The following is a 42,844-nucleotide window of genomic DNA, read 5'->3' as shown; positions in this document are numbered from 1 at the left end:
TCAGCGATATCTATTAGGTAATGCAGCATAAACAAAGCGCCTACCAAATGATAGACGCCTTGCTTGAAATCTTTAATTATTTCCACTGTCTACTTGACAGGGGGCAGTTCATTATGGCTTCCCTTATAGGTTCTATTATTATCAACGCTAGTTATATATATTAAAGCAAAGGGGGCTCTGCTTTAACTTCTATTCTATATTTAAATAATAGTATAAGAGTGTGTCAGTTACGTGGCAAATATGTGGAATATTTATTAAGTTTGACATAATTAATGTTAACTAAAAAGAAAAAATATCATGAATGCTTAAGTACATATTTAGATAGGGTTTATTTACAATATAATCATCCGAAATGATTATATTGTATTTTAATTGGATATAATTTTATATAGCAACAATTTTTCACATAACCAATAAAGAAGATTATATCTATGCGGAAGGATGATTTGATTATGGAGGTAAAGGATAAAATTAATTCTATTATGGAATTATGTGGTAGCGACCAACAAATTATAATCAGAAAATTTCATATTGGTAAAGTTAACCCTATTGAGGTCGTACTTTTATATAAAGATGGTTTAGTAAATCAAGATATTATAAATAGAGATATATTAAATCCTTTAATGCACCAAGTTAATGAGGATTTGAGTACCATCGAATTGATTAATGAATATGTATGTGATAAATATATTTCAATGTCCAAAATTTCTATTGAAGATGATGTTAATATAGTTGCGAAAAATATAAAAATTGGACAGACAGCTATTCTTATATATGGAGCAAATAGTTTTATTGTTGCAGATACAGCTGGTGCTGAACATAGAAGTATTTCAGAACCAATGGATGAAGTGGGAGTTAGAGGACCAAGAGATGGTTTTGTAGAAAACCTTCAAGTAAATATAAGTCTAGTAAAAAGATCGCTAAAAGATAGAAATTTGAAAATAGAGAATCTAATTGTTGGGAGAAGATCTCAAAAGGATATAGCTTTATTATATATTGATGATATTGTAGATAAAGATATGCTTGCTGATATTCGTAATCGATTATCATTAATCGACGTAGATTTCATCGGATCTAGTGGAGAGGTTTCGCAATATATAGAAAAGTATCCATATTCTATTTTCCCTCAATCATATGTGACTCAAAGGCCCGATGTTGTGCAATCAAATATTTTAGAAGGGAAAATTGCTATAATGGTTGATGGTACACCATTTGTGCTTACTGTTCCATCTTTGTTTATAGAATTTTTCCAAGCAGCAGAAGATTATTATCAAAGAACAATTGTAAGTAATTTTAATAGATTCATTCGTATCTTTGCAACTTTTGTAGTTGTCATATTGCCTTCTATTTATTTAACTTTAATTATGTATAATTCTGAACTGATTCCAGTTCGATTTATAATTCCTATAGTTCAATCGAGAGTAGGCATAGGTTTATCGCCATTTCTTGAAATATTATCTATGCAAGTTGTTATAGAAATTTTAAGAGAAGGTGGATTACGACTTCCTACTAAAATTGCTCAAACATTAAGTGTAGTTGGAGGTTTTATAATAGGTAATGCTGCTTTGCAGGCAAAAATGGTTAGCCCAAGCACATTAGTAATAGTAGGCGTTGCAACTATTGGAACTTTCATCGTACCAAGCTATGATATGTCAATCTCAATAAGGCTACTAGGGTTTCCTTTATTATTTTTAGTTAATTATTTAGGAGCATTAGGATTAATTGCAGGTTTGTATTTTTTATTTGTACATCTTCTTTCATTAGATAGTTTTGGAGTTCCGTATTTTCCATTAGACAAATATGGTGATTTAAAAGATATGTTTGTGAGAGCTCCATTATGGAAAATGAATAAGAGACCTGAGTCTACACCAAATAATAACCCAGTAAGACAAACTGATTTTAGAAATAAATTTGGAGAAAATAAAAATGAAAAAAATAGGAAGTAACTCGATAACACCAGGTGAGATTACTTTTTTGCTTATTGGATCTATGATTGGTGTTGGAATATTATCATTACCTAATGATCTAGTACCTTTCGCAAAACAGGATGCTTGGATATCCGCATTTATTGGAGCTATATATCCATTATACATGGTTATTATTGCTTCGATTTTATGTAAAAAACATCCTAAGAAAAATGTTTTAGCCTTAAGCAAGATGTGTTTTGGAAAATTTATTGGAAGTATTTTAAATATTGTTTTTTTATTTTATTTTGTATTACTTACTACAGCTATAGCTTTTAAAGTTAGTCTAATAAAGGGGACTTTGATAGTTAGTTTTTTAAGTTTACAAAAGATATTAATAGTAATACTTGCGTTAGCTGCTTATACCGTAATAAAAGGATTAAAGGTCCTAGCAAGAGTAAATCAATTAATGTTTATACTTACTGTTATTTTATCTGTAATTTTATGCGCTGCGGTGTTCCAAGGAAAATATTTAAATATATGTCCAATACTAGGTAGTGGAGTTTTAAATATATTAAAGGCGAGCAAATACTCGGCTTTTGCTTATGGAGGAATTGAAATTATATTTCTAATATATCCATTTATAACTGATAAGACAAAGGTTATGAAATCATCAATAAAAGGTGTTTTAATAACAGCAATAATTTATGCTTGGATTACATTTATTACAATTTATTATGTGGGAATAGATACTATTCCAAAAATATTATGGTGTGTAAATATTGTAGCTAAGACTTTAAGAGTACCTGTTATTAGCAATTTTAAGTTTGTGTTTCTTGTTATATGGGCCCTTATTATTTGCAAAACAATAGCTAATAACTATTTTGCAATAGTTCTTATATTAAAGGACTTTTTTAAAAGAACAAAGACAAAAAAAATTGTTTATATTATTTATCCATTAATATTTTATTTGTCCCTAAAATATAGTAACCTTTCAACATCAACTACTTTCCTAAAATTTATAATTCCTAAATATGTTTTATTTAATATAGTTTATGTGACAATAATAACACTAGTAATTTATTTGAAAAAGGATAATTAAAATGAAAAATAATAAAAAGAAATATATAATTACAATTTTAACATGTATTACGATTGCTATCTTTTTCTCCTCTGGTTTAAAACAGAAGCAACCAATTGAACAATTGAATATTATTTCTGCAATAGGAGAAGACATAGATATAAAGGGTGATATTGTAAAATATATTACATTGTTTTCAGTATATTTATTTGAACCTCAAGAAAAAATAGAGAGTCGTGTAATAAATTCTACTGCTACAACTTTTGGTCAAACAAGGCAGACAAGACAATTAATAGATGATAAGGAAAGCATATTAGGTTCTGAAAAGGTAGTTGTTGAGAGTGAAGAGTCAGTATTGTATGGTATTAGGAATATGATAGATATTTTATTTAGAAATCCATATTTAAATGATACTGCCTATATTGTAGTATGCAAAGATAAGGCATCAAACATGCTTGAAATGAACATAAAAGGATATCCAAGCTCTGGAGATTTTATAGAGGGATTAATTAAGAATTCCAAATACTATAACTTTTTTTCAGATAATTATAAAGTCATAGATTTGTTTTTTGCAGTTGATAGTGAGGGACGAAACCTTGTATTGCCTTACCTTGAAATAAAAAATAAGGGAATTGAAATTACTGGAATGGTTTTGTTTAAAAAAGATAAAATGGTTACAAAAATAAGTATAGACGACTCTAAAACAATGAATATGATAAAAGAAAATAATGTTCGCGGCATTATTACAATACAAAAGAATGCAAAAGAATATATTAACTATTATGCAACTTCCAAGAGGAAAATATCTTGTACTAAGAAAGATGATAAATATAAATTTACTATAAATATTGATTTAAAAGGGGATATAATAGAAAATTCACTTTACAAAAATTTACAAGGCAGTCCTGAAAAAGATGATGAGTTTAAGCGAGATATGGCTAAAAAAATTAAAAAAGAGTGTGATGATTTTATAACCAAAATGAAAAGTCAATATAAAGTTGATTGTTTGGATCTAGGTCAGGTTGCAGCAGCTAAATATGGTAGACAAAAGGGAGTAGATTGGAATTCTATAATATGTAATTCAGAAATTGAAGTAAATGTAAAAGTTAATGTCCAAAAGACTGGGCGAGGTGATTTCTAAATTTAAGGCTAACACGGGGAGAAATTATTGTGTTAGTCTTTTTGGTTTATATTGCCACTAATATAACTAAATATAGTACAATAGATACTAGAGGATGAATAAGCAAATAATTTTATGGAGGTTATTATGAAAAAAATTTCACCGTTTTCAAAAAAAATGTGGACAATTGATGGACTAGTTATTACAAGTGTATTTTTAGTAATTGCAGTGGCTTTAAGTATATTTTTAGGCTTTGATTCAATATGGAAATATATATTAATATTTAGTGTGTATGTAATAGCAATTATAATATTTATAAATTCATTGTTTATGCCAAAATATAAGTATAAAAAATTTAGTTATGATATGGACGAAGAAAAAATTATCTTGAAATATGGAGTGGTTACTGAAATAAATGTAATTATACCAATGAGTAGAGTTCAGTATGTAGATACAGAGCAAGGAATAATATTAAAAAAGTATAAACTGATAAATTTAACTATACATACTGCTGGGGGAGCTTATAAAATTCCATATTTAGAAAGTGAGATAGGAAATGAACTTCAGTTAAGTATTACGAAAACTGTTCAGGAGAGAAGTATATGAGAGAATTAAAGCACCAACATAAATTTACAATATTTTCTGAGGTTTTTCAATTTATAAAAAATAGTATAGTTCCACTTATTATATTTTTAATATCCATAGGTTCTAAAATCCCTAAAAAGTATGGCGGAGATTATACTGAAGTTATAGTGATAATTGCTTTTTTTGGTATAGTTAGCGCTTTAGCTATATTTAAATGGAAGAGAAATGTATATAACGTCCAAGCTGAGGGCATGTACATGAAATACGGTATTTTTGAAATTCATGAGAGAACCGTTCCTTTTTCACAAGTACATACTGCAGATATATCGTCATCATTAATTCAGCGCTTTTTTAATGTCTGCAGGCTTGAGATAGATACTGCGGGTGGAGATAAAAAGTCTGAAATATCTATTTTCTTATCTAAGCAGGAAGCACTAAGAATTAAAAGTATTATATTTAAGGTTAAAGAAAATGAAAATCAAGATGAAATTGTAGAAGAAAAAAACATAAAAAAGCTCACTTCTTCTTTAAAAGATTTATTTGTTATGGCGACATTTTCTACTCGTATTTTAGCTGGATTTTTTATAATTTCTGCTTTTTATTCAAAGGTAGACGATATAGTGCCGAAGGAATTTAAGAAAAAAGCTCAAGGGTATACTAATAATATAATGAAGGGAGTTAATGGTGTTAATATAATCAAATATGTAGTAATATTAATTTTTACTATTTTGTTTATTTCCTGGGTTATATCTATTGGTTTAACTATTATAAAATATTATAAATTTACAGTTATACGCGAAGACGATAATATTAAATTATCATATGGATTATTTGATAAAAAGGAAGTAACTATCCCGGTGAAACGAATTCAAAGTTTATCAATAGTTGAGGGAGTTATTAAAAAGTCATTAGGGTACTTTTCATTAAATGTTGAAACCATAGGTTATGGAAAGGATAAGGGTGAGAGTACAATGATTTGTCCTATTGCTAAAAGAACAGTGCTTGATAAGTTTTTTGTGGATATTTTACCTGAAATGAATATAAGTTATAAACTAGAGAAGTCTCCTAAAAAAGCTTTAAAGGGATTTCTTTTATTTAGATTAGTACCTGAATTTATAGTAATGTCTTTAGTAGCATATTTTGCACCTTATGGGTACTGTATCTTTTTATTAATTCCTATCTTGCTAATCTTATACTATACAAGATTTATTGATAATGGACTGTATTGCAGTGATAAGTTTATTGTTATGAGATATAGAAAACTTGCAAGAGAAACTATTATAATACAAAAGGAGTCTATACAGTCGATGGAAAAAATACAAAATATATTCCAAAAGAAAAAAGCTGTTGCTAAATGTAAAGTAACAATTGCAGGGGACATCTTGGGTAGTTCTTATACGGTTGGATACATGAATGAAGATTTTATAAAAGAGCATGTTGAATTTTGAAATCAAATCAACACAAGGTAAAAAGTGTATATAAAACGACAAATATGTTGTAAAAACACTGTTCATGTACAAATTTTTACCTTTCATGTCATAATTGTATACATATAAGTGGAAAAGAATTATAATACACAGAGATGCTTATTATAATTCAATGATCATATTTTAGATATTACTTGCTTAGTGAAGGCAAAAGTTATCATCTGTTTTTGTAATTAACACAGTAATAAATATTTGCTGAATTTATTTTGAATTTTAATAAACTAGAATTGTATATACAAAATAAAATTCTTATTAAAGGAGGTGCCTTAGGGCAATGCAAACAATAATACATAAAAAAACTATTAAAGTAAGTATAGTGACTTTACCTATTTTAATAGTTATATATTTGGGTATATCAATGTATTTTAGCAATCATTTTTATTATGGTTTTGTAATTAATGGTATTGATGCTTCTTGTAAAACTGTAGAGGAAGTTGATGCAGAAATGTTAACGAAATCTAAAACATATACATTGGATTTGAAAGAACGAAATGGTGTGAAAGAACAGATTAAGGCTAATGAGATTGGCTTAAAATATAATGTAAAAGATAAAATTCAAGCTTTAAAAGAAAGTCAGAATTCATTTACGTGGATTTTTTCGTTTTTTAGTCCGAAAACTTCTGAAATGAATGGCATAGTTACATATGATAATAAACTATTAAAAGAACGTTTTGACAAGCTAGCAGTTTCTGATAGCAAAAAAATAATTGAGCCTAAAAATGTTAGCTTTAAATTTTCTGATAAGGGTTACGTTATTGTAAAGGAAGTTAAAGGAAATAAAGTGGATAGCAAGCAGTTTTATGCAAATTTAGTAAGTGCAATTGTTAAAGGAGAAACAACAATCGATTTGGAGGCGAGAAATTATTACATCAATCCAAAATATACGTCAACATCTCAAAAAGTTAAAAACACTAAAATTTTACTTAATAAGTATATAACTTCAAAGATCACGTATACTTTTTCTGGAGATGAAGAAGGTTTAGACGGCTCTATAATACATAACTTTCTCGGAGTTGACGAAAACCTCGAAATTACATTTGATAAAGATAAAATGGATGATTATGTAAAAAAAGTTGATGATAATTATAATACATATGGTAAGCAAAGAAATTTCGCTACGTCTCTCGGGAAAACGGTAAAGGTAAGTGGAGGCGATTATGGTTGGTTGGTTAGTCGTTCAGGGGAAGTCAATGATCTAATTGTGGCTATAAAAGCTGGACAAACTATAGCAAAAGAGCCACATTACATACAAACTGCTGCATCTCATGATATAAATGATATTGGCAGTACTTATGTTGAAATTAATTTGACGAAACAGCATTTATGGTTTTATAAGAATGGTTCTCTTGTTGTACAAGGAGATGTTGTTACTGGTGGTGTTAGCAATCATCATCAAACCCCTACCGGTGTTTATAAACTAAAATATAAGGAAAAGAATGCAACATTAAAGGGAGAGGGATACAGTACGCCTGTCGATGTTTTCATGCCATTTAATGGCGGAATTGGAATACATGATCTAGCTGCTAGATCTTCATTTGGCGGAAGTGTATATTTGACAAATGGTTCTCATGGTTGTATAAATTGTCCACCTATTTTAGCAAAAACGATATATAACAATATTGATGCTAATACTCCAGTTATATGTTATTAGAATTAATTTAATAAAATGGATTAGATTCTTAAAAATAAAGGTACAGAGTTGTAATAAACTCTGTATCTTTATTTTTTTCATTTATATACAGGCAATAGCAAGCATTTACTGATGGAGTAGTTTTATAAAATGGACGTGATTGCCATTGATATCATGTATTCATAGGTCTGAATTTTTAACAAAACAATATAATTAATCAAAAAAGTCAGTTTTAACTTAACTTTATGAACATGACCACCTTGAATAAGTAAAGGGGGACTGGATATTACAAGGGTTTTCGTCTAACTCAGATAATTCCTTTTTATCATCATGTTTCTTTTTAGAAATGCAATTATTTTTGTCAGTAGGTTTATCATCATGTTTCTTTTCACAAATGGAATTATCTTTGTCAGTAGGTTTATCATCATGTTTCTTTTCACAAATGCACTTATCTTTATCAGCAGGTTTATCATCATGTTTCTTTTCACAAATGCACTTATCTTTATCAGCAGGTTTATCATCATGTTTTTTTTCGCAAATGCACTTATCTTTATCAGTAGGTTTATTATCATGTTTTATTTCATAATCACATTGGTCTTCGCAATCATTTTTATCTTCACACCACTCTTCAGGATGATAATTTATTTTAATATTAGACATAACATCGCGCTCCTTAGATTTATTTAATATATAATACGTAACTTAATTAAAAATGATACTAACATGTTCTTTATTAAATTTCGTAATCAAAGTATTACAATAAGTAAATATACGGTAACTATTGCTTTGTTTATAACATATTATGTAAAGGATCTTAAGACCTGAAAAAAAGGAGGATTTACTTATGGAAAAGAATCAAACTACGCACCCTTGTGATAATTGTGGTGAAATTATTAGTTCCAAAACATTACCTTTAAGTAGTGGAGTTACAATTAAACCAAGTGGTATTAGTGGCCCTTTAGTCGCTAAAATCCCTGTAGTAATTGGCGAAACAGAGATTCAAATAGATATTGAGGCTGAGCTTAATTTGAACGAACCATTTTATGAAATTAAAAGAATAAAGAAAAATGTATATTTAACTCAATGTAAATTACTACCTAGATCGGGAGTAGTTGCTGCAGATGGTACTCTCATATCCGGAAAATTATTTATAAGTGGATTTGTAAGAAAAAATATAGAATATGCAACAGCTGACTGTATAGGGGATAAAGTTGTAAGTGGTAGAATAGCACACACAACAATTGATGTACCATTTACAGCTGTTACGGAACTTGAATATTCAGTGCCACCAGTAGTTAGTGTTCGTGGGGCTCAAACTGAGATAGATTTATTAAGTAGTTGTGGGTGTAATGACTGCACAGGAACTATTATGGGGAAATCAGGGTGTGAACAATATTTTGAAGATAGTATAACTTTTACTGAAACCCCATACTGTGAGTTAGTAGGAGTAAGAATTATTGAAGACGATATAAATGCAGATCCTATAAAATGTCATCCAGGTTCAAAAGTGCAACTTTATAATAAAATAATAGAAAAAATGGTTTTATATATTAAAATTAAAGTATTACAAGTGCAACAGGTAAATATTCCATTTTCTCAGCCAGTTAAACCCGATTGCACTACAACTCAGTATTCCGATTACGAAAAGTAAATATATAAACATTTAGGTATAGCCGTGCATATAAAGAAGATATTATTCTTTATATGTACGGTTATTTATATATATTCGATATATTATATATTTAATGATATTTAGGTAACGCTTATTATATTTTCTACATAGTATGTAGAAGGTCATAAGACCTAATTAAAGGAGGAATTACCTTTGGAAAAAAATCAAGATGTATACCCTTGCGATAATTGTGGTAAAATTATTAGTTCACAAACATTACCTTTAAGTAGTGGAACTACTATTACACCAGTTGGTATTAGAGGCCCTCTAGTAGCTAAAATTCCTGTAGTACTCGGCGAAAGAGAGATTCAAATAGATGTTGAAGCTGTGTTTAAATTAAACGAGCCATTTTTTGAAATTAAAAGAATAAAGAAAAATGTATATTTAACTCAATGCAAATTACTACCTAGGTCGGGCGTAATTGCTGCAGATGGTACTCTTATATCTGGAAAATTATTTATAGGTGGATTCGTAAGAAAAAATATAGAATACGCTACTGCTGACTGTGTAGAAAAAGAAACTGTAAGTGGTAGAATCGCTCATACAACAATAGATGTACCATTTACAGCTGTAACAGAAGTTGTATATACAGTGCCACCAGTAGTTAAAGTTCGAGGAGTCCAAAAAGAAATAGATTTATTAAGTAGTTGTGGCTGTAATGACTGTACGGGCACTATTATGGGAAAATCAGAATGTGAACAATATCTTGAAGATAATATAACTTTTACTGAAAGTCCATACTGTGAATTAGAAGGAATAAGGATTTTTGAAGACGATATTAATACAGATCCTTTATACCATAAAACTAATTCAAAAGTACAACTTTATAATAAAGTAATAGAAAAAATGGTTGTATATATTAGAGTCAAAGTATTACAATTACAGCAGGTAAATATTCCGGTTGTTCACTGTTGCGATGATGACGACGAGTAAAGAGCTCTTATAAACACTTAAAAATAACCGTTTTTCTAAAAAAAATTATTCTTTAGAAAAGCGGTTAGTTAAATATCATCGATATAATATATTTGATGATATTTAAATACATAAGGCATCTGAAATAAAATAAATAATCAGTATGCTAGTCTAGTCCATTTTATTTCATATACCAAATTATTACAATAAAGGAGCATTCTTCAATGAAACCAGACAATAACAGTGACAAATTGGGAATGGTTAAGTTGCTTATTATTTTGAATATGTTACAACAACCAAATTGTATTATAAATGTTAATAAAAAATCCAAGAAAAACTCAACAAATGTTAAACATAAAAATAAAAAATTAGATAATTTAATTGTAAAGAAAAATGCGAAAGATAAAATGGATTCAGAATTAATACTGCCTATAGAGCAAGTAATCATTGAAGAGGATTTAGAATTAATACTACCTATACAAGATGTAACTATTAAAGATGATTCGAAATTTATAACTCCTATTTGTGATAGATTAAGTAAGGAAAAAACCTTTATTATTTCAAAACTAATACAACGATTATATTATAGTGAAATGAGTAATAAAACATTGCAAAACTGCTTAATAGATATTAGTCGTGAAAATAATGCAGCAGCAAATAAGTCAAGCTTGATTAGAAATTCAGAAGATAAATTGGAGACAACATACATACTTCCGACACAAGAGGTAATTATTAAAGATGATATTGAAGGTATAAAGAAAAAAGATGATAGTAATATTACTATCAATGACATTTATAAAACTCATGAAAATATAAATAATAATTACTGTGAAACTTTAATAGCAACATTACCAGTTATAATAGCTGAAAAAAATATAGATATTCCTATTGAATCAACATTTAGATTGAAAAATGCTGCATTAGATATAAAAAACATGAAAAAGAACGTATATTTAACTAGTAGTAAGTTATTACCTATTTATGAAAAAGATGATATTTTACCCTTGTTGAATGGAAACCTTTTTTTAGAGGGTTTTGTTAGAAATGAAATAGATTTTTCTATAGCAAAAGGTGTTTATGATAACATAATTAATCTAGATACTGAATGTGTTATAATTTATATCCCGTTTAAATGTACCTCCTTAATCAACTGTAAGGTTCGCCCAGTTTTCTCAAAAGGAAAGGGTCTAGACTATATCCCCATTTATATATCATCGGATTGTTTAAATATTAATAATGATTTTAATGAATATTTAAGGGAAAAGAACACTCAATGTAGTGAATATATTAATTGTGACATTGAACCTATAAATTGTAAAATGGAAAGGGTGAAAATTTATGAAACATATACCCTACTTGATAGAAAACCTTTTAGTGATAAATTCCCTTTAGAAATGAATTTTAATACTATCAAAGAGAGCATAGTATTAAATCTTTCATTAACATTGATTCAAAAACAAGATATAGTAATTAATCATAGAAAAAATTCTAAGTAACAACATGTAAAACGACAAGTAAACATAGACAAATAAGCAAAAATCGGATATTGGTAATATATATTATATTTTTTGCTGCTATAATAGGTTCTATAATGAATAGAGGTTATTAAATAGCAGTTCAGGACTATGATTACTTTAAATAAATAATAGTAAGCCCACATCTTATGGTAAGGTGTGGGCTATTTTAGGCTTATGATAAATTATAAATTTATGCCTTCCTATACTTTTTAAATATAATATTTAATAGAATTGAGTATGTACTTTATTTTACATTTATGGCATAATATAAAGTGGGAATTGTTTTTATTGTATTTATTAGAATATATTTCAATTTACAAGAAGGGAGGATAATTATTCAAAAAAAGTTAAAAAAAGTTGAATATTATTATTCAAAGTGGTAGTATGTACTTGTATTATCCTAAATTCTTCATTAAATTATATTAGTTTCTGAATGTAACTTATTCAATGTGGAACTTAGGTACCACTTAATTTATAATTTTAGGGAGGTAGTGTTTATGAATACTAACAAAACTGACAAAATTGTAAAGGTTTCAATTCTAAGTAGTGTAATTTTAGCTTCATTATCACCGGTTATTGCATATGCAGATGAATCGAATTTAAAGATTCCAGAGTTATCATCTAGTCAAAATGGAACACTTATGATGGGACTCGTAATTTGTCTTTTGGGCATGGCATTTGGTTTTTATCAATTTTTAAGGGTAAAGAAAATTAGAGCACATAAATCAATGCTTGATGTTTCAGCTATTATATTTGAAACATGCAAAACTTACTTAATTCAGCAAGGTAAATTTATTGCAATTTTATTTCTTCTTATAGGTAGTATTATTGCATTTTACTTTGGTTACTTGCAAGGAACTAGCTTTGGTGGAGTATTATTAGTACTTGGCTGGACTATTGTTGGTATACTAGGGTCTTACGGTGTTGCCTGGTATGGCATAAGAATGAATACGTTTGCAAATAGTAGGATGGCATTTGCTTCATTAAAGGGTAAACCTTTAAACCTTGTAAATATTCCTCTTGATGCAGGTATGAGCATTGGAGTACTTTTAATTTGCGTAGAACTCTTTATGATGTTAATAATATTAATTTTTGTTCCACGTAGCCTTGCAGGTGCAAGTTTCATAGGATTTGCAATTGGTGAATCATTAGGCGCAAGTGCATTACGTATTGCCGGTGGTATTTTTACAAAAATTGCTGACATTGGATCAGATCTTATGAAAATTGCTTTTAAGATTAAAGAGGATGACCCTAGAAATCCAGGAGTTATTGCAGATTGTACTGGAGATAATGCAGGAGATAGCGTTGGTCCTACTGCTGATGGATTTGAGACTTATGGAGTAACAGGAGTCGCTTTAATCTCATTTATTGTTCTTGCGGTTGGTATGGCATTTCCGCAGGCAGATAGATTAATACTTCAGTCTACTCTTCTTACATGGATTTTTACAATGCGTATATTGATGGTTGTTACATCAATTGCAGCATTTTATATAAACAGAGCTTATAGTGAAATGAAATACAGTAATGCCGATGATCTTGATTTTGAACAGCCTCTAACAAATCTTATTTGGATTTCATCAATACTATCAATAATTGTTATTTTTGTAGTTAGTTACTTAATTCTTGGACCTGGTACTCAGGTTGCATTAACCGCAAATTCTAATAGTATTTGGTATGTACTAGCTATAATTATTAGTTGTGGCACTTTGGGAGGAGCACTTATTCCTGAGGTTACTAAAATATTTACTAGTGGTAAATCAAAACATGTACAGGAAGTTGTTACAGCATCAAGAGAAGGCGGAGCTTCATTAAATATTCTTTCAGGACTTGTTGCTGGTAACTTCAGTGCATTCTGGCAGGGGATGGTATTTGTAGTATTAATGTTTGTAGCATATCTTGCAAGTACACTTGGCTTAAAAGATATAATGATATACCCTTCAGTTTTTGCTTTTGGTTTAGTTGCTTTCGGATTACTAAGTATGGGTCCCGTTACTATTGCAGTAGATAGTTATGGCCCAGTAACTGATAATGCACAATCAATTTATGAACTATCACTTATTGAAACTATTCCTAATATTTCGAAAGAAATAGAAAGAGATTTTGGTTTCAAACCAGATTTTGAAAAAGCAAAATACTACCTTGAAGCTAATGATGGTGCAGGAAATACATTCAAGGCAACTGCAAAACCTGTACTTATTGGTACAGCTGTTGTTGGAGCCACTACAATGATTTTTTCACTTATTTTAGTTATTCAAGATGTATTAAAAGTTAAACCTGAAACTATTCTTAATTTACTTAACCCCTACACTTTATTTGGATTTATGTGTGGTGGTGCGATAATATATTGGTTTACAGGTGCATCTACTCAGGCAGTTTCTACAGGTGCCTATAGGGCAGTAGAATTTATCAAGAAAAATATAGAATTGGATGAGAATGCAGATCAAAGAGCATCTACAGAAAAATCTAAGGAAGTTGTTAAAATTTGTACTCAATATGCACAGAAGGGAATGTTTAATATATTTGTTGCGATATTCTCATTTGCACTAGCATTTGCATTTTTCTCAGCACCTAGAGGTAATAACACTGAGCCAGTAGCATTCTTCGTTGCTTACCTTATATCTATAGCAGTTTTTGGTTTATATCAGGCTATATTTATGGCAAATGCAGGTGGATGTTGGGATAATGCTAAAAAGGTTGTTGAAGTTGATTTAGATGAGAAAGGTACTCCGCTTCATGATGCTTGTGTTATTGGTGACACAGTTGGAGATCCTTTCAAAGATACTTCATCAGTAGCATTAAATCCAATAATCAAATTTACAACATTATTTGGAATGCTTGCTATGGAAATTGCTATATCAGAAAGATTCAGAGCTGTAGCTCCATACATTGGAGCGGTATTCTTTGTAATTGCGATTATATTTGTATGGCGCTCCTTCTATAGAATGAGAATTAAAAATTAATGTTAGTTTAAATTTACAAAGGACTAGATTTTATTTTAAATCTGGTCCTTTGTATTTTATGTTGCTTGCCATATTACGTTATTCCTTAGATTGATTTTGTGGAATCCAGCAAGCAAAAACTGTACTATTATCCTCTGAAAATATTCTTACTTCACCTTCATGCTTCGCTATTACTAGATTAACAATGCTAAGACCTAGGCCCACGCCATTACTTGTCTTTTTACTCCTAGAGTCATCACACTGGTAAAAAGGTAAAAATACTTTATCCTTATCCTCTTTTGGAATGATTACTCCGTCATTTTTAATTAAAAGTACAAAGCCTTCACTTTTTATAAGATTTAGCTCCTCGATATCCTTATGTCCAAGCCTCTCTGTAAGTTTCTTATCTCCCATTGAAAAAGCACCCATGTAAATATTTCCCCTTTTAGGAGTGTATCTTAGAGCATTTGACATCAAATTGTCTACTACTCTTGTCATTTGGTTTACATCCACCTTATATTTACCCTGAAGGCTTATTTCACATATAAGCTTAATTTCATTCTTTTCACAATCTTCATCATAGCCAGAGAAGAGCATTTCAAAGAGTTCATAACCATCAACCTCTACAAAATTCATCTTATAATCTGTTGTTAGTAGGTTATACATTAAGAGATCATCTATCATTTTTTGCATATAAACACTTTTATTTAATATAACTAAAGCTTTATTTTTAATTTTCTTAATATCAGAATCTTTTTCATTAATAATAGCTTCTGAGTAAGCTCTTACGGCTGTCAACGGAGTTTTAAGGTCATGTGATATTGCAGAAATCATATATTCTTTTGTTTTTTGGTCTGCTTCTATAGTTTTTCTTTTATCTTCTATGTCCTCTTCCATGATATTAAAATTAGTAATAATTTCGCCTATTTCATCCTTGTTTTTGTACTTAACTGTATTTCCATCTCCCGTGGCAAAATTATGCATTCCTTCTACTAATAGTTTTATTGGCTTATTAAATTTTCTATTAAGTAGCAATATAACAGATGCATAGATTATAATAAGTACGAAGATAAAACATATTATTGCAATTATTGTTTTATTGTTTACATCCTTAACAAAAATATTTCTTGCAATAGTAATCTTATAAAATCCTATTAATGTACTATCCTTAAATACTGGTTTTTTTAAAGTATAGGCCTTATACCCAGTAACTACCTTGTATAAATCAGAATACAATTCTTGTGTTTGAGTATATAGCATGCTGCTTTCATTAGAAGGATATATTTTTTCTCCCACATCTGTATATAATTCTATAAGTACTAAATTTTTATCTTTACTTATTACAAAGTTCTTATCTTTTAAGGAATTTGTATTATATATTTCAGGACTTTGTATTTTATCTTCATAGACTTTAAATTTGCTCATAATGAGTAAATAATCTTTTAAATCATTATTTTTATTATAATCTACGAGAACGTTAAACAATAAGGCAGCCGTTATTATTGGAGCTAACATTATAATTAAATGAGATAAACTAAGCCATTTTTTAAGTTTCATATATTTAGCTCGCCTATAAATTTATAACCTGTCCCCCATACTGTCTGAATAAAAGTAGGCTTTTTTATATTATCATTTATCTTCTCTCTGAGAGACTTAATATGAACGGTAACGGTGTTATTACCATTCACATCAACATTCTCCCATATATGATGGTAAAGATCTCCTTTTGAGAATACTTTATTAGGATTTTGAGCCATCAGAGCCAAGATGTCGAATTCTTTTGAAGTTAAGGATAGCTCATAGCCGTTTAGTAATACTCTGTTTTCTTCTAGGATTATTGTTAGCCCATCTTTAAATTGAAGTTTTTTATCTATCTGAATATAATTTTCTTTTTTTCTACCTCTTCTTAAATGCGCTTCAATTCTGGCGGATATTTCCATAAGGCTAAAGGGTTTTGTCATATAGTCATCCGCCCCTGATCTTAGCCCTTTTACTTTATCTAACTCCGTTTGCTTTGCACTAACAATTATTATTGGTACTTCTTCATTTAACCATCTTATATTTTTACACAATGTAAATCCGTCCATCTCTGGAAGCATAACATCGACCATAACTAGCTGAAACTCTTCTTTTTTAAAATCCTCTAGGCCTTCTTTACCGGTTGATGCCCAAAATACTTCATAACTTTCCTTTGTCAAATGTTCTTTCATTATACTAGCAATCGCTTCGTCGTCCTCAACTATTAATATTTTTTCCTTCATGTACTATTCCCCCATAAAATGCTTATATGCACAATATTATACCATGATATACTTATTTTGAGACCGTATAAATTTTTATTGAAATTCATTAATAAAAAAACATTACATGTGTAAATCCTGCACATGTAATGTTTTTGCTAATTTGTAACGACTAAAGCTTCCACTACCTTTTTAGCATCTTCCATAGTAACTTTTGGGTTTCCAACAAGTATACTATAATTAAGATCATTCTCGCTCCATGAAATGCATTTAATATCTTTCATAGCTGATCCTTTTTTACCTCTAATAGTTATTTCCTCTTCCCCTGGAATTTTTAAGTTTTTATCAACACTATCAATTACTTTATTACCATCTATTACTGTAGTTAATGTAAAAGCTAAAGCTCCATCTTTTTCGTAAATCTGGTTTATTTCTTTGTGTTTGCTTTTTTCAATATTTAAATATTTAACTTCTTTTAACTTGTAGGTTGAATTTTCTTTTAAAGTCAATATAGGTTTTCCTATTATTTTAGCAGCTTTATTTAAATCTATAGTAGTTTCATTATTTTTTGCAGCACCCTCAATACTCTCAACCTTAACATCTGAGGGAAGCTTTTGGACAAATACGCTATCATCAAATTTAGGTGAAAAATTTAGTTTTGAATATTCCATAATAGATTTGTTATTTCCACTCTCTGAAGAGGATTTCACCAAAAACCAATTGGATTTTTCTATCCAATACTCTTGATCTCCTATAATACTGTTCTTTTCTTTTGCCACTGCTGAAATATGATAGGTTTTAAAGTCTCCCACAGTTTCTTCACCTTTAAAAGTTAATTGATGTGTCTTACTTATATTTCCCAATTGATTAATTAATTGATCCTTATAGTTTGCATTTGAACCTAGAGCTAACTCAGATCCTATTTTCATACTAAAAGCTTTTTTATCTTTAGCTGTATAGGATATAAGTTTGTCCCCATCGTTTGTGGTTACAACTTTCCCAGAAGTTTTATCTTCTGTTTCTATACGTGTCTTTACTTTACCACTAGAGTTATCAGTCCATTGTTTAAATAACATACTTTCTTTTAACTTCTGATTTTCGTAGCTATCCATTTTAAATTCTGCATAATAAGACTTTGATTTTTCATTTGCTTTCATTACATTTGTTATTACCTCTTCGGGTATTATTACATCCCCTTTAGTACTGCAACCTGTAAATAAAGAGGCTATAACAGATAAGCCAATTAATGTAGTAATAATTTTTTTCTTAATCATAATAATTCTCCCCCTATTTTTATTCAATAAATTAACTTTATATATCTATTAGCCATGTGCACAAACCCTGGTAGATACTGAGATATTGTTCTTCTTACAATTATTATTATATATGTTTATTGTATCTTATTATGAAACTTAATAAATTCTTTATAATTAAAAATTAGGTCCTGCATAATAGAGTGAAAAATCAATATTTTATACGAGTAGGTGTATCATTGAATACAGTGATATACTTTATTTATAAACTACGTTACAATAATACTCTTTAAATATTACCATTCTTAAATGCCAAAGTTATAACCCGCCGAAACATTTACAAATATTTAAAGTACAAGTGAAAAAGCCATTAAATATAGAGATTTTGTAATACATTGTGAAGAGTAGAATATATAAGAAGGAGCTGTTTAAAATGAAAATTTTACTTATAGATGACGAAGAAAGCATTCTAAATCTAGTCCGTATGAACCTAGTACTAGAAGGTTTTGAGGTAATAACTAGTGCTACTGGTAATAATGGAATCAAGGTATTTCAGGATGAAAATCCAGACCTAGTGTTACTTGATTTAATGCTACCTGATTTAGATGGTTATGAAGTTATGAATAGAATGCAACAGATTAATAGGGGAATTCCCATTATTCTTCTTACTGCAAAAGGTCAACTTAATGATAAACTACTAGGATTACAGTTAGGCGCGGATGATTATATTACAAAACCATTTGATAGCAGGGAGATTATACTGCGAATACGTGCAATTTCAAGGCGGATAAATCAATCGAAGCGCCATAATGAAAATTCTGAAAACAAAATAGAAAAAGGTTTCATCAAGCTACTAAAAGCTGAAAGAAAGATTTTTATAGATTCCATAGAAGTACAATTTACTTTTCGAGAATTTGAAACTTTAAATCTTTTAATACAAAACATTAATAAGGTTTTTTCTAGAACCGAGTTACTAAAAAAACTTTGGGGTTATGATTATGAGGGAAACACAAGGGCTGTTGATATTCATATAGAACGAATTCGTAAAAAACTTAAAAATCATGGGAATGCTATTCAAACTATTTATGGTGCTGGATATAGATTAGAGGTATGAAATGAAAATTGGTATAAAAAATAAAATTGTAATTATGAATATAGCAGTCTTACTTCCGGTTTTACTTATTGTTTGCTTCATTACCATTGGTAACCTTTATGGAAATATAATAAAAAGTACTATTACAATGCTAAAACAAGAGAGTTACAACAGCCAATTAAATATAATCACATATTTAGATAACGAAAAAAACATAGGCTTGCCAGAACTTCTTAAGAATATGAGTCCTTTTATAGCTAAAAATTTGTCCGATCATTATAAATTCAGAATTCAATTATACAACAAGGATGGACTAGTAGGGGATTCCGAAGAGTACCCTATAATTTTAGAGAATAAAGATGTTACTTATGCACTTTCAGGAACCAAATCATATATTATGAAAAAAATTAAAAACAAGCAATATATTTTATTTTCTAGCCCGCTTTATTTTGAAGGAGAAACTATTGGTTGCTTTCGGTATATTTATCCCCTAGATAAAGAAATAGGCTTAGTTAAAAATACAAGTGTAACCATGCTTTTGGTAGGCATACTAGCGCTGCTTCTTTCTATTCTTTTAAGCAATACATTTTCTAGAAAAATTGTAAGTCCTATTGTATCTTTAAAAGGAGCCTCCCAGAAGGTTGCAAATGGAGATTTTACAAATACTATAGAAATTGATACCATGGATGAAATCAAGGATTTAGCAGACTCCTTTAATCTTATGTCTACTAATATAAGCAACTCTATTTTAAAATTAAAAGATGAGAAGGCAAATCAAAAAAGATTTTTAGATAACGTAACCCATGAATTAAAAACCCCTATAACCTCAATCATTGGATATGCAGATTTGCTTCCTAGAGTAAAGACAGAAAAAGATAAAACACAATGTCTCGATTATATTCAAAAGGGTGGACATCGTCTGCTTTGCCTTGTAGAAGAATTGTTAAATCTCTCTAAATTAAATAAGGAAGATTTTCAAATGGAAGTTGCGCAAACGAATCTTAAATGTATAATAGAGGAAAGTTTGTTAATTTTAAGACCAAGATTAGAGAAATACAATATTTTTATAGAGTCACTTTTATTTGATCGTTTCATTTGGATAGATAAACAAAAAACGGAGCAAGTATTTTTAAATATATTTGACAATGCAATTAAATACAGTGATTGTACTTCCATTGTTATAAAAATGTTATCAAGGCCTGGATCTTTAATTGTTTCTATAACAGACAATGGTGGAGGTATACCAAAGGAACATCTGAAAAAAGTTTTTGAACCTTTTTATACTGCCAATAAAAGATTACAGAATCAATATGGTGGTATGGGCCTTGGACTTGCAATTTGTAAGGAAATTATGAAAAAGCAACAAGGGGATATTTGTATAAGCAGTGACAAGGGAACAAAGGTGGAATTGATTTTTAAATTGTTACAAAGCTGATGCAATTCTGATGTAATTCTGAAAACGTTTTTTGCTATGATAAGGAGGAGGAGAAAAATAAGTATTTTAAAAAAACATAAAAAGTTAGTTAGTGTTTATTTTGTTTTTATGCTATTGCTAGGTATCATAATATTTTGGCAATATGAAAAAAATTATGATCATGTAGTACTTATTCAAGATAGAGAACAAGTTTTAAAAGCTGTAAGTACATCCACACCTGTAAAGTTAGAAGTTTATAGTAAAAGTTGGGGTAAAAGCGTTATTTCTGAGAGTAATGTTATTCGAAGTATATGGAATATTATAGACGAAATGTCTAAGAGTAGTCCTTTGCAAGAAAGTCAAAATACATATACGAATGATGAAATAAGTGGTACTATTTTTTATCTAAATGGTAAAAAATCTACTTTTACTTTAGGGAGTTACTTGAAAATAGGTACTATTATTTATGGAAATGCTAAAGATAAGCCTTATGTAGATCAGCTTAAAAATTATTTGGATGAAATTTTATGTTCTGCGCAAAATCTAAGCAATCTTATTAATGAACGAAATAAAGTTACTGTAGTAGATAGCAATAATAATATACAAAAATGTGGTCGTGATGATAAAACATTTATTCGTAATAAAATATTAAAATGTTCTAAAATTAAGGATAATGCTTCCCTAGAAAAAGCAATCAATACAAAGGGAAAAGTGCTATACCACATAAAAACCTATTTAGAAAAAGAAAGCAATTCTATTCCAAATACAAGAGATACTTTCTATGCAATTATAAACATTGATGTATATGAAAATGGGTATATTGTTATTCAAGATTTTAGTAATGATGTAGTAAATGCAATTTATATGAAAGGAAATTTAGTAGAGGTATGTAAAAACATCAGTGAAAGCGGTATTTAATTTTCAAATGTTCTGGAGGTACCTTAATGAAAGCTTACAAATTTACTATATTTATTCTTCTCTTGATTTGCTCTGCATCATTAACTGCATGCAATAAAAACAGGAGTGATTATCCTAACCTGCAAGGAAAAAAACTTTTGGTTTACGTAGCCTTTCATGAAGACGAGGCTAAACCTTTACTAGAAGGTTTTAAACAAAAAACTGGTTGTGAGTATTCCCTTTTGAGGTTTCCTACAGGGGAAGCTTTAGCCCGGGCAATGGAGGAAAAAGCAGCTCCTAAGGCAGATGTTTTTTTAGGTGGAACCGTAGATGCACATGAGTACATGAAAAAAGAAGGCATAATTGAAAAATATATTTCTAAAAACGCCAGTTCTATTCCTGAAAGATATAAAGATGAAGATGGGTATTGGACAGGACTTTATATAGAAGCCTTATCTATTGGTATCAATAAAGAAAGATGGGACGCTGAGTTTAAATCAAAGGGAATAAAGCAGCCGGAAAGTTTTCAAGATCTGTTGAATCCTGATTTTAAAGGTGAAATTATTATTCCTAACCCAAAAACCTCAGGTACAGGCTACACTTTTGTTTCTTATCTTGTACAATCGATGGGAAAGGAAAAAGCCTTAGAATATCTAGGTAAACTCAACCATAATGTAGCACAAGTTACTACAAATGGTCTTACTCCAGCAGAAAAGGTAGGGATTGGCGAATACTTAATTGCTGTTAATTTTATAAATCAACAGCTTATTGTTAAAAAATCTGGATTTAATATACAATCTAAAATTCCTAAAGATGTAGGATGGACCCTTTGCGCAGTCTCTAAAATTAAAAATGGTCCAGATTCTAAGGCTGCAAATGCTTTTATAGATTATTGTTTAACGGTGCAAGCAGGTAATGATCTGAAAAATTTTTCTATGGCTATGTCTACAAGGGGAGATGTGTCATTGCCACAGGGAGGACAAAATTTAAGGAATCTTCTAGGGAGTGATAAATACGATTTTAAAAAAGCGGGCATTGATAAAAAAGAAATGTTAGATGCCCTTGAAGAAATCAAACCGTAAATTTATATATTTATATATTTATATATAGATTAATATGTTTAAATAAAATAATCTAAAATGAAAGGTCGCTAAAACATATGGAAAATTTATTCGGTTTTTTAAAACCTGCACTTCCGATTAAACCATTACCGAAAGATAAGGTTGATTCGGCATACAAAAGATATCGTCTGCAAGTATTTTTAAGCATATATTTTGGTTATGCAGTTTATTACTTTGTTAGGAGTAATTTTTCATTAGCTAAGGTATACTTCCTTCAAGAAGGCTTCACAAAAACACAACTTGGTATAGTTGCTTCTGCGCTAGGACTTGCTTATGGTGTAAGTAAATTTGTTATGGGGAATCTATCAGATAGATCTAATGCAAGGTATTTTTTAGGTATTGGTCTAATTCTATCTGGTATTATAAATCTATTTTTCCCACTTACCACAAGTATTACAGTGATGTTTATATTAATGCTTATGAATGGATGGGTTCAAGGTATGGGTTGGCCACCATGTGGGAGAATCATGACTCATTGGTTCGCAGATAAAGAGCGTGGAGTTAAAATGGCTATTTGGAATACCGCACATAATGTGGGTGGTGGATTTATAGCTGTCATTGCTATTCTTGGTGTTCAGATTTTTGGAGGCTGGAAAGGGATTTTTATTTTACCAGCTATTATTGCAATTATAACTGGTGTATTATATATGATTTTTGCAAAAGATACACCTCAATCAGTAGGACTACCGCCTATAGAAGAATATAAAAATGATTACCCTGTTGTAAAAGTAAAAGATAGAGAAAAAGAGATGACCGCAAAAGAAATATTGTTTAAATATGTGCTTAATAATAAATATCTATGGTATATCGCTCTTGCAAATGGATTTGTATACATGGTGAGATATGGAATTGAAGATTGGGCACCAGTATACTTAAGTACAGTAAAAGGTTTTACTATTCAACAGTCTTCCATTGGATTTGCTCTATTTGAATATGCCGCTATTCCGGGAACTATACTCATCGGATGGATTAGTGATAAAATATTCCATGGTCGTCGTGCACCAGTAGGTGTAGCTTGCATGGTAGGTGTTGCAATTGGTGTATTCATATATTGGCAGAGTACAAGTCTATTAGCAATAAACATTACTTTAGCTTGCATAGGTGCTTTAATATATGGACCTGTAATGCTAATTGGCGTTAGTGCCCTAGATATAGTTCCTAAAAAAGCTGCTGGAACTGCTGCCGGATTTACAGGACTATTTGGATATGTTATTGGACAAGTTTCAGCTGAAGTAGTAATGGGAATAGTTGTAGATAAATATAACTGGGCAGGAGGATTTAAACTTCTTATAGCTTCTTCTATAATAGCTATTGTATTACTATCCCTTACTTGGAACGTACATGATAGGTCAAAACCAGATTCTGAAGAGATTAAATATGTAAACTAAATAGATATTAAGCATAGAAAATATTTTTTATAAGCCTCCTATTATATAGGGGGCTTATATTTGTGCGCAGGGGCATGGCAATTTGAAATAAAAAGTATTTATTTCATTAATTATATGTAATAATGACAAGAGTGAACGCAAATTTAAAAAATATTATAATAAGTATATAGGAGGCAATATTAATGGTTACATATATAGGGGTATTGTTATTATTTACATCTATAGGACTAGGTGTGCCTGGTATTTTTATTTATGCTTTTACTGCAGATATAATTAATTGGTTTTCTAATAGAAAAACAAGGACTACTAAGCCCAAACGCAAAATATTTAAAAAGAAACAAAAATCAAAGTTAAAATTAGGTGATAAGATTTTTGGATTATTTATTTTAATAGCAATATGTATATTACCGATATGGAGTTTACGCATGGTTACGCCTTATTGGTTAGATGTACCTAGTATAATTACAAAAAACTACAGTATAGAGGAGGGTAGTGTGATTGTTTATGCTGCAAAACCTACAAGTAGGGAAACTTGGGGTTATGACTCTATAACTGTAAATGGAAATGATCATCCAATAGTAGATGATAGTAAGGTTAAGACGGGCATGAATGTAAAAATAAAATATTTACCTCATACTAAATTAATAATGAAATTGTGGTATATTCAAAAGTAGTAAGCTTAAAAGAAGTATAATTTTTCTCATGTTGTTATGATGAGAATGATGATTCTTATAATGAGGAAGAATCCGATTTTACTGGGAAAGAACCTTTTGATGAGAAGAAAAATGAGAGGGCAAAACAAATTAGGTCATATGGTAATCCAGTTTTTGTAGCAGGAATTTTATATGTTTTTTGACCATTAGGAGTATATTGGATGTGGAAATACAAAGTATACAATAAACCTGTACGAATTGTAATATCAATTGTAATGTCTATTTTTGGTGCTTTGAAAATTTTAGGACATTTTAAAAATTAAAGTAACATAATTGTAGAAAAAATATTTAGAGGGTATTAAAATACATTAGTTATTTTAATATCCTCTTACCTATAACAAATTTTTCTTTGTAATATCCTGTCAATTCAGAGATTTTTATAACGTCACCGGATTTTGGAGAATGTATAAACTTATTGTTGCCAATATATATTCCAACGTGAGAGACTTGGTATGGTAGATCTGGATTTGTTCTAAAAAAGACCAAATCTCCATTCCTAAGATCATTTATATTAATAGAAATACCTTCATTTACCTGTTCCATAGTTGTTCTAGGTAAATTTATACCAAAATGTTTATAAGTATATGCTACAAAACCAGAACAATCAAATCCACCACTTATATATTTTCCAAAAGCATCAGATATTGCAGGTGTTGTGCCACCCCATAAGTAATGCATTCCTAGAAAAGTATCAGAATAGTTTTTCAAATCATTCCCATTTATCAATGAACTGTATTGTTGCCCGTTTGTTATATATTTAGCTTTATTTAAGGGAGTTTTAGAATTTGAGAGAATAGTAAAAATCATGTATATTAGGGAAATAAGCATAAGAATTAAAGCTAAAAACCAGGGGTTTATTGAATTTTGTTTATAATAAGATCTTCTCATATAATCTCCCATCAGTTATTATTTTTAAATATACTATAGTAACTTATTGTAGCATTTCTAATAATATACTTAATATTTTAGAAAATTGGTAGGAAAATAAATTTGAATTTGTTTTAACAAAAATATACCAATATGTCACATATTGTGGTATATTGATTAAAGCTAATTAAAAGCTATGTGATAATATGTAAAAAATAAGCCGTTTTATGATAGTCGTACTAAAATAAACTGATTTTCATTTTGATTGTAGTACAAGCTTTTGAGAAGAGGGGATAATTGTTATGAATAAGGTAGACTATAAAAGTAAAAAAATTATGCTGCTGGGATGTTTTTCAGCAGCTTGTTTATCATTAATTATAATCTTGTTTAGTACATACAGTATGAATAAAGTACGTATAGAATCTGATTTTATTTCGCAAAGAATACTTCCAGGTAAAACATTTTCATTGGAAATTTTAACATCATTAATTAATCAAGAAATAGGAATCAGAGCCTATATTGCTTCAGAAAATAAAGTGTTTTTAGAACCATATTATTTAGCAAGCAAAGGAAAGCAAAGATATCATGATTCTCTTAATAAATTAAGAGAAATAGGACTAAATAATGACAATATTAATCGAATTGATAAGCAAAGACAATATATTCAAGGTTTTTTTCAACAGCAAATTTCATTAGTGGAGTCTGGGGGATTAGATAAGGCAAAATTAAACTTAAGTAAAAGTAGAAAGTTAGTAGATGAATTTAGGGTAACTGATAATATGTTACTAAATGATATTAATTCACAAATAAATACTTCCAGTAACAAAGTTGTAAAAACTCAAAAAATTCATAAATATTCACTGGTTTTTTTAGGCATTATACTTATTGCATGTAATTTTATATTTATTAGTTGTATTTGGAATTGTATGCATAAACAAATTAAGAAAAAAGATGAAGTAAATGAAGACTTACAAAAGATACTAACTAGTCAAGAGCAGTATATTACGAGTATATCTCATGAACTTAAAACACCGCTAAATGTTATATTGTCTGCGGCTCAATTATTGGATATGTATTGTGACAGTGGGTTACTATATGAAAATAAAAATTCAACGGTTAAACATATAGATTCAATAAAGCAAAATGCATATAGATTGTCTAAATTCATCAATAACATTATTGATTTATCTAGAATTGAATCTGGAATCTTTGAGTTAAATTTATCTAATAATAATATAGTGGAAGTTGTAGAAGATATGGTGATGGCGGTAACCGAGTTTACAAAAAGTCGAGGACTAAATATTACTTTTGATACAGATGTAGAAGAAAAGATTATTGCTTGTGACCCAGAAAAGGTAGATAAAGTAGTATTAAATCTTATATCAAATGCGATAAAATTTTCAAGTGATGGTGGTCAAATATTTGTAAACATCAAAAATAACATAGAATTTGTTGAAATATCTGTGGAAGATAATGGAATTGGAATTGACACAAAATATTTCCATTCAATATTTAATAAATATAGCCAAATAGACAAATCGTTATCACGAAATGCTGAAGGTACAGGTGTTGGATTAACCTTAGTTAAGTCGATTGTAGAATTATCTGGTGGCAGTATAAATGTTGAAAGTGAACTTGGGATAGGAAGTAAGTTTACGGTTAGATTTCCTTCAAAACAAGTACTTAATGAAAAAATTCAATTTAATAATGCAATGAGAAATGAGAAGCAAAATATTAAAGTAGAATTTTCAGATCTTTATTAATAAAATGTGTGCTTTAATAAATGTAATTCAGTAAAAATAAAGAGAGCCAATTAGGCTCTCTTTATTTAATCCGTTTTAATTTTATGTCATAATGATTTTGATATTGTTTCATTCGAGGATCATTTTTAAAATAACTCTCATACATACCTCTAGCAACTTTTGCGGCATCAGAACCATAACCACCATCAAATATAACTACAGATATCGCAATTTTAGGATTATCAGCGGGTGCATAACCTACATACCACGCATAATCGCCTCTACCAATTTTACTTTGTATACTAGATTCAGTAAACTGTGCTGTACCTGTTTTACCACCTGTAGGTATAGGAAAATCGCCAAGTGCAGCATAAGCAGTACCGTCTGTAGAATTAGTACCGCCTGCACCTGTAACGCCATTCATGCCTTGCATAACTAGAGATCTAGTTTCGGCACTCATATTAGCTTTATCTATTACAACAGGTTTCGTTTGAGATATTAATTTTCCATTAGAATCTTTTATGTTATCAACTAAATGAATTTTATATCTTGTTCCGCCATTGGCAAGGGTTGCTATATAATTTGCCATCTGTAGAGGAGTGAAATTGTCCATGCCTTGACCAATTGATGCAATAAACATATTGTATGGCAAACTCAAAGAACCATGACCTGTTTGCACTGCCTGATAGTATACATCAGTTACGATTGCATTTATATTAGCAGCAGTAAATTTTTGATTTTTGTACGTAGGATCAGCTGCAATTAATTGCTTAAATAAACCCACATAATTAATCTTAGAGAAAGTTCCGTTTTTTACAGAATCCCTAATATAGTTTTTAATTTGTGTTTTAATTTCTGAAAGCTTTTTTCCATCAGAAACAATATTAGTATCTTCATCTCTATCGTATAAATCGATTGGTGGGAATTTAGACCCATCTGTGGATGAAACTCCATTAGTTAAATCTTGCTCAATACTCAAAAGATATTGTGATGCTGATAAAGTTTTTTGTGACACAGTATTATATACTTGCCCAAAATTCTCACTTATTTCTATTCCGGTACCAGGATTCGTTGAATTAGGATTAGCTCCTAGGCCAAACATCCATGCATATTTAGCTAAGGCATCATCACCAAATTTTTCTCTTAATTTCTGACCTACATTCATAAAAAACGGGTTACTAGATTTTCTTATAGCACTAACTACATTTACAATGCCATTTCGACCATCTGATGTAAAGGGATTCCAATTTGGACCTCCTATTTTATCTTCACCACCCATATCATACCCGCCTTCATCATCGTAAGTTGAATTAGCATTTATAACTCCAGCTTCAAGACCTGCAATTGCAGTCATTGGCTTAAATGTGGAACCAGAAGGAATGAGTGACATAGTTGCATAGTTATATAAGTATTTTGGATAATAATCAAACTTATCCTTTCTAAGGGTTGTATTTCCCTTTATATTCTTGTCTATTGGAAACATATAATCAGTTAAATCGGTTGATAGCCCATCAGCTTTTGCCATTTTTTCATAATCTGGATTAAAATATTTTTGTGATTGAGCTTCAGTTAAACCTTGCGTTGTAGAAAAATCATTTGGATTATAACCTGGAAGACTTACAAGTGCGAGTAGTCCACCAGTATTAATATCTATGGCAACAGCTGCACCCCTTGTAGCATTTGATACATCTAGGTCGCCACCTGAAGTTCCTGCAGCTTGTAACCTTGTCATTTCAGTGTTCAATGCGTTTTCTGTGGCATATTGCATATTTGCATCTAATGTAAGTTGAACATTTTTACCGGGGACCGCCTTCTTAGTATGAGCGGTATTTTTAATTATTGCTACAGAATCATCATTTATATCTTTTTCTCCGTTAGTCCCTTTAAGATTGCTCTCCATTGCAGATTCAATTCCAGAAGTTCCAACATAATCTACACTTGTGTCATAACCCTTTGCTGCATACTTAGCTTTATCAGCAGAGTTTATTTTGCTGATATATCCTAGGACTGATGAAGCAAGTTGGCCATAAGGATATTCCCTCATAGGCTGATTTTCTACTTTAAAACCTTGCAGGTCTGAGAGGCTTTGCTCAAATATAAGCGATGTATTTAGCTTCATATTAGTTGCTACATTAATTGATTTATAATCAGAAAAAAAGTTCATACTGATACCGTCTTCTATAATTAAATATCTTCTTAGCACATCTGGAGTTGCCTTTATATTCAAACTTGCAAGTCCAGTTTTTACCTTATATTTAACAAGAAGTTTGTTATAAATTTGTTCGGGAGTTAGTTTTAAAAGCTCATTATCAAGAGCAGTTTTTTCAGAGAGACTTAATTCTTCTTCTTTTTTATTCTCAAATTTTGCCTTTAATATAGTCAATTGAAGGTTTCTATCCTTTAAAAATCTTAAAAGCAGGACTTGATTTCCCTTAGCGTCATTTGAAGTAAATTCAAACCTATATGGATTAATCTTTAATGCAAAACTGTCTGTCTGGACTTCTTTATTATCATCTAAAATTTTAAATACTTTTTGTAATGTTGCAAATAGTTGTTTGTTATCCTTACTTGTATCAGCTGTACTTGTATATGTAAGGTTATAACCTAGTGTTTCGGTCGCAAGTTTTATTCCGTTTTTATCTGTTATGAGGCCTCTTGGTGCAGCTACTGTTACAAGCTTTGCAGAATTAATAGTTTCAGCCTGCGCTTTGTAATAATCTCCTTTGAATACTTGTAAATAATACAATTTTGCACCTATTATTAAAAACATAGCTAACATAATTATAGAAAGAATATTATACCTATTAAATTTCTTCTTTTTTTTCATTTCATCACCATTTTATACTTTCATTTTTTTTTGCATAATAAAATTATTAGTATCTGTCAGCATTCTCAAAAAACAATCTAAATGGTGACTTTGTGAAACCTTGCAATTCATACGCATTTTAAATATACGTCTAGATATAAGCTTTGTCAATTACATTAATGAGTTGATTACATCCTAAATTATCGGACGTTAGATTTTTCATATGATTAGATAAAGTATACCACTAAAATTCATATATCTTATACCTATCATACATGATTCGACAAAATAAATCCATACACACATTTTGTCTCATTCATTTTTCATAAGTTATGATATAATATACAGGGTAATATTCTTCGTAGGGGGACAAAATATATATGATAGGGACATTTCTTTTAAATAGATATGAGTTATTAGAGAACATTGGCGAGGGTGGCATGGGAACTGTTTATAAAGCAAAGTGCCATGTGCTAAATAGATTTGTCGCTGTAAAAATATTAAAGGCAGAGTTAAGTAATGATGATGAGTTTGTTTCAAGGTTTAAAAGTGAAGCTACTTCAATTGCAAAATTATCACATCCAAACATAGTGAATGTTCATGATGTTTGCTCAGAAAATGATGTTAATTTTATTGTTATGGAATATGTTGATGGAAAAACATTAAAGCAAATAATAAAGGAAAATGGAAGGCTTACATCCAAGAAGACTTTAGATATAGTTTTTCAAATAGCAAAAGCTCTCCAGTGTGCACATGTGAACGGTATAATTCATCGCGATATAAAGCCGGATAATATTATGATAACCAAGGATGAAATGGTTAAGGTCATGGATTTTGGAATAGCTAAAGTTGCAGATGTAAGAACTGTAACCAATTCTAATAAGGTAATGGGAACCGCACATTATTTTTCTCCAGAACAAGCAAAAGGAAATTTTGTGGACTGTAGATCAGACATATATTCATTAGGCATTGTAATGTACGAAATGGTGACAGGGGAAGTACCTTATGATGCAGAAAGTGTTATTACAATAGCTATGATGCATATTCAGGGGCCAATTACTGCGCCAAAAGATATTGTTACAGACATACCTGAAAATATAAACCAGGTAATTTTAAGGGCTATGCAAAAGGAACCTATTAAAAGATACCAAACGGCGAGCGAAATGTCAGAGGTAATAGGGATTATTAGAAAAAATCCTAATTATAAAGTTATTGTAAATAGTGAAATAGATGGCGCTACAAAAATTATGGATACAGTAGTAGCTTCCAATATAAGAGATGATTTAACAACAGTTATGAGCAAGGAAGAAATTTTTGAAAAAACAGTTTTTGAAAAACCATTGATTGAGGAAACAATATTTAAAAAAGAAAGTGAAGTAATACCTATAAAGAAGAAGCTCAGTAGAAATAAAAAGGTTATTATAATTATAACGTCAATTATTTTAATTATTAGTGTTGTAGCTTTAGGAAAATCTCTTTCTAATGGGAAGGTGGCTGAGGGTAAGGCAATGACTGATACAAAAGCTACAGTTGTGAAAACTATTGTTCCAAAAGTACAAGTAATTGAAAAGAAATTTGTTCCCTCACTTATTGGGAAAACTCAAGACAGTGCAAGACAGGTAGCCGTTAATAATGGTTTTTTGCTTGGGGATGTAACAAATAATTATAGTGATAGTATTGATAAGGGATTAGTTATTAGTCAATCACCTGAGGTGAATGCATCTTATGAAAAAGATGGTAAAATAAGTATAGTTTTAAGCCTAGGTAAAGAGATGGTTCAAGCTACACCGCCACAAACAAAGGTGGTAAAAGACATGAAAAAAATTGAACAGATACATGGAAAGAGCCCTAAGGGGAAACATTCTAAAAACAAATAGAACCTTATTAGTGATATGTTTGCTTTAAAATGAATAAACTTAATAAGTAAATATATTAATAAGTAAATATATTAATAAGTAAATATAATAAGAAGGCATATAGTTATGGTAGTGATATGAATGGCATCTACCTAAAATCATTGTAATATAGTAAAATATAAGGTATATTATAGAAAGAGTGTAAAGTTTAGAAGTGTTTAGAAAATATAAAAAATCGTTGTTAAGGTTTGTGTTAATTAATAAATTTTAATGCCAAGTGAAAGAAGGAGATACAAACGGAGACTTTAATGGTTTTTATAATAGGAGTACTGCAAATTACAATACTTGATTTAACATTATCGGGTGATAATATAGGTGTTATAGCACTAGCAACAAAAAATCTATCACCTAAATTTGCGAAGAAAGCTAGTTTTATAGGAATAGCAGGAGCTATAGGATTAAGAGTGTTATTTGCCTGTGTCATTACTCAAATAATGGCTATACAGTGGTTGCCGATTAAATTAGTTGGTGGACTTGTTTTAGTAAAAATAACATGGGACTTTATTAAGCCTCAGACTAAAGAAGTAGAGTGTGATGTAAAAAAAGCAGATAAATTTTGGGGAGCTGTAGCGGTAATTATTATAGCGGATATTAGTATGAGTCTTGATAATGTAATAGCAATAGCAAGTACAGCAGATGGCAATGTTTTATTAATTGTTATCGGTATTTTGATAAACATACCAATAATTTTTTACGGAAGTCGATTTGTTGCAAACTTAATGAAAGATCACCCTATTGTTATATTCTTAGGTGGCGCAATATTAGCTCACACCTCATTTAAAATGATACTCGAGGATAATATAACAATGAAATATTTAGGCCTTTCAAATACAGTTTCAGTGATAATTCCATGGGTTTTTGCCATTGGAATATTGTTGTATGGATACTTAGTAATAAAAAGAGCGGAAAAAGAAAAGACAGCTTTTGGACATAATACATAAGAATGAATATTAAAAAAACTGTACTTAATAGTACAGTTTTTTTGTTATTATAGAATTAATACTGTCATGAAAAATAGAATTTAAAATGATAATATAATATTAAAAGGAGACGATAACGATGTCAGAATGTATATTTTGCAATATCAATGAATCCGAAATAATAGTAGAAAACAGGTATGCAGTTGCAATACTTGATCATTTCCCAGTAAATAATGGTCATTGTTTAATAATAGCAAAAAGGCATTTTGCTAACTTTTTTGAGGCAACAGAGGAAGAGATTAAAGCAATATATAAATTAATGCATGAGGTAAAAGAGATGTTTGATATTCAATATGAACCAGCTGGATATAATATAGGTATTAATGTAGGAACATATGCGGGGCAAACTATAAATCATTTGCATGTGCATTTAATTCCTAGATATATAGGTGATGTGGATGACCCAAGAGGTGGAGTAAGAAATTTAAAAAAGGCTTTGGTTGAGTATGATGGATAGAAATTAATATTATTTCTAAATCTTGACTATTATTCATTGCTATGCTAGTATACAAGTATACTGATTTAAACTTTTTATATCATTAGAAATATTTACTACCTATAGGTGATTTAATTCATCCAATATAGGTTAGTGTGAATTATGTGAAAACGTAAACATGTAAGTGGAAGTAGTATATTTACATTATACTGTGAAGAAAGAGGGGAATATTAATATGAAAATGACACTAAGATGGTTTGGAAGTAAATATGACAGTGTAACTTTAAAACAAATAAGACAAATTCCTGGTTGCGTAGGGGTTATAACAACACTATATGACACTAAGCCTGGAGAAATTTGGAGTACAGAGGCAATTAAAGCTATGAAAAAGGAAGTAGAAGCTGCAGGCCTTGAGGTTAGTGGTATTGAAAGTGTAAATATTCATGATGATATTAAGATTGGACTTCCAACAAGAGATTTGTATATAGAAAACTATATTAAGACTCTTGAAAACTTAGCAAAGGAGGGTATTGATTTAGTTTGTTACAATTTTATGCCTGTATTTGATTGGACGAGATCTAATCTTGCAAAGATGAGAGTAGATGGTTCTACAGTTCTTTCTTATGATCAGGAGCTTATTGATAAAATAGATCCAACTAAAATGTTTGAACAAATAGATTCTAATTCTAATGGATTTATAATGCCCGGGTGGGAACCAGAAAGACTTGCAAGAGTAAAAGAATTATTTGAACTCTACAAAGATGTAAATGAAGAAAAATTATTTGAAAACCTTGTGTACTTTCTTAAGAAAATTATGCCAACTTGTGAGAAGCTAGGAATGAAGATGGCTATTCATCAAGATGACCCAGCATGGTCTGTATATGGACTACCAAGAGTTATAAACAATAAGAAAAACATTCAAAGAATGTTAGATGCAGTTCCTGTTATGAATAATGGACTAACATTGTGTACAGGTTCTTTAGGATCTAATCCTGATAATGATATTCCTGATATGATTAGAAGTTTCAAAGGAAGAATTCATTTTGCTCATTTAAGGAATATTAAACACCTTGCACCAGGCAAGTTTGATGAAGCAGCACATTTATCCTCTGATGGATCATTAGATATGTTTGAAATCATGAAAGCACTTTATGATATTGGTATGGAAGGACCTATAAGACCAGATCATGGAAGAATGATTTGGGATGAGATTGCAATGCCTGGGTACGGATTGTACGATAGAGCACTAGGAGCAACATACTTAAATGGTTTGTGGGAAGCAATAGATAAATCATCTAAGTAAAGAAGCAATAAAGAGTAGCATCTTAATTAATTAGGATGTTACTCTTTTTAAATTTATAATTTATTAGATAATTTTCATCTCATCCAAGATATATATTACCATTCTATTTCTAAGCCTACTCCAACTTCTTTTACAGGCAAAATCTTATGTATTTCTGCTCGAACAGCAAATGAAGTACAATGGCAAGGATATAATTCTTTTATATTGTTTTGTTTCAGATAATCAATAGTCTTGTTTACTTGCTCAGATACTTCAAATAAATGAAATCCACCTATGATACCTAATACTCGGTTATCATTACACACTTTTTTTGCATATTCTACTATATTGCAAATTCCACTATGAGAACATCCAACAATGATATAAATACCTTTTTCACTTTGATATACGAGTGCTGTATCGTCCAGTACATAATCATCAATAAAAATTCCGTCAACATTTTGTTTACCAATAGATTTCCTTTTTTCAAAGGTGTTAACTTGTGGTATCTCACCTAAGAAAGTCATATGTTGACTAATCTTAATCGGATCTTTTGAAAGAACTAAATTGCACTTTTCTTTTAGTTCATCTATTAAAATAGGAGAACATATTTTTACAGTATCTACTATTTTTTCTTTGAATGCATCCGGATGAGCAAAAATAGATATTCTATTTTTATAGTTTTGTTCAAAATAATATTTTAATCCTCTTGTGTGGTCATCATGACCATGGGAAATAATGATAGCATTTATCCTTTGCAAATCGACACCTAATGCATCTGAGTTTGTTATAAATAAATCAGAATATCCTACATCTAATAATATACGAACATCCTCATCTTCAATATAATATGAAACAGCAGGTTCACCACAATAATATTGGTCAATATATGTATTATTATCTACTAAAACTTTTAATTTCACATTTAAACCTCCTGAGAATAAATAAAATCTTAATCTGTTTTTAAGTGAATTTTATCATGTAATTATATTTAATGTCAATGTTATACAAATAGAACATTTTAAAACACAGCAAACCATGGTATATAATGGTATAATTAACTGGAGATTGATGCATAATTGTAGATTAAACGGAAATTATTTATAATTTGAGAGGTGAATGTTTTGGGGAAAGCAAGAATATCAGAAGTTACAGCATACTTCAATTCCAATATAAAATCTGTTTGGAATGTCGTTACCAATAATAGTAATTGTAAATGGCGTAGTGATATTGAAAGAATTGAAATTCTTAATGATGGTAAAGAATTTATTGAATACACTCATAGCGGCAATGCTACAAAATTTAGCATTACTAAAAAGAAAGAGTATAGTGAATATGAATTTAATATTGGAAATAAAATGTTCAATGGTTCTTGGACTGGTCATTTTTCGGTAACAGAATCAGGTGGAACAAAAATAATTTTTACAGAAAATATCTTTGTTAAAAACCCTATTATTAAGATTTTATCTTATTTTTTTATGGATTTAAAGAAAATGCAGAATACCTATGTTTCAGATTTAAAAGTGGAATTAGGAGAGTGAATTATGTATAAGATAATGACAATTGAGGATGATAAGGCATTGTGCATTAACATGAATGAAAGTCTTATAAAATGGGGCTTTATGACCTCTATTATAGGTGATTTTGAAGACATAACTGCAGAGTTTGCCAGCATGAAGCCTGATTTAGTGGTTATGGATGTAAACTTACCTTATTTTGATGGATTTTACTGGTGTAGCAAAATTAGAGAAATATCAAAAGTTCCTATAATATTTGTTTCTTCAAGGGATACTAATATGGATATTATTATGGCAATGAATACTGGCGGCGATGATTATATAACCAAGCCATTTTCTATGGATATTTTAATTGCTAAGATAAATGCTTTGCTTAGACGAACTTATTCTTATGGTGAGCAACCCTCTGATTTAGTAGAATGTGATGGAGTAATACTCAATTTAGTGGATAACACGCTTCAGTATAAAGAAGAGAAAATTGACCTTACCAAAAATGAATTTAAAGTAATGCTTCTACTTATGAAAAATAGGGGTAAGACCATATCTAGAGAGAGGATAATGAGGGGAATATGGGATGATGATAATTTTATTAATGATAACACTCTCACAGTAAATATTAACAGGCTTCGCATGAAAGTTAGCGATATGGGACTAAAGGATTATATAGTTACAAAGAAAGGTTATGGGTACATGATTTTATGAATATAATCGCATACATTAAAAATTCAAGCTTAAAAATAATATATTTCATATGTATCTTCTTCACCATAAATCTAATCCTTTTAAGTAGTAGTCCTATAGATGCACAGTTTAACGATATTATATATATGGATTTTCTACTGTTTTTTATATCATTAATATTTGTATTTATTGATTATAGAAGATGGAAGTATAGTTACAAAGGTATTTACGATGCTATACGTAAGGAAAAAATCGTAGATGATAGTCTGCCTCATAATAGTTACTACTTTGAAGCTCAGCTTATAAAAGACGTCGTTAGGTTTAAAAATGATGAATCAGATAAGAAAGTTAACGACGTAAAATCAGCCTTTGAGGAAATGAATGATTACATAATAAAGTGGGTTCATGAAATAAAAATACCTATTTCGGTATGTGAGCTTATAACTGGCAAAATAGATGACACAGATGTGGCAGAACAGCTTATTGTTGAATACACACGAATAAATTTTTTTATTAATCAGGTGCTTTATACAAGTAGAGCATCTAGCTACTCAGAGGACTTACAAATAAATGAAATTAGTATTGAAAATATGATAAAAAAAGTTGTTAAAAGAAATGCTACTCTTTTCATATCAAGAAATATAAATTTAGAACTAGGTAATATAAATTATGATGTTTTGTCCGATGAAAAATGGCTCTCTTATATTATTGACCAACTTATCAATAATGCATGCAAATATGTGACTAGGGACGGAAAAATAAACATTTATGCTAAAGAAGATTTCAAATCTATTAATCTTTATGTTAAAGATAATGGTATTGGAGTTCAAGAAAAAGACATAAATAGAATATTTGATAGAGGTTTTACAGGAGAGAATGGGAGAGCGTTATCAAAATCTACAGGTATGGGTTTATATTTATCTAAAAAGATGGCTCATAAATTAAATCATGATATATATGTTAAATCTGAGGAGGGAAATGGTACGGAGTTCACTATATGTTTTTATAAATTATCAGATTACTCCAAGGTTACATAAATGTAATATTAAATAACAAATGTAACTTAAATTCGATGGTTGGCCATGCGGTTAATAGGTAGAATAAAGGTAAGCTTTTATTTTATGAGGAGGGTTTTTATGAGTTACGTTATTGAAACTAAAGATTTAAAGAAAATTTATGGTTTAAAAGGTATGGGCTTGGCTGTTTTAGATGGAGTTAATTTGAAAGTGGAAAAGGGTGAATTCCTTGGAATAATGGGACCTTCTGGTGCAGGAAAAACAACTCTTTTAAACATTATATCAACCATTGATGAACCTACTAGCGGAAGTTATTTTTTTGAAGGAAAAGATATGAAAAAAATTAAGGGAAGGGAACTAGCTAATTTCAGAAAAAACAAGATTAGCTTTATATTTCAGGATTTTAATCTATTAGATACAATGTCTGCCCAAGATAATATAGCTCTTCCTCTTGCTCTTAGCAAGGTAAATCATACTGAAATAATAGAAAGGGTAAATGAAGTAGCGGGCTTTTTAGGATTAAAAGATCATCTTGACAAATATCCGTATCAACTCTCAGGAGGTCAAAAACAGAGAACAGCTGCCGCAAGAGCTCTTATAACTTCGCCCTCAGTTATCTTTGCGGACGAGCCAACAGGTGCATTAGATTCAAGATCATCAGCAGAACTTCTGCAGTGTCTTACTCAGCTAAATGAGGAAACTAAAACTACTATAATAATGGTGACTCATGATGCTTTTGCTGCAAGTTATTGCAGACGAATAATGTTTATAAAAGATGGAAAAATTCATGCAAAACTCGACAAAAATGGAGGAAGAAAAGAGTTTTTCCAAAGAATTATGGACATGGGTGCATCAATGAATGGTGCAATAGATTATTACGCACAAAAGGAAGAAAATAGGGGTGACTCTAAATGAATTCCTTCAGCATAGCTTTCGATAATTTCAAAAGGAATATAAAAGTTTATAGTCTTTATATAATGTCTATGATATTTTCTGTGATCGTTTTTTATAATTTTGTAGCACTAAAATATAATCCGGATTTTCAAAAGGCTAATGAAACTAATTCCTATATTAAAGGGACCTCAATAGCAGTTTCTTATTTACTCCTATTATTTATTATATTTTTCATTTGGTTTTCTAGTTCATTTTTCTTAAAGCAAAGAAAAAGGGAAATTGGTATTTATGCTTTTATGGGAGTATCCAACGCTCAAATAGCGCTTATTTATTCCATAGAGCTTGTTTTTATGGGAATAACTGCAACAGCTTTTGGACTAATACTGGGAGTTGCATTCTGCAAACTCTTTCTAATGATGCTAGCTAAAGTAGCACTACTTAATATGAAAATAGGTTTTTTCATATCTACTAAAGCAATAATTCAAACTACAGTAGCATTTTTTGTAATTTTCTTTGTAAATTCAGTTTTAGGGTATATAAATATAGTCAGAAGTAAGTTGATAGACTTGCTTAATGCATCCAAAAGAGAAGAAAGACTTCCAAAAGTTAATTATGTAAAGGGCTTGTTATCTCTAATATGCATATCTGTAGGATATTACTTTGCATTGCATGCCCGTGGTGAGAAATTTGAAGCAAATTTCCTTATTGCTATTATATTTGTAATACTCGGTACCTATTGGTTTTTTGGATCTGTCTATTCCATAATAATGAAATTTATAATAAACCGGAAGAAAATATTGTACAATGGAGTAAATATAGTAAGTATGTCCAACATTGCCTTTAGAATAAAAAATAATTATAGAACTCTAGCAGCAGTTGCCATATTAGCTACAATTACTTTAACTTCTTATGGAACTGTAGCCTCTCTTAGGTATTTTGTTCAAATAAGAGATGCTATACAAAAACCTTATGAAATTTCTTATATGTCATCAGATGATAAAGTAAAGCAGCAGGTAAGAGACAAGTTAGCATCATCAAAAAAAGATATAATCCTTGAAGAGAGTACAGAAGTCATTGTTATAAAACCTCATATTTATGCAGAAATGAATTTACAACTTGGGGAATATGTGGCTTTAAAATATTCGGATTTTATAAAAATTAGTTCTGATCTAAAAGTAAAAGATTTAAAGAATTTTAAAAAAGAAAAATTATCTAAAGGTGAAATTTTATATGTATCACCACCTGGCGTTGTAATGAGTCTTTATGATTATAAAAATGTAAAAGCGACTATAACTAATAAGAATTATACTATAAAAAATACACTTAAAACTCCTATTTTGGGGAGTAGTATACCCCTTTGTCTAATATTAAATGATGAAGACTATAATTTGCTTAGGCCCACTTCTAAAATATATGAGTTTAATGGTATAAAAATAAATAATGCAGACAATATAAAATTACTAGAAAAGGAGTTAGTTAAAATTAAACCCATTAAAGATTCTTTACATGTAAATGTCAGTAAAGATAAGTCTTTCTACAGTGTTTTTGGGATAGTTTATTTCCTTGGAGCTTTTCTCTCACTTGTTTTTATAATTGCTACAGGAAGCATTATTTATTTTAAACTTATATCGGAAGCTTACTTAGATAAGGATAAATATGTTTTATTAAAGAGGCTTGGAATGACGAATAAGGAGATTTTTAGAGCTACTACAAGGCAAATAGGAATATCATATCTACTGCCTTTAGTTGTAGGTATAATTCATAGCTGCGTAGCAATGTCTGTTTTAAGCAAACTGATAGATTATAACATACTAATGCCAGCTATAAGCAGTATAATTACTTTTATTGTAGTATATGTAGGTTATTTTATTGCTACTACGAGGAAGTATATGAAGATAGTTATGTGAATAAAAATTAGTGTACAGCTTCTTTTTTGAGCTGCCACATTGCAAAAACAGAGTTTCCACAGCCAGCTTTATCCTCTTGCAAACTGTATAAACCATTGATATATAAAGGCTTATAGTGCGTTTAGCTAAAGCCTTTTTATTTATTTCTAAATTTTTTTTACCTTTCCGTTCAATATTTTATTACTAAGAAATACACCAATTAACATTCCTCCTTTCTAAATATTTTTAACTCGATAAATAATACAATAAAACAAAGCAGTGGTACCAATATTAAAATTGAATTACTAAATTCAACTAGAACATTCTCTACACCAAAGAAAAATCCCTTATAGATATAACAAGCGGGTATAAATAAAGATACCTTTGCGCCCTGTACTAAAAATGATAAAAAAGTGAACATCACTCCAAATCCAACAGGTAATATAAAATTTTTGAAGGTCATACTCAAAAGATGTTGAATACAGATCAAAGGAAATGTACATATTAGCCCTATAATTGGGCCTGTAAACACATAAGATTTTATAGGTTCATTGGGTATAATTAGTGTTTTAAATACTATAATTATAATAATATAACAAACAACATTTAACAAAACTATAATCGAGGTTGTAACTATTTTACCAATAAACAACTTATTTAAATCTATTGGTGTTGTTCTTAAACAAATTATATTGTTATTTTTATATTCTATTCTCCACGAAAGAGATACTATTAAGCAGATAACTAAAGGCAATAGCAACCCACCATACAAAATAGTACTTTGAGTATAAAGAGCATCCCAGATATTATCTACTTTAACTTTTCCTGTATAGACATTAATCAATCCAATTGAGACCATAACTAGCGGCACCATAAATGCAATGATTAATGCTTTTAAACTTCTGATTTTGCACAACTCGGTTTTAATAATCTTTAACATTAAGTTATTCCTCCTTTATATCTTGATGCTTAAAATATGCTATTCCAATAGCTGTAAATAAAATCGTGTAAAAAATAGACCATACTATATCTTGATTTAGAAGATTTGGATCTGAAAAAGGTGTATTATGCATAAAGTGTAAATATGGATTAAATTTTATTATAGAAGGATTTCTTAAAAAGGGGAAAGATGCACATATAGCTACTACGTTAACTGTAATTAAAAGCCCTACATCTTTTATAATGCTAAATAAAAATATCTGTACACTTATAAAGCCTAAAGAAGTTAGTATTTGTAATAGTACATATCGAGTCAGTAGCTCTATATCCAGATTATTAGAGAGATTGTATATTTTCGTAAGGCCTACTAGTAAAAATGCTTCAACCACAATTACTAATACAGTAAATAATAATACCATTATCCATTTAGCTAAATAGTAGTTTATTCTTTTTAATGGGCTTACAAATAAATGAGTTAAACAATTATTCTTTAGATCAATGTAAAATATGGATATACTAATTAGTATGATAAATAACAGAAGTAGTAATGGCCATATTAATGCCAGATGATTTTCTATTATTAAATCATAAAATCCATCATTAGCAACTTTACTATATTTGGATAATACATAGCTTTTTCTGAAATATAAGTCCATATTAAGCATTAAACAAGAAATTGCTATAGGTGCTATTAGCACATATATAATGAAACTATTTTTATATTTCATTAATTCTACTTTTATGGTTTTAGTTAAATTCATAATTACATAGCTCCTGTCAAATTTATAAATATTTCTTCAAGATTAAGACACGATTTATGCTCACTTTTTAATTTAGATAATGATCCTTCATATAGAAGTTTACCTTTGTTTATAATGCCAACATCATCTACTATAAGTTCCATTTCACTTAAAAT

The 42,844-nt window shown here is 29.7% G+C and carries 36 protein-coding genes (1 of these 36 running past the window's edge); 26 read left to right on the top strand and 10 right to left on the bottom strand.

Annotated features, from left to right (window positions below):
- Nucleotides 1–452: 452 nt before the first annotated feature.
- The 6 genes from KPL44_RS17775 (at nucleotide 453) to KPL44_RS17750 (ending at nucleotide 7,828) form a co-directional block, all read left to right on the top strand.
- Nucleotides 453–1,946 carry a spore germination protein gene (locus KPL44_RS17775; protein ID WP_216252901.1) on the top strand — a complete coding sequence of 498 codons (1,494 nt, stop codon included), beginning with the start codon at nucleotides 453–455 and terminating at the stop codon, nucleotides 1,944–1,946.
- The gene (locus KPL44_RS17770; RefSeq protein ID WP_216252899.1) at nucleotides 1,927–3,006 is read left to right on the top strand and encodes a GerAB/ArcD/ProY family transporter; all 1,080 of its coding nucleotides are present in this window, start codon (nucleotides 1,927–1,929) and stop codon (nucleotides 3,004–3,006) included. Before KPL44_RS17775 ends, KPL44_RS17770 begins: the two co-directional genes overlap by 20 nt.
- A gap of 1 nt (nucleotide 3,007) precedes the next feature.
- Nucleotides 3,008–4,126 (top strand): Ger(x)C family spore germination protein, encoded by a 1,119-nt coding sequence (locus tag KPL44_RS17765; protein WP_216252896.1) that lies wholly within the window; start codon nucleotides 3,008–3,010, stop codon nucleotides 4,124–4,126.
- A gap of 126 nt (nucleotides 4,127–4,252) precedes the next feature.
- Nucleotides 4,253–4,711, top strand: coding sequence for a PH domain-containing protein (locus tag KPL44_RS17760; protein ID WP_216252894.1), 459 nt, complete (start codon nucleotides 4,253–4,255; stop codon nucleotides 4,709–4,711).
- Nucleotides 4,708–6,138, top strand: coding sequence for a PH domain-containing protein (locus KPL44_RS17755; protein ID WP_216252891.1), 1,431 nt, complete (start codon nucleotides 4,708–4,710; stop codon nucleotides 6,136–6,138). The genes KPL44_RS17760 and KPL44_RS17755 overlap by 4 nt, the downstream gene beginning before the upstream one ends.
- Before the next feature lie 313 nt (nucleotides 6,139–6,451).
- The gene (locus tag KPL44_RS17750; protein WP_216252889.1) at nucleotides 6,452–7,828 is read left to right on the top strand and encodes a L,D-transpeptidase family protein; all 1,377 of its coding nucleotides are present in this window, start codon (nucleotides 6,452–6,454) and stop codon (nucleotides 7,826–7,828) included.
- Nucleotides 7,829–8,050: 222 nt separating this feature from the next.
- Here KPL44_RS17750 and KPL44_RS17745 read toward each other — a convergent pair whose 3' ends face one another.
- Nucleotides 8,051–8,467, bottom strand: a complete 417-nt coding sequence (locus KPL44_RS17745; RefSeq protein ID WP_216252887.1) for a hypothetical protein — start codon at nucleotides 8,465–8,467, stop codon at nucleotides 8,051–8,053.
- A 184-nt stretch (nucleotides 8,468–8,651) separates the two neighbouring features.
- On the opposite strand from KPL44_RS17745, the gene KPL44_RS17740 reads away from it, so the two are divergent.
- From KPL44_RS17740 to KPL44_RS17725, 4 genes are all read left to right on the top strand, one after another.
- Nucleotides 8,652–9,458 (top strand): CsxC family protein, encoded by an 807-nt coding sequence (locus KPL44_RS17740; RefSeq protein ID WP_216252885.1) that lies wholly within the window; start codon nucleotides 8,652–8,654, stop codon nucleotides 9,456–9,458.
- 174 nt (nucleotides 9,459–9,632) lie between these two features.
- The gene (locus KPL44_RS17735; protein ID WP_216252884.1) at nucleotides 9,633–10,412 is read left to right on the top strand and encodes a CsxC family protein; all 780 of its coding nucleotides are present in this window, start codon (nucleotides 9,633–9,635) and stop codon (nucleotides 10,410–10,412) included.
- A 203-nt stretch (nucleotides 10,413–10,615) separates the two neighbouring features.
- On the top strand, nucleotides 10,616–11,887 hold the full coding sequence (locus KPL44_RS17730; RefSeq protein WP_216252882.1) for a DUF7852 domain-containing protein: 1,272 nt from the start codon (nucleotides 10,616–10,618) through the stop codon (nucleotides 11,885–11,887).
- A gap of 518 nt (nucleotides 11,888–12,405) precedes the next feature.
- Entirely contained in the window at nucleotides 12,406–14,868 is a 2,463-nt protein-coding gene (locus tag KPL44_RS17725) for a sodium-translocating pyrophosphatase (RefSeq protein WP_216252880.1), read from the top strand.
- Between the two features lie 78 nt (nucleotides 14,869–14,946).
- Here the strand turns inward: KPL44_RS17725 and KPL44_RS17720 are convergent, their stop codons facing one another.
- From KPL44_RS17720 to KPL44_RS17710, 3 genes are all read right to left on the bottom strand, one after another.
- Nucleotides 14,947–16,404 (bottom strand): HAMP domain-containing sensor histidine kinase, encoded by a 1,458-nt coding sequence (locus KPL44_RS17720; protein ID WP_216252878.1) that lies wholly within the window; start codon nucleotides 16,402–16,404, stop codon nucleotides 14,947–14,949.
- Nucleotides 16,401–17,108, bottom strand: a complete 708-nt coding sequence (locus KPL44_RS17715; protein ID WP_216252876.1) for a response regulator transcription factor — start codon at nucleotides 17,106–17,108, stop codon at nucleotides 16,401–16,403. Before KPL44_RS17715 ends, KPL44_RS17720 begins: the two co-directional genes overlap by 4 nt.
- Before the next feature lie 137 nt (nucleotides 17,109–17,245).
- Nucleotides 17,246–18,361: a LolA family protein gene (locus KPL44_RS17710; RefSeq protein ID WP_216252874.1), complete on the bottom strand. Its 1,116-nt coding sequence runs from the start codon at nucleotides 18,359–18,361 to the stop codon at nucleotides 17,246–17,248.
- Nucleotides 18,362–18,773: 412 nt separating this feature from the next.
- Here KPL44_RS17710 and KPL44_RS17705 point away from each other — a divergent pair, with 412 nt between their 5' ends.
- From KPL44_RS17705 to KPL44_RS17680, 6 genes are all read left to right on the top strand, one after another.
- On the top strand, nucleotides 18,774–19,454 hold the full coding sequence (locus KPL44_RS17705; RefSeq protein WP_216252872.1) for a response regulator transcription factor: 681 nt from the start codon (nucleotides 18,774–18,776) through the stop codon (nucleotides 19,452–19,454).
- A 1-nt stretch (nucleotide 19,455) separates the two neighbouring features.
- Nucleotides 19,456–20,868 carry a HAMP domain-containing sensor histidine kinase gene (locus tag KPL44_RS17700; RefSeq protein ID WP_216252871.1) on the top strand — a complete coding sequence of 471 codons (1,413 nt, stop codon included), beginning with the start codon at nucleotides 19,456–19,458 and terminating at the stop codon, nucleotides 20,866–20,868.
- Between the two features lie 108 nt (nucleotides 20,869–20,976).
- Nucleotides 20,977–21,765 carry a DUF3919 family protein gene (locus KPL44_RS17695; RefSeq protein WP_216252869.1) on the top strand — a complete coding sequence of 263 codons (789 nt, stop codon included), beginning with the start codon at nucleotides 20,977–20,979 and terminating at the stop codon, nucleotides 21,763–21,765.
- 26 nt (nucleotides 21,766–21,791) lie between these two features.
- On the top strand, nucleotides 21,792–22,826 hold the full coding sequence (locus tag KPL44_RS17690; protein ID WP_216252868.1) for an ABC transporter substrate-binding protein: 1,035 nt from the start codon (nucleotides 21,792–21,794) through the stop codon (nucleotides 22,824–22,826).
- A gap of 77 nt (nucleotides 22,827–22,903) precedes the next feature.
- Complete coding sequence (locus KPL44_RS17685) at nucleotides 22,904–24,253, top strand: MFS transporter (RefSeq protein WP_216252866.1); 1,350 nt, start codon at nucleotides 22,904–22,906, stop codon at nucleotides 24,251–24,253.
- 182 nt (nucleotides 24,254–24,435) lie between these two features.
- Nucleotides 24,436–24,927, top strand: coding sequence for a hypothetical protein (locus KPL44_RS17680; protein ID WP_216252860.1), 492 nt, complete (start codon nucleotides 24,436–24,438; stop codon nucleotides 24,925–24,927).
- Nucleotides 24,928–25,278: 351 nt separating this feature from the next.
- Here KPL44_RS17680 and KPL44_RS17675 read toward each other — a convergent pair whose 3' ends face one another.
- Entirely contained in the window at nucleotides 25,279–25,854 is a 576-nt protein-coding gene (locus KPL44_RS17675) for a C40 family peptidase (RefSeq protein WP_216252858.1), read from the bottom strand.
- Between the two features lie 281 nt (nucleotides 25,855–26,135).
- Between KPL44_RS17675 and KPL44_RS17670 the strand changes: the two genes are divergently transcribed.
- Nucleotides 26,136–27,596 (top strand): sensor histidine kinase, encoded by a 1,461-nt coding sequence (locus tag KPL44_RS17670; RefSeq protein WP_216252855.1) that lies wholly within the window; start codon nucleotides 26,136–26,138, stop codon nucleotides 27,594–27,596.
- Nucleotides 27,597–27,657: 61 nt separating this feature from the next.
- Here KPL44_RS17670 and KPL44_RS17665 read toward each other — a convergent pair whose 3' ends face one another.
- Nucleotides 27,658–30,402, bottom strand: coding sequence for a peptidoglycan D,D-transpeptidase FtsI family protein (locus tag KPL44_RS17665; RefSeq protein WP_216252853.1), 2,745 nt, complete (start codon nucleotides 30,400–30,402; stop codon nucleotides 27,658–27,660).
- 359 nt (nucleotides 30,403–30,761) lie between these two features.
- Between KPL44_RS17665 and pknB the strand changes: the two genes are divergently transcribed.
- The 4 genes from pknB (at nucleotide 30,762) to uxuA (ending at nucleotide 35,016) form a co-directional block, all read left to right on the top strand.
- Complete coding sequence (gene pknB, locus KPL44_RS17660) at nucleotides 30,762–32,258, top strand: Stk1 family PASTA domain-containing Ser/Thr kinase (RefSeq protein ID WP_216252852.1); 1,497 nt, start codon at nucleotides 30,762–30,764, stop codon at nucleotides 32,256–32,258.
- A 287-nt stretch (nucleotides 32,259–32,545) separates the two neighbouring features.
- A complete protein-coding gene (locus KPL44_RS17655) occupies nucleotides 32,546–33,238 on the top strand; it encodes a TerC family protein (protein ID WP_216252850.1) in 693 nt (230 codons plus the stop codon).
- A gap of 118 nt (nucleotides 33,239–33,356) precedes the next feature.
- Nucleotides 33,357–33,734, top strand: coding sequence for an HIT family protein (locus KPL44_RS17650; protein ID WP_216252848.1), 378 nt, complete (start codon nucleotides 33,357–33,359; stop codon nucleotides 33,732–33,734).
- Between the two features lie 214 nt (nucleotides 33,735–33,948).
- On the top strand, nucleotides 33,949–35,016 hold the full coding sequence (uxuA, locus tag KPL44_RS17645; protein WP_216252846.1) for a mannonate dehydratase: 1,068 nt from the start codon (nucleotides 33,949–33,951) through the stop codon (nucleotides 35,014–35,016).
- A gap of 95 nt (nucleotides 35,017–35,111) precedes the next feature.
- Here uxuA and KPL44_RS17640 read toward each other — a convergent pair whose 3' ends face one another.
- On the bottom strand, nucleotides 35,112–35,918 hold the full coding sequence (locus KPL44_RS17640) for an MBL fold metallo-hydrolase (protein ID WP_216252844.1): 807 nt from the start codon (nucleotides 35,916–35,918) through the stop codon (nucleotides 35,112–35,114).
- Between the two features lie 201 nt (nucleotides 35,919–36,119).
- Here KPL44_RS17640 and KPL44_RS17635 point away from each other — a divergent pair, with 201 nt between their 5' ends.
- The 5 genes from KPL44_RS17635 (at nucleotide 36,120) to KPL44_RS17615 (ending at nucleotide 41,010) form a co-directional block, all read left to right on the top strand.
- Nucleotides 36,120–36,536 carry a hypothetical protein gene (locus KPL44_RS17635; RefSeq protein ID WP_216252843.1) on the top strand — a complete coding sequence of 139 codons (417 nt, stop codon included), beginning with the start codon at nucleotides 36,120–36,122 and terminating at the stop codon, nucleotides 36,534–36,536.
- A gap of 3 nt (nucleotides 36,537–36,539) precedes the next feature.
- Nucleotides 36,540–37,214, top strand: a complete 675-nt coding sequence (locus KPL44_RS17630) for a response regulator transcription factor (RefSeq protein WP_216252841.1) — start codon at nucleotides 36,540–36,542, stop codon at nucleotides 37,212–37,214.
- A 125-nt stretch (nucleotides 37,215–37,339) separates the two neighbouring features.
- Nucleotides 37,340–38,230 carry a sensor histidine kinase gene (locus KPL44_RS17625; protein ID WP_253201829.1) on the top strand — a complete coding sequence of 297 codons (891 nt, stop codon included), beginning with the start codon at nucleotides 37,340–37,342 and terminating at the stop codon, nucleotides 38,228–38,230.
- Between the two features lie 99 nt (nucleotides 38,231–38,329).
- Entirely contained in the window at nucleotides 38,330–39,124 is a 795-nt protein-coding gene (locus tag KPL44_RS17620) for an ABC transporter ATP-binding protein (RefSeq protein WP_216252837.1), read from the top strand.
- The gene (locus KPL44_RS17615) at nucleotides 39,121–41,010 is read left to right on the top strand and encodes an FtsX-like permease family protein (RefSeq protein ID WP_216252836.1); all 1,890 of its coding nucleotides are present in this window, start codon (nucleotides 39,121–39,123) and stop codon (nucleotides 41,008–41,010) included. Before KPL44_RS17620 ends, KPL44_RS17615 begins: the two co-directional genes overlap by 4 nt.
- A gap of 199 nt (nucleotides 41,011–41,209) precedes the next feature.
- Here KPL44_RS17615 and KPL44_RS17610 read toward each other — a convergent pair whose 3' ends face one another.
- The 3 genes in view from KPL44_RS17610 to KPL44_RS17600 are tightly spaced (at most 4 nt apart) and all read right to left on the bottom strand, a layout consistent with a single transcriptional unit that may run on beyond the window.
- Nucleotides 41,210–41,929, bottom strand: coding sequence for an ABC transporter permease (locus KPL44_RS17610; protein WP_216252834.1), 720 nt, complete (start codon nucleotides 41,927–41,929; stop codon nucleotides 41,210–41,212).
- A 4-nt stretch (nucleotides 41,930–41,933) separates the two neighbouring features.
- Nucleotides 41,934–42,689, bottom strand: a complete 756-nt coding sequence (locus KPL44_RS17605; protein ID WP_216252832.1) for an ABC transporter permease — start codon at nucleotides 42,687–42,689, stop codon at nucleotides 41,934–41,936.
- A gap of 2 nt (nucleotides 42,690–42,691) precedes the next feature.
- Nucleotides 42,692–42,844 carry the final stretch of an ABC transporter ATP-binding protein gene (locus KPL44_RS17600; RefSeq protein ID WP_216252829.1) on the bottom strand. Its footprint extends 573 nt past the window's final position, so the window shows 153 of its 726 coding nt (coding positions 574–726); its start codon lies off the right edge, out of view — the gene reads right to left on this strand; it ends in the stop codon at nucleotides 42,692–42,694.

The organism is Clostridium sp. DSM 17811 (genome assembly GCF_018861905.1).
GTDB lineage: Bacteria > Bacillota > Clostridia > Clostridiales > Clostridiaceae > Clostridium_AD > Clostridium_AD frigoriphilum.
The sequence above is the reverse complement of the archived record's forward strand: the minus strand, read 5'-3'. Positions and strand labels throughout refer to the sequence as shown.

Bases quoted from the DNA above. Each gene is read 5' to 3' on its own strand.
- KPL44_RS17650 (WP_216252848.1), top strand. From the start codon at position 33,357: ATGTCAGAATGTATATTTTGCAATATCAATGAATCCGAAATAATAGTA.
- KPL44_RS17750 (WP_216252889.1), top strand. From the start codon at position 6,452: ATGCAAACAATAATACATAAAAAAACTATTAAAGTAAGTATAGTGACT.
- uxuA (WP_216252846.1), top strand. From the start codon at position 33,949: ATGAAAATGACACTAAGATGGTTTGGAAGTAAATATGACAGTGTAACT.
- KPL44_RS17720 (WP_216252878.1), bottom strand. From the start codon at position 16,404: ATGAAACTTAAAAAATGGCTTAGTTTATCTCATTTAATTATAATGTTA.
- KPL44_RS17695 (WP_216252869.1), top strand. From the start codon at position 20,977: ATGCTATTGCTAGGTATCATAATATTTTGGCAATATGAAAAAAATTAT.
- KPL44_RS17625 (WP_253201829.1), top strand. From the start codon at position 37,340: ATGGATTTTCTACTGTTTTTTATATCATTAATATTTGTATTTATTGAT.
- KPL44_RS17655 (WP_216252850.1), top strand. From the start codon at position 32,546: ATGGTTTTTATAATAGGAGTACTGCAAATTACAATACTTGATTTAACA.
- KPL44_RS17715 (WP_216252876.1), bottom strand. From the start codon at position 17,108: ATGAAGGAAAAAATATTAATAGTTGAGGACGACGAAGCGATTGCTAGT.
- KPL44_RS17605 (WP_216252832.1), bottom strand. From the start codon at position 42,689: ATGAATTTAACTAAAACCATAAAAGTAGAATTAATGAAATATAAAAAT.
- pknB (WP_216252852.1), top strand. From the start codon at position 30,762: ATGATAGGGACATTTCTTTTAAATAGATATGAGTTATTAGAGAACATT.
- KPL44_RS17775 (WP_216252901.1), top strand. From the start codon at position 453: ATGGAGGTAAAGGATAAAATTAATTCTATTATGGAATTATGTGGTAGC.
- KPL44_RS17615 (WP_216252836.1), top strand. From the start codon at position 39,121: ATGAATTCCTTCAGCATAGCTTTCGATAATTTCAAAAGGAATATAAAA.
- KPL44_RS17710 (WP_216252874.1), bottom strand. From the start codon at position 18,361: ATGATTAAGAAAAAAATTATTACTACATTAATTGGCTTATCTGTTATA.
- KPL44_RS17670 (WP_216252855.1), top strand. From the start codon at position 26,136: ATGAATAAGGTAGACTATAAAAGTAAAAAAATTATGCTGCTGGGATGT.
- KPL44_RS17740 (WP_216252885.1), top strand. From the start codon at position 8,652: ATGGAAAAGAATCAAACTACGCACCCTTGTGATAATTGTGGTGAAATT.
- KPL44_RS17760 (WP_216252894.1), top strand. From the start codon at position 4,253: ATGAAAAAAATTTCACCGTTTTCAAAAAAAATGTGGACAATTGATGGA.
- KPL44_RS17755 (WP_216252891.1), top strand. From the start codon at position 4,708: ATGAGAGAATTAAAGCACCAACATAAATTTACAATATTTTCTGAGGTT.
- KPL44_RS17610 (WP_216252834.1), bottom strand. From the start codon at position 41,929: ATGTTAAAGATTATTAAAACCGAGTTGTGCAAAATCAGAAGTTTAAAA.
- KPL44_RS17680 (WP_216252860.1), top strand. From the start codon at position 24,436: ATGGTTACATATATAGGGGTATTGTTATTATTTACATCTATAGGACTA.
- KPL44_RS17730 (WP_216252882.1), top strand. From the start codon at position 10,616: ATGAAACCAGACAATAACAGTGACAAATTGGGAATGGTTAAGTTGCTT.
- KPL44_RS17700 (WP_216252871.1), top strand. From the start codon at position 19,456: ATGAAAATTGGTATAAAAAATAAAATTGTAATTATGAATATAGCAGTC.
- KPL44_RS17665 (WP_216252853.1), bottom strand. From the start codon at position 30,402: ATGAAAAAAAAGAAGAAATTTAATAGGTATAATATTCTTTCTATAATT.
- KPL44_RS17675 (WP_216252858.1), bottom strand. From the start codon at position 25,854: ATGAGAAGATCTTATTATAAACAAAATTCAATAAACCCCTGGTTTTTA.
- KPL44_RS17620 (WP_216252837.1), top strand. From the start codon at position 38,330: ATGAGTTACGTTATTGAAACTAAAGATTTAAAGAAAATTTATGGTTTA.
- KPL44_RS17745 (WP_216252887.1), bottom strand. From the start codon at position 8,467: ATGTCTAATATTAAAATAAATTATCATCCTGAAGAGTGGTGTGAAGAT.
- KPL44_RS17705 (WP_216252872.1), top strand. From the start codon at position 18,774: ATGAAAATTTTACTTATAGATGACGAAGAAAGCATTCTAAATCTAGTC.
- KPL44_RS17630 (WP_216252841.1), top strand. From the start codon at position 36,540: ATGTATAAGATAATGACAATTGAGGATGATAAGGCATTGTGCATTAAC.
- KPL44_RS17770 (WP_216252899.1), top strand. From the start codon at position 1,927: ATGAAAAAAATAGGAAGTAACTCGATAACACCAGGTGAGATTACTTTT.
- KPL44_RS17765 (WP_216252896.1), top strand. From the start codon at position 3,008: ATGAAAAATAATAAAAAGAAATATATAATTACAATTTTAACATGTATT.
- KPL44_RS17725 (WP_216252880.1), top strand. From the start codon at position 12,406: ATGAATACTAACAAAACTGACAAAATTGTAAAGGTTTCAATTCTAAGT.
- KPL44_RS17685 (WP_216252866.1), top strand. From the start codon at position 22,904: ATGGAAAATTTATTCGGTTTTTTAAAACCTGCACTTCCGATTAAACCA.
- KPL44_RS17690 (WP_216252868.1), top strand. From the start codon at position 21,792: ATGAAAGCTTACAAATTTACTATATTTATTCTTCTCTTGATTTGCTCT.